The following is a 53,448-nucleotide window of genomic DNA, read 5'->3' on the forward strand; positions in this document are numbered from 1 at the left end:
GCGAGGCTGGCCATCTCGATGGCTCCTTCGTGGTGGACCGTCATGAGCTGCGCGAACGCTGTGTCCGCGTCCGAGTGGGTCGGGGCGGGGGCGTCGTGCGCGACCGCGGGTGTGGTCGTCGTCGCAGCCTGCGTCGGGTCCGGCGCGGGGTCGGCGCACGCTGCGAGCGCTCCGAGGAGCGCGAGCGAGACGGCGGCTGCGGTGATTCGGGTGGTCTTCATCGGGTGCTCCATCGTGGGGTCGCTGCGGGCGACGGGGACGGGATGTGTCCCTGCCCGCGTGCCGTCACGCTAACAACGGGCGCAACGGCGCCTGTGGGCCTTTGGTCGGAGCGCTATCATCGCTACATGACGATGACATCCCTTCGTGCGGCGAGCTCCACGTCGCCTTCCGAACCGTCGGTGCAGGTCCCGGCTGCGGGCCTCTTCCACGGGTTCAGCGATCCGTCCCGACTGACGATCCTCCAGCACCTGCTCCTCGGCGAGCACCGGGTCGTCGATCTCACCCGCCACCTCGGGCTGGCGCAGTCGACCGTCTCGAAGCACCTGGCATGCCTGCGCGACTGCGGCCTCGTGACCTCGCGCCCGGACGGTCGGTCGTCGATGTTCCGACTCACGCACCCCGAGGCGACGACGGACATGCTGGCAGCCGCCGAACGGCTCCTCGGCCTCACCGCGGGCACGGCGCCCGGCTGCGCGGAGGCGGCGTCGTGAGCGCGGGGCACGGTCACAGCCACTCGCACGGTACCGCGACCGGGCGCCACCGCCGGCGCCTCGTCATGGTCCTCGTCATCACCCTGAGCGTCGTCGGGATCCAGGTGGTCGGCGGCCTGCTCTCCGGCTCGCTCGCCCTCCTGGCCGACGCCGGCCACATGCTCACCGACGCCACGGGCGTCGCGATCGCGCTCGTCGCCACCGGGCTCGCCGCACGCCCGGCGGACAAGAGCCGGACGTTCGGTCTCCAGCGCGCAGAGATCCTCGCGGCTCTCGCCAACGCGCTGCTCCTCGGCGCCCTCGCGATGTGGGTCATCGTCGAAGCGGTCCAGCGGTGGGACGACCCGCCCGAGGTCGGGACGACCCTCATGCTCGTGACCGCCACCCTCGGCGCCCTCGCCAACCTCGTGAGCCTCCTCCTGCTGCGCCAGGGCGAGAAGGAGAGCCTCAACGTCCGTGGCGCCTACCTCGAGGTCCTCGGCGACCTCGTCGGCTCGGTCGCCGTCATCGTCGCGGGTGTCGTCATCGCGACCACCGGCTACGTCCGGGCCGACGTCATCGCGTCGCTCGCGATCGGGCTCTTCATCCTGCCCCGCGCCTGGTCGCTCCTGCGATCGGTCCTCGACGTGCTCCTCGAGGCGACGCCTCGCGACCTCGACCTGGACCTCGTGCGCGAGCACATCCGCGGCGTCCCCGGTGTCGTCGACGTCCACGACCTCCACGCCTGGACGATCACGAGCGGCGTCCCGGCCCTCTCCGCGCACGTCGTCGTCGACGACGAGTGCATCGCGCACGGCCGGTCCGGTCTCGTGCTCGACGCCCTCTCCGAGTGCTTGTCGACCGACTTCTCGATCGGCCACTGCACCTTCCAGCTCGAGCCCGCCGAGCACCGCAGCCACGAGCTCGTCCAGCACGCCTGAGACCGGCGGTGCTATAACCGACCTCATGGCTCCCGACCCGTCGACGACCCCCACGACGCTCAGCCCGCCAGGACTCGACGACCGTGCCGCGCGACGCCGCATCGGCATCGAGATCTGGATCGTCCTCGGACTCAGCCTCGGCCAGGCCGGCGTCTACGCGGTGACGAACATCGTCGCGCGACTCACCTCGAGCATCCCGCTCCGGGAGCAGTCGGCCGCGATCAACACGTCGCAGTCGGCTCGCCCCTACCTCGACCTCACGTACCAGCTGCTGTCGATCGGCTTCGTGCTCGTGCCCGTGGCGCTCGCGCTCTACCTGCTCTCGGCACGCGGTCCCGGGACGCTGGCGCGCATCGGTCTCGACCGCGCGAGCCCGCTGCGCGACCTCGGCTACGGCGTCGCGCTCGCGGCAGCCATCGGCATCCCCGGCCTGGGGCTCTACGCGGGCGGCCGCGCCCTGGGGATCACGGTCGACGTCCAGGCCGCGATGCTCGACCCGCACTGGTGGGCGATACCGGTCCTCGTGCTCGCCGCACTGAAGAACGGTCTGCTCGAGGAGGTCATCGCCGTCGCCTACCTCACCGAAAGGCTCGAGGACCTGCGGTGGACGCGCGTGAAGATCATCGTCGCGAGCGCGCTGCTCCGCGGGTCGTACCACCTCTACCAGGGCATCGGGCCGTTCATCGGCAACGTCGTCATGGGGGTCGTGTTCACCTGGTTCTACACGTCACGCTGGGGGCGGGGACGCGTCATGCCGCTCGTCGTGGCGCACACGATCCTCGACATCGTGGCCTTCGTCGGCTACGCGCTCCTTCCCGAGGCGTGGCTGCGCACCCTGGGCGTCGGCTGAACCGACTGCCGGGGCCTGCGGGGCGGACGGGGCGTGGTGCACGTCGTCCGGGTCGTCGAGGACGATGATCCCGCCGGTGACACGCTGCGCCTCCTCCCGGACAGCCTGCTTGTCGTCCCGGACCGCCTGCTTGTCCTCGGCCCGGGCGTCGGCCACGCGCGTCGCCTCGGCACGCCGCTCGACGATCGCGTCGAGCACCGGGCTGTCCCCCTCGAGCGCCTTGTCGATGTACTGCGCCACCGACCGCACGGAGAACGCGGACACCACGTGGATCGCTCCGGACGCGAACGCGTAGATGCCGAAGACCGTCACGGTGACGCTCAGCACGCCGCCGGCCGTCTGCGGCTTGGTGATGAGCAGCAGCCCGAAGAGCGTGGACAGCAGACCCACGGTGAGGAGCCACGGCCACGCCAGGTCACGGTTGCGCAGGAGGGCCGCCGCACCGATGATCGCCGCGATCCCGAGGACGAGGGCCCACACGACGAGGAGATAGAAGAGCGCGAGCGCCGTCACGCCCGGCCACACGACGATGGTCACCGCGAACGCCACGTCGATCACGCCCTGGACGAGCCACCACCGCCAGCCCTGCTGGTCCCTGTTCGCGAGCCCCTGGAGGGCCGCGACCACCCCGTCGACGAGGAGGAACACCGCGAAGACGACGACGAGGGTCCGGAGCACCTCGAGCGGCTCGATCATGAGGAGCAGGCCCAGCGCGATGAGCGCCAGACCGCGCAGCAGCGGGATCCACCAGACCTTGCGCAGCGCACCGGTGACGGTCGCTGCGGGCGGGTGCGCGTTCGTGGCGGTGGGCGAGGTGGACGACCTGCGTGGCATGGCTGCCCCTTCTTGTCGGTCCGTTCATCGTATGTCCGTGGCTGCGGCCCGTCCCGGTGAGACGTCATCGACATGTGACCGACGTGTCCCGATAACACCGCGGCGTCTGGCAGGTCGGCCCATAGACTCGCAAGCATGTCGACCACCGAGCGCCCGGAGCCGGTGGTGCACGATGTCGGCACCTACCACGTGCCCGATGCGCCGCTCGGGATCCGTCCCTCCGCCCGTCCTGGCCTGCTGCACCGACCGGATGCCGACGAGCGCAGACCGGTCGTCGTGGTGGACACCCCGCTCGAGCGCGTCCGCCAGCCCCGCGACCTCCTCGCGATCATCCTCACGGCGCTCGGTGCCGTCCTCGTCCTCGTGCTCGCCGTCTACGGCCACGGCACCACCGAGGGCGTTCAGGCAGACGTCCAGAGCTTCTCCTCCGTCCTCGCCAGCGTCTTCTTCCTGCCGGTCGTCGCCGTGCTTGAGGGGCTCGTCACTCTCGTCGTCCCGCTCGCCGTCCTCGCGGAGATCGCGATCCGCAAGCTCGGACGCCAGGTCGTCGAGTGCATCGCCGCGCTCGTCCTCGGTCTCGCCCTCTCCGCGCTGGTCACGTGGAGCCTCATGACATGGGGCTCCGACGACCTCCTCCAGGGGATGTCCGTCCCCCTGCGCGGTGTCTCCACACTGACGATCCCCGGTTACGTCGCCGGCGTCACCGGGCTGCTCACCGCCGCCGGTCGGGCCCGACGACGCACGGTGACGTTCTCCTGGAACCTCCTGTGGATCTCGCTCGCGATCGTCCTCGTCATCGGCCAGGTCTCCCTCGCCGGCGTCCTCCTGACGCTCCTCCTCGGTCGCCTCGCCGGGCTGGCCGTCCGCTACGTCGCCGGAGTCCGCAGCGAGCGCGCCTACGGCGACGACCTCGTCGAGGGCGTCCGCCGCGCCGGGTTCCGACCCGTGTCGCTCGTGCGCGTCCGCGACGTCGCCGACGAGGTCCTCGTCCACGGCGGGCACCTCGCCGAGGCCGACGCGGACGCCTCCGCCCTCGCGATCGCCCGCTACTCCGACAGCCGCGTCTACGCACTCACGCAGGAAGAGGGCCCGCGCCTCGACGTCGTCGTCCTCGACGGCGACCGCCAGGTCATCGGCTTCCTCACCCGCGCATGGCGCTCCCTACGGCTGCGCGGGCTCGACGGCCGCTCGGCCATCTCCCTGCGCGCCGTCGCCGAGCGCGCCGCACTGCTCGCCTACGCAGCCCAGGCGGCCGGCGTCCGGTCCCCCAAGCTCGAGGGCATCGCCGAGGTGGACGACTCGATGCTCCTCGTCCAGGAGCACGCCGTCGGCACCGTCCCCCTGCGCGAGCTGTCCACCGAGCGCATCACGGACGACCTCCTGCGCGACGCGTGGCGCCAACTCGACATCGCGCACTCCGCCGGCCTCGCCCACCGCGCCCTGACGTCCGACGTCGTGCTCGTCGGCACCGGCCCCGGCGGCGAGCCGCAGGTCTGGCTCACCGGGTGGGAGTCCGGGGACGTTGCCTCGTCCGTACTCGCCCGGCGCATGGACCTCACGCAGATGATCGCGATCCTCGCGCTCCGCGTCGGCGCCAGCAGGGCCATGGCCTCCGCCGTCGCGGTCCTCGACGAGGAGGACATCGCCGGCATGGGACCGCTCATGCAGAGCGTCGCCCTGCCCGCGAGCACCCGCGAAGAGCTCCGGGCGCAGCGGGAGCTCCTCCCCGGCCTGCGCAGCGCCCTCGTCGAACGCCTCCCGCAGGCCGACGTCGAGCCCGTCCAGCTCGTGCGCTTCGGCGCCCGGACGATCCTCACGCTCGCCATCACGATCATCGCCGTCTCCGTGGTGGTCACGACCATCAACTTCGAGCAGATCGAGGCCGCGGTCGTCGACGCAGAGCCGTGGTGGGCCATCGTCGCCTTCGCCCTCGGGCTCCTCACCTGGTTCGGCGGCGCCGTGACCTTCGTGGCCTTCTCCCCCGTCAGGCTGCCGCTCCTGCGGGCGACGCTCGTCCAGGCGGCCGCCTCCTTCGTCGCGCTCGCCGCCCCCGCCGGGATCGGGCCCGCAGCACTCAACCTGAGGATGCTCACACGACGTGGGGTGAGCACGTCCCTCGCCGTCGCGACGGTCGCCCTCGTCCAGGCGTCCCAGTTCGTCGTGACGATCCTCCTCCTCGTGCTCCTCTCCGTCCTCACCCGCGACGGCGGCGCGTTGCGGAGCCTGCCGTCGACCACCGTCCTCGCCGCGATCATCAGCGTCGCCGCCGTCGCCGCCGTCGCGTTCCTCGTGCCGGCCGCGCGGCGGTGGCTTCGCACGAAGCTCCAGCCGATGTTCCAGCAGCTGTGGCCACGGCTCTCCGAGATGCTCGGGCAGCCCGGACGCATCGCCCTCGGCGTCCTCGGCAACACCGTCATGACCCTCGGCTACGTCTTCGCGTTCGACGCGTCGCTCGCCGCGTTCGGCCGCGAGGTCTCCCTCATCGACGTCGCGGTCGTGTTCCTCGTCGGCAACACGGTCGGATCGCTCGCGCCGACGCCCGGCGGCCTCGGTGCCATCGAGCTCGCGCTCGTCACCGGCCTCACGACGACCGCGAGCATCCCCGCACCGATCGCCACCTCGGCGGTCGTCCTCTTCCGCGTCGTGACGTACTGGTTGCGCATCCCTCTCGGGTGGGTCGCCATGCGCTACCTCCAGAAGCGCGGCGACCTCTAGCTGCGCGCACCCGCTGCGGCCCGGGCTCCGACGGACGAGGACGTCTCGCCCGCACAAGGCGAGACGTCCTCGTTCCGTGCGGGCCTCCGTCAGGCACCAGTGGGTCGCACCGGCGGTCCCCCCAGGACCCGCACCGGGACTTCACCCGGCAGTGACGAACCATAACGTGCGCCCCGGCCCGACGCGACAGGCATGCCCACCGGTCAGGAGACGTTCACGCGCGACTCGCCGGACCGACATCGCCCGGACGCCGGAGACCGCCGCGACCTTTGAGATGATCACCCCATGAGCGCACACGCCCACAGCCACGGGCCCGCCCCCCGGGCATCACGACGCGTCCGCGTCATCCTCGCGTCGCTCCTCCTCCCGGCGCTCCTCGCCACGGTCCTCGGTCTCGTCGTCCTCTGGCCGCACGACGCCCCCGGCCAGGTCATCGACCCGACCGCCGACACCGCCGGGCTCCTCTTCGGGACCGTCACCGGTCCGGCGATCGAGAACAACCTCGTGCCGGTGACGCTCCACGACACCGGCGAGGACGTGTTCGTCCAGGTGCCTCCGGAGTACGTCGAGGCGGGCGTCGAGATCGGCGACCAGTACAAGATCCTCAACATCCCCGAGGCGATCCTCTCCGGGAGCCAGTACCAGTTCCTCGACTTCAAGCGCGACGTCCCCATCGGCATCCTCGCGCTCGCCTACGCGCTCGTGGTCCTCCTCGTGGCACGATGGCGCGGCCTCGCCGCGATGGCCGGGCTCATCGTCGCGTTCGTCGTCATCGTGAAGTTCACGCTCCCGGCGCTGCTCGCGGGCGAGAGCGTCGTCGGCGTCGCCCTCGTGACGTCCGCGAGCGTCATGTTCGTCGTCCTCTACCTCGCGCACGGGTTCAGCGCGCGCACCTCCGCCGCGCTCCTCGGCACGTTCCTCGGACTCGTCATCACCACGGTGCTCGCCGCGTGGGCCGTCGACGCGACCAAGGTCTCCGGGCTCATGGACGAGAACCTGCGCTTCCTGCCCGCCTACGCGCCGAACATCGACATCACCGGCATCGCCCTGTGCGGGATCGTCCTCGCCGGCCTCGGAGTCCTCAACGACGTGACGATCACCCAGGCGTCCGCCGTCTGGGAGCTGCGGACCGTCAGCCCGCACATGGGCCGCCTGGAGCTCTTCCGCCGCGGCATGCGGATCGGCCGCGACCACATCGCGTCCACCGTCTACACGGTCGCGTTCGCCTACCTCGGCGCGGCGCTGCCGATGCTCCTCATGATCAGCCTCGTGCGCACCAGCCTCGGCCAGACCCTCACGTCGGGCGAGATCGCCCAGGAGGTGGTGCGCACCCTCGTCGGGTCCATCGGCCTCGTGCTCGCCATCCCCGCGACGACCGCCATCGCAGCCCTCGCCGTCGGCGGCGCCGGGGTCCTCACGCCGGTCCCCGAGAAGGAGCCGGCGGACGACGACGAGCACGAGCGGGAGCACGAGGTCGAGAAGACTCACGTTCCCGCGCCCGAGCTCGAGCCGTCGCCCGAGAACGCTGCGTCGCACCGTGTCGCGTCGGACCCTGTCACGTCGGGCCACGCCGCGCCGAGCCATCTCGCACCGAGCGGCGACGCACCGAGCCGTCCCGCGGTCAGCACCGACACCCGGAGCGCACGACGGGCGCGGATCGAGGCCAGTGCCTCGATCCGCGCCCGTCGACGTGGTGACGGCTAGCGAGCAGCCGTCGGGTGGATCACTTGGTGGAGACAGCCTTCTTGAGCAGGCTGCCGGCGCTGATCTTCACGCCGAAGCCGGCGGGGATCGAGATCTCCTCGCCCGTGCGGGGGTTGCGGCCCGTGCGAGCTGCACGCTCGACGCGCTCGACGGAGAGCAGACCGGTGACCTTGACGGCCTCGCCCGCGCTCAGCGACTCGACGAGGACTTCCTGCAGAGCGGAGAGTGCAGCGTCAGCGTCAGTCTTGGTGAGGCCGGACTTGCCAGCGATTGCCGAGACGAGGTCAGTGCGGTTCAGCGACATGCGGATCCCTTCTTCGGTCCGACCGACAGCGAGCGCTGAGCGGAGCCGGACGTACCTTGCCAGCCATTCGGCCGGTCTTCGTGGACAACACTAGGTAATCCTGGGCGCTCGCGACGCCATTTCAGCGCTGTGAGTTTCTCTCAGCGCTGAAATCGGTGAAAGTTCGGCGCTGTCGAGGCGCCACGTGGGCGTTTTGTGCCGATTCGGCGTGCTGCCGTCGCTCTGACCGGCGCGGGCGCTCGGTGCGCCGCGATCGTGGAGACTGGTGGCATGCCGACCTCCCAGGACTCTCTCGAGCGCCTCCTCGCACACCTCGGCCGCTACCCCGGCGAAGAGGGGGCGGGCCGTCAGGGCGTCGACGGCGTCGACCGGCTCCTGCTCCGCGAGGCCTCGGACGCCCTCTCTCCCGACGTCCACGGGCTGTCTCCCACGGCGGGTGCCCGGCGCGTCGTCGTGGTGGACGACGAGTTCGGCGCCCTCACTCTCGGCGCGGTCTCCCTCGGCGCGGGCCACGTGCGGGTGCACCAGGACACGCTGACGTCGGAGCGCGCGCTCGCGACGAACGCCGAGCGCCTCGGCATGATCGACTGCTACACGCAGGTCGACGCGAGCTCCGTGACGTCGGCGTTCGGTGCCGAGCTGCTCGGCGGTGCCGACGTCGTCCTCCTGCGCCTGCCGAAGAGCCTCGACGCGCTCGACGAGATCGCCCAGGCGGTCGCGCGGCACGCCGCGCCCGGTGTGGTCCTCTACGCCGGCGGCCGGGTCAAGCACATGACGCGCGGGATGAACGACGTGCTCGCGCGCTCGTTCGGTGACGTCCGGGCGAGCCTCGGCGCGTTCAGGTCGAGGGTGCTCGTCGCCCGCGCGCCGCGCCCGGTCGACTCGCCGTCCTTCCCGCGGACAGCACCGCTCGACGAGCTCGGGCTGACGGTCGTGGCGCACGGCGGCGTGTTCGCGGGGACCCGCCTCGACCTCGGCACACGGTTCCTCCTCACCTTCCTGCCGCGGATGGCACCCGGTGCGCGCGCGGCCGTGGACGCCGGGTGCGGCAGCGGCATCCTCTCGACGCTGCTCGCCCGCGAGCGCCCGGACCTGCGCGTCGTGGCGACGGACCAGTCCGCCGCGGCCGTCTGGTCCGCCGGCGCGACGGCGGCAGCCAACGGGGTGAGCGAGCGCGTCACGGCACTCCGGGACGATGCGCTGGGCTCGCTGCCGGACGCGAGCGCCGACCTCGTCGTGTGCAACCCGCCGTTCCACGCGGGCACGGCCCTGCACACGGACACCGCTCAGCGCATGTTCGACGCGGCGGGCCGTGTCCTGCGCCCGGGCGGGGAGATGTGGACGGTGTACAACTCGCACCTGACGTACAAGCGGGACCTGGCCCGCGCCGTCGGACCGACGACGATGATGGGCCAGGACCCGAAGTTCACGGTGACGCGCTCCAGACGTCCCTGACGGAGCACGCCACCGGGCTGGTGGGACGGTTCCCGCTCAGACGGGCGGGAGGGCGTCCGGGTCGAGGAGGCCGCGGTGGACCGCGCGGGCCAGGACGCGGGGCATCCGCACCGTCCGGCCGTCGACCTGCACGGGGACGAGGTCGACCGCGGTCGTCTTCCAGGCGGACCGCCGGCTGCGCGTGTTCGAGCGGGACGTCTTGCGCTTGGGGACGGCCATCAGCCCTGCCTGCCTTTCCATCGGGGGTTCTTCTTGTTGATGACGAACACCTTGCCGTGACGTCGCACGACGATGGAGCCCTCTTTGCTCTTCAGCGACCTCAGCGAGGCGCGGACCTTCACCGGGCCACCCCGTCCTCGGTCGAGCGGCCGTAGCGGCGGTTGAACTTCTCGACGCGACCGGCGGTGTCGAGCACGCGTGCGGTGCCCGTGTAGAACGGGTGGCTGGCGCTCGAGACCTCGACGTCGAGGACGGGGTACGTCTCGCCGTCCTCCCACTCGATCGTCGCGCTGGGCGTGGCGGTCGAGCGCGTGAGGAACGCGAACCCGGCGGACGCGTCGCGGAAGACGACCGGGTGGTAGTCGGGATGGATGCCCTGCTTCATGGTGACTCCTGGTCTTTCACGGTGACTCGGGGTGGTGGTCCGGGCGCGGGGCGCCGGTCACCAGCTGGACTTGGTGACACCCGGCAGCTCGCCGCGGTGCGCCATGTCCCGCAGACGGATGCGCGAGAGGCCGAACACACGGTTGTAGGCGCGCGGGCGGCCGTCGACGATGTCGCGGTTGCGCAGGCGGGTGGCGCTCGCGTCGCGGGGCTGCGCCTGGAGCTCGGCGAGGGCGGCGGTGCGGTTCGCGTCGGGGGTACCGGGCGACGCGATGATCGCCTTGAGCTCGGCTCGGCGCTCCGCGTAGCGCTCGACGACGACGCGCCGCTGCTCGTTGCGGGCGATCTTGGACTTCTTGGCCATCTGTGGTGCTCCTCAGCGTTCTTCTCGGTAGTCGACGTGGCGGCGGACCACCGGGTCGTACTTGGACAGGACGAGCCGGTCGGGGCTGTTGCGGCGGTTCTTCGTCGTGACGTAGGTGTGGCCGGTGCCGGCCGTCGAGCGGAGCTTGATGACCGGGCGCAGGTCGACGCGCTTGCCGGCCATCAGACCTTCTCCCCGCGGGCGAGGATGCGGGAGACGACGACATCGATGCCGAGCTTGTCGATCGTCTTGATGCCGCGGGCGCTCACGCGGAGCGTGACGTGACGGCCGAGCGAGGGGACCCAGTAGCGCTTCTTCTGGATGTTGGGGTCGAAGCGTCGCTTGGTGCGCACGTGCGAGTGGGAGATCGTGTGCCCGAATCCGGGCTTGGTGCCAAGGACCTGGCAGACGGCTGACATGGGATACCTCCGGTGGGTGTGGCCCCACCATAGATATTGATAATCATTCTCGTCAAGGCGTAGGGTTCTCGGTATGCCCATCCCCCTGTCCGTCCTCACGACCATCGACCCCGTCCTGCGCGAGAGCGCGATCTTCGCCCTCCTCGTCGACTCCCCCCGCACCGTCGTCCTGCGCCACGACATCGACGGCGAGGACGAGTCCCTCCGCCGCGTCGTCATCGACGGCACCGGGATCGTCGACGACGTCACCGTCGACCTCGAGCACGCGTGCCTCAGCTGCGCGATCCGCGAGGACGCCATCCCCTCGCTCGCCGACCTCGCCCGCGACGGCCGCTGGGACGACATCGTCCTCGCGCTGCCCGTCTCCGCCGAGTCGCTCCCCGTCACCCTCGCGCTCGCCGCCGCGACGGTCCCCGGGTCGCCGCTCGACACGCTGCGCCTCGCGACCGTCGTCACGGCCGTCGACGCCGACACCGCCGAGGAGGACCTCCTCGGGATCGACTCCCTCGCCGAGCGCGGCATCGCCCTCACCCACGACGACGAGCGCGCCGTCGGCGAAGCCCTCGCCGCCCAGCTCGAGCACGCCGACCTCGTCGTCACGTGCAGCGGCGGCCACACGCACCCCGGCCTGCGGTCACGCTGCGGCACAGAGCTCGTCGACCACCTGCGCGCCCACGACTCCCAGCGCATCGACGGTCTTCACGAGATCACCGCCGCGAGCCTGCGCAGCACCTGGCACGACGCCCGCGCCGGCGAACGACGCTGCGACCCGCTGCACGCCCGGGCATCGCACTGCCGGACCGACCACGCCTGGAGCCTCGAGCTCGCGTCCGACCGGCCCGTGCACCCCGAACGGCTCCTCGAACGGATCGAAGAGCTCGGGGCAGGACGCCTGCGCAGCCGCGGTGTCTTCCACGTACCCACCCGCGCCGACGCCGTCTGCCACTGGGACGGCGCCGGCGGCCAGCTCTACGTCGGGAACCTCGGTTCGTGGCGCGGTGCAGCCCCGCGGACCCGGCTCGTGTTCACCGGGGTCGGCCGCGGGGAGCGCGCCCGCCTGCGCTCGGTGTTCGAGGAGATCCTCCTCACCGACGCCGAGCTGGCCGACGCCGAGCTCGCCTGGCTCGGGCGCCCCGACGTACTCGAGCCGTGGCTCGGCGAGCCGGCCGACCTCACATGAGGCGGCCACCGGTGACCGCGATGCGGTCGCCGGTGATGTAGCTCGACTCCTGCGACGCGAGGAACACGTACGCCGGGGCGAGCTCGGCGGGCTGGCCCGCACGCTCGAGCGGTGTGTCGGCGCCGAACTGCTCGACCTTCTCCTCGGGCATCGTCGCCGGGATGAGCGGCGTCCAGATGGGGCCGGGCGCGACCGCGTTGACCCGGATCCCCTGCTCGGCGAGCTGCTGGGAGAGCCCGCGCGTGAAGTTGAGGATCGCCGCCTTCGTCGACGCGTAGTCGAGGAGCGGCACGCTCGGCGAGGAGGCCTGGATAGAGGTCGTGTTGATGATCGACGCGCCGCTCGTCAGGTGCGGCAGGGCGGCCTTCGTGATCCAGAACATGGCGTAGAGGTTCGTCTTGAAGACGCGGTCGAGCTGCTCGGTCGAGATCCCGAGCAGCCCGTCCGGCTGGGCCATCTGGTACGCGGCGTTGTTCACGAGGACGTCGATCCCGCCGAGGTCGGAGACCGCCTTGGCCACGAGCGCCTCGCACACGCTCTCGTCGCGGATGTCGCCCGGGAACGCGACGGCACGGCGCCCGGCGCGCTCGATCCAGCGCACGGTCTCCTGCGCGTCGTCCTCCTCCTCCGGGAGGTAGGAGATGAGGACGTCGGCACCCTCGCGGGCGAAGGCGATCGCGACGGCGCGCCCGATCCCCGAGTCCCCACCCGTGATGAGCGCCCGCTTGCCGTCCAGACGTCCGGAGCCGACGTAGGACTCCTCGCCGTGGTCCGGCTTCTGCGACATCTCGGCGGTGCGCCCCGGAGGTGCCATGTCGTCCACGGGCTGCTCGGGGGTCGGGTGCTGCTGCGTCGGGTCCTGGGGAGTCGTCTGGTCTGCCATGCACTCCAGTCTCTGGGCGAGCCCAGCCGTCCGCATCTGGAGGCGGACCGACGGCTCGGACCGGCAACCCCTGGCGCTCGACCGGCCCGCGGAGCGACCATGGACCCATGGTGCCCACCGACCGCCTCGCCCTCTTCGTCGTCGCGAGCGTGTCCCTCATCCTCGTGCCCGGCCCGTCGGTCGGCTTCATCGTCACGACGACCCTGCGGCACGGGCGACGCTCCGGCCTCGCCGCGACGGCAGGCGTCGAGCTCGGGTACCTCGTGCACGTGCTCGCCGCCGTGGTCGGCCTCTCCGCCGTGGTCGTCGCGAGCGCCTCCGCGTTCACCGTGGTCAAGGTGCTCGGCGCGGCGTGGCTCGTCTGGCTCGCCGTCCGCGCGTGGCGCGCCCGCACCCCGGGGACGCTCGGCGACGCGATCGCCCACGACCCGGCCCGCCTGCCCGGCACGGTGCGGAGCCTCCGGGCGGGGCTGCTCGTCGGGGCGCTCAACCCGAAGACGGCCGTCTTCTACCTGGCGTTCCTCCCCCAGTTCGTCGCACCGGCGGCCGGACCGGTCTGGCTCCAGCTGCTCCAGCTCGGCCTCGTGTTCATCGCGCTGGCCTGGATCCTCGACTCGGGCTGGTGCCTCGCCGGGGGCGCGCTCCGGGACCGGCTGCCCGCACTGCGCATGCGGCTCGTCGAGCGGTTCTCCGCCGGTGTCTACGCAGCGCTGGCCGGTGTCACCCTGGCGGCACGCCGCGCCACGACCTGACGGCGCGTCCCGCCCGATCCCCTCACGACGCACGGCAGCCCCCGACCGCACGGGTCGAGGGCTGCGTGGTGGTCCCGCCGAGTTCGGCACTCTCAGGCGAGACCGGTGTCTCCAGGTACCGACGTCGGCTCAGACTGCCGAGCTCGCCGGCTGAGCCACCGGCTGGGCGGCGTGCGGGGCCGTCGTCACCGGTTCGGACGTGGCGTCAGACGCCGGGGCGTCGTCCGCGAAGAGGTCCTCCGACGTCGCCGCGCGGTACTTCTCGAGGTCGAGGATGCCCTCGCGCTTGGCGACGATCGTCGGCACGAGGACCTGGCCCGCGACGTTGACCGCGGTGCGGCCCATGTCGAGGATCGGGTCGATCGCGAGCAGCAGGCCGACGCCGGCGAGCGGCAGACCCAACGTGGAGAGCGTCAGCGTGAGCATGACGATCGCACCGGTGAGCCCGGCCGTCGCGGCCGACCCGACGACGGAGACGAACGCGATGAGCAGGTAGTCGGTGATCGACAGGTCGATGCCGAAGAGCTGCGCGATGAAGATCGCGGAGATCGCCGGGTAGATCGAGGCGCAGCCGTCCATCTTCGTCGTCGCGCCGAGCGGGACCGCGAACGAGGCGTACTCGGCGGGGACGCCGAGGTTGCGCTCGGTCACCCGCTGCGTGACGGGGAGCGTGCCGATCGAGGACCGGGAGACGAACGCGAGCTGGATCGCCGGCCACGCGCCACGGAAGTAGCTCGAGATCTTCAGCCCGTTGCTCCGCAGGATCACGGGGTAGAGGACGAAGAGCACGAGGCCGAGGCCCAGGTAGATCGCGACAGCGAAGGTGCCGAGCGGCGCCAGGAGGTCCCAGCCGTACGAAGCGATGGCGTTGCCGATGAGGCCGAGCGTCCCGAGGGGCGCGAGGCGGATGATCCACCACAGGACCTTCTGGATGATCTCGAGGGCCGAGCGGTTGAACGTGAGGAACGGCTCGGCGCCCTTGCCCACCTTGAGCGCGGCGATGCCGACGACGAGGGCCATGACGACGATCTGCAGCACGTTGAACGAGACCGACGTGCTCACGGAGCCGTCGTCGCCCGAGGACGTGTTCGCGGCGAGGCCGAGGAAGTTCGCGGGGAGGAGGCTGTCGAGGAAGTCGAGCCAGCTGCCGGTGCGGCCGGGCTCGGACGCCCCTGCCGTCGTGAGGCTCGTGTTCTCGCCTGGCCGCAGGACGAGGCCGAGCGCGATACCGATCGACACCGACACGAGCGCCGTGATGGCGAACCACATCAGCGTCTTCCACGCGAGGCGCGCGCCGTTGGCGACGTTCCGCAGGTTCGCGATCGACGCGACGATCGCCGTGAAGACGAGTGGCGGCACGATCGTCTTGAGCAGCAGGACGAACGACGAGCCGATCGTGTCGAGCGTCGTCGTCAGCCAGTTGGGGTCGCCGTCGGGAGTGCCGTCGCTCGTCCCGATGGACAGAGCGGCCCAGCCGAGGAGCACGCCGAGGACGAGCGCCCCGATGATCTGGACCGAGAAGGAGGGCGAGCGCCAGCGGCGGCGCGGCGCCGCGGTGGCGGGCGCGGACGTCGCGGGAGTGGGTGGAGTGGTCACGGGAGGAACCTTTCACGGACTGGTGGGCCGAGCTGCGGACGGCAGGACGCGGTCTGTGCGGCAGGACGAGCAAGCACCACGGCGAGCAAGCACCATGGCGTCCGCGCGAGTGCTGCGGGCAGCTTCGGCAGAGCAGGGAGGGTCCGTCGGAGCGGACGAGGGCGGCCGGACATCGGTACCGCCGTGAGGGCCGCGGCGGGGCCGCGACGTGTCAGGCGGGTGTCAGCAGCAGGGACGACAACAGCCCGCGACTCCCGACAGCGGGCGCGCGCGACGGGCGTCGGCGGCTCGGTGTGCGGTGACGGTGGGCTGATCGGTCACAGTCGTTTCTCCTGCGTCGTCGGGACGCTCGCGTTCTCGCGTGCTCAGGGGTCCAACCGGACCCCTGACCAATCTATTCCACGCCCCGACCCTCCGGCCTCCGTCGCGGCGGGATCACGATGTGGCGTGGCTCCCCCGCCGATCGACCGCGCGACCCCCTCTGCATGGCAAAAACCCCAGGTGGGTGAATTGCGGACACCCACCGCGCGCGTTTTCCGCACGAGCATAGGATCGACGAAAGCCGGCAACCGACGGGGCCGATGTGACTGACCGACCGCTCCAGACCTCACCGAGCACGGAGCCGAACCAGCGGCGCGTGCCCGCACACCTCGTGCTGCGCCCCGACGTCCGCCGGGTGCTCGACGAGCATCGGCCGATGACGGTGCTGCGCGGTCCGAGCGGCTTCGGCAAGACGTCCTCCGTCGCGGCGTGGCTCGAGGAGCAGGGCGACGTGTCTCGCGTGGTCTGGCACACCGTCGGGGTCCGGGAGGAAGACCTGCCGAGCTTCTGGCTCGCCCTGCGCACGACCCTCGCCCTCGACGGCATCTTCCAGCCGACGGCCGGCGACGACCGCGCGAGCGTCACCGATGCGCTGGGGTCGCTCGACGGCCCCCTGACGCTCGTCGTCGACCAGCTGGAGAACGCGGCAGTGGCCCAGGTGGTCGGCGAGTCCCCGCTGGTCGACGTGACCCTCGGGCTGGCCGAGCTCGTCCAGGCCTGCCCACGTCTCTCGGTCGTCGTCTGCTGCCGACCGCACGGTCCCCTGGCGATGGATGCCCTCTTCGGCGTGGAGGCCGCGATCGTCGATGCGAGGTCGTTGGCGCTCTCCGTCGACGACGTCCGGAGCCTCGCCCGCGCGCTCGGGGCCCGGCTCGACGACGACGACGTCGAGGACCTGTACGCCGTCCTGTGGGGGTGGCCGGCGCTCACCCGTGCCGTGCTCCACCGTCTCGCAGACTCGGGCGCCACGTACTCCGCCGACGCGTGGATGCCCGCGGCCGAGCACCTCGTCCGCTTCGACAGCCGCCTCGACAACCCCGAGATCACGTTCCTCGTCCGGCAGCTGAGCCTCCTCGACCCGATCACCGACGAGCTCGCCACCCTGCTCGTCGGCTCGGAGCACACGGGCCGGAGCCTGCGAGACCTGGAACGTGCCGGCATCGTCCGGTCGATGACCGTCGGCGGCGTCCGGGAGTATGTCCTCCTGCCCGCGATCCGCCGAGCGATGGACCTTCCCGAACAGATCGCGGCGATGGTCCCGGCGCACCGTCGGGCCGCCCGGCTCCTGCGCGACTTCCCCGACGTCGCTCTCAAGCACGCGGTCGCCGGCCAGGACTGGGACTTCGTCGTCCAGCTCGTGGGAATGCACTGCGTCCCTCTCATCGTCGACCACCCGCTGCTCCTCAAGGACGCGTTCGCGGCGTTGCCACCCGAGTTCCTCATCGAGCACCCCGCCCTCTTCACGGCCCGCGACGTGCTGCTCCAGTTCCGCACCGACGACATCTCGCAGCAGGAGATCGACTGGCCGGCCGACGGTGTCGAGCTGGAGGACGAGGTGCTGCGGCACGTCGTCGGGCTCGGGATCGGCCAGATCGTCGCGCTCCGGGTGTGCCACCAGTACGCCGCGTCCAACGCGCTCGTGACCCGTCACCACGCGGTCGCCCGCAACGCCGACGGGACGTGGCGCGCCGCGCTCCACGACGCCCTGCCGTACCTGCTGCTCCAGTGCGGCATCACGCGCATGACGGTCGGGGAGCTCGAGGGGGCGCTGAGCGACTTCGCCGCGTGCCTCACCCACGGCCGCGGCACCCCGCTCGAGTTCGTCGCGCGGGCGGCCGCCGAGTACAGCGCCGTCGTGTGCGCCCTCGTCGGCGAGCTGCAGCGCGCGTCGGACTACCTCGACCTGGCGGCGAGCCTCAAGGGCGAGGGCATGGCCGTCCGGCACACCGACCAGGGCCTCACGGACCTCGTCCGGGCGTTCATCGCCCTCGACTCCCTCGACCTGGAGACCGCCGCCGCGCTCCTGCCACCCGAGGAGAGCGTCCTGCGCCGCGGCCGGGCGCGCCCGACGTGGTTCGTCGAGGAGTACGTGCGCGCGCACCTGCGCGTCCTGCAGGGCGACCTCTTCGTCGCGCTCACGGTGCTGGGGCGCAACCTCCAGGCGAACGAGGACGCCATGGTCCGCGGCACCCTCGCCTCCCAGCTGCTCATGGGCACGGTCGCACGCATCCTCGTGTGGTCCGGCAGCCCCACCCGGGCGAAGAACTACCTCGGCGCGGCACCACCCGCGGTGATCTTCGAGCCCATCCGGGCACGGATCGCCCTCCAGGTCGGCGAGACGCGCGAGGCGTTGTCCATCGTCAGCGCCGCGTTGTGGCGCCGGGAGATCTCCCACCGGCTCCGCGTCGAGATGCTCCTCACGAGCGTCATCGCGCACCACCGGCTCGGCGACCTCGACGCAGCCGCCACGACGCTCGGCTTCGCGATCGACCTCGCCGGGCCGCTCTCGTTGCGCCCGTTCGTGTCCGTGCCGCGCGACGTCCTCGTGGAGCTCGCGCCGCTGACGCCCGGGGCCGGTCGTCTCGTCGAACGGCTCACGGAGTCGGGCGTCACCCTCCACATGTCTGAGCGTTCCACCCTCATCGAGCTCACGCGCCGCCAGCACGACCTCTTGCGCGAGCTCGACGCCGGCTCGCCGCTCGAGCGGATCGCCGCTCAGCTCGGCGTGTCCAAGGCGACCGTCCAGTCCCAGGTGCGGGGCCTGTACCGCGCGCTCGACGTCCGGGACCGGATGGGCGCGGTGGCCGCGGGGCACGCGCACGGGTTCCTCGGGGTGCACCAGGTCTGACCAGGCGCGGCGGCGGGACCGGAGGGCACCGGTCGACGGTCGGCCACCGCCAGGCGCGCTACACCGCGGTCGGCTCTCCGCGCAGCCAGTGCTCGACCTCGGCGAGCAGGACCTCGCGGCGCCCGGTGGGGAGGAACGACGAGCGGACGGAGTTCGCCGCGAGGAGCGCGACGTCCTGGTCGGTCAGGCCGAGCTCGTCGACGACCGACCGGTAGACGTCGTCGACATACCCACCGAAGTAGGCCGGGTCGTCCGAGCTCACGCTGACGTTGAGACCCGCGGCGAGCATGCTCGGGAGCGGGTGCTCGGCCAGCGTGCCGACCGTCCGGAGCCGCACGTTCGAGAGCGGGCAGACCGTCAGCGGCACCTGGTCGCGGACGAGCCGTGCGACGAGCTCAGGGTCCTCCATGCACCGGATGCCGTGGTCGATGCGCTCGACGTGCAGGAGGTCGAGCGCCTCCCACCCGTAGGCCGGCGGTCCCTCCTCGCAGGCGTGCGCGATGCACCGCAGACCGGCGGCGCGGGCCCGCTCGAAGAGCGTCACGAAGCCCGACGGCGGGTAGCCGACCTCGGCGGAGTCGAGACCGATGCCGATGATCGGGGCACCCGTCGCGAGCAGCTCGTCGAGCACCTGGAGGGCCTCTGCCTCGGGGCGGTCGCGCAGGAACGCAGCGACGAGCGAGGTGCTCACGCCGTGGTCGGCCTCCGAGGTGCGGAGCACCGACGCGATGCCGTCGATGCACGTGGCCAGCGGCACACCCCGGGCGAGGTGCGCCTGGGGGTCGACCATGATCTCGGCGTGCCGCACCCCGGCGGCGGCCGCCCGCACGAGGTACGCCCGCGTCATGTCCGCGAAGTCCTGCTCGGTCCGCAGGACGTCCATGTTGGCGTAGTACAGGTCGAGGAAGGACTGCAGGTCCGCGAAGGTGTACCGGTCCAGCAGCTCCTGCGGGTCCGTGTACGGGAGCGTGATCCCGTTGCGCTCCGCGAGCCGGAAGACGAGGTCCGCCTCGAGCGTCCCCTCGATGTGCAGGTGCAGCTCCGCGCTCGGGGGCGGGAGCGTGCGACGGCTCATCGCTCGGGCCCGGCGTCCACCGCGAGCGCGTCGACCATGCGGTCGACGGCGTCGGCGAGGACGGTGCGCGACGTCGCGAGGTTGACCCGGACGAAGCCTTCGCCGCCGGGACCGAACGGCAGGCCGGACATGAAGGCGACCTTGCCGCGCTTGAGGAAGGTGCGCGCCGGGTCGTCGCCGAGCAGCTCGCCGGCGGCGTCGCGCAGGCCGCGGCAGTCGACCCAGGCGAGGTAGGTGGCCTGGGCGCTCTGGACCACGGCTCCGGGGAGGCGCTCGGCGAGGCGCTCGGTGAAGAACCAGCGGTTGACGTCGATCCCGGCGTTGACGTCGTCGAGCCAGCCGCGGGCGTGACGCAGCGCTGCGGCGTGCGCGATCGAGGCGAGGTGGCTCGCACCGTGGTCGGCGACCTCGGCGATGTCGCGGACGTCGCGCGTCGCCTCCGGCCCGCCGACCGCGAGCGCGGCCTTGAGGCCGGCGAGGTTCCACGCCTTCGAGGCGGAGACGAGGCTGATCGCGTTCTCCGCGCCGGGCACGGTGACGAGCGGTGTGAAGACGGGGCGGCCGAGCTCGGCGGCTGCGGCCGGCGACGTGATCGGCGCGTGGATCTCGTCGGCGACGAGGCGGACGCTGTGCGTCCGGGCGAGGGCGGCGACCGCCGCGAGCTCGTCGGGGGTGTGCGCGGTGCCGGTCGGGTTGTGCGGGTTGCACAGGAGGAAGGCCTGGGCGCCCGGGAACACCGCTTCGAGGGCGGCGAGGTCGAGGCGGCCGTCGGCGCCGAGCGGCGCGGTGACGACGCGGCGGCCGATGTCCTTGAGGAAGCCGAAGAACGGCGGGTAGACGGGCGTGGTGACGACGACCGTGTCCCCCGGCTCGGTGACGACCTTGAGCACGTCGGTGATGCCGATCATGACGTCGGTGAGCATCCGGACCCGGCCAGGGTTGATGTCCCAGCCCCAGCGCTCGTCGGCGAGCTCGGCGTACGCCTGCGCGTAGTCCATGCCGCCCGGGTAGCCGGTGTCACCGCGGCGCATCGCGTCGTGCACCGCCGCCACGACGGGCTCGGCCTGCGGCACGTCCATCTCGGCCACCCACAACGGCAGGACGTCCGGCGGGTACGCGAGCCACTTCTCGCTCGTGCGCGTACGGAGCTCGTCGAGGGTCAGGGAGTCGAAGATCGTGGGGTGTTCAGTCACCCCTCGACGGTAACCCGGGGTGGTCGGGAGCGCCGGGAAGCAGGCCGAGGTCACGCAGCTCCGCGCGTGACCGGAGCTCCGGGTGCTGGGCGATGTCCTCCCTCAGCCGTGCCTGCTGCCGGTCCCATCGCGGGGTCTCGACCCTCTGGTGGACGAGCACCGCGACCAGCAGGGCGAGGAACCCGCCCGCGAGGAAGACGTAGATCAGGTAACCATTGCGGACCCCGTGCTCGGTCGAGAGCGTCCCGTCCATCGTCGTCATGAGCCACAGGTCGGTGTCCGGGTGCGTGATGATGAGCACGTTCTCGCCCTGCCTGTCCTTCCACGCGTGCAGCCCTACCTGCTCGTACTCTCTGCCCGCGGCGACGGCGGTCGTCCTCACCTCGCGAGCCCTGTTGTGGGGGGTGCTGACCTCGACGCGCGTGAGCGTCCCGACCTCGACGACGGCGGAGTCCGAGAGCAGGAGGTCGTCCACCTCCTGCCCGTCTGCCCACCACGAGCGGAGGCCGAGGACGACGACACCGAAGAGCGTCAAGCAGATCACCCATCGCTGGGCTCGGTCGCTCGGTCGCATCGTCGGTTCGTCCTTCGCGGCACGGTGAGGGTTCGGTTCCGGGGGCCTGCTCACCTGGGGCTTCTCGCTCGCATGCTCCTGGGACGACCTCAGGGTACCGGCCCGCGCTCGCGCGTCAGCCGACGATCGGTGCGCTCTCCGGCTTGCGGACGAGCCGTTGCTTGGAGCGCAGGGCCAGCGCGGTGCCGAGGGTCACGGGCCCGAGGCGTCCGACGAACATGAGGAGGCACAGGAGGACCTGGTGCCACCCCTCGAGGTCGGCCGTGATGCCCGTCGAGAGGCCGACGGTCGCGAAGGCGGAGATCACCTCGTAGAGGACCTCGTCGGACGTGAAGGGCGCGGTCATGGCGATGACGATCGTCGGCACGAGGACGGCCGCGATGCCCAGGAGCGCGACCGCGAGGGCCTGCCGCTGGACGGGGGCTGCGACCCGCCTGTCGAACAGGGTCGCGTCCGGGTCGCCGCGCAGCTCGGCCCAGATGATGACGAGGAGCACCGTGAAGGTGGTGATCTTGATGCCGCCGGCGGTGCCGCCGCTCCCGCCGCCGATGAACATGAGGACGTCGGTGCCGAGCCAGGTCCCGCTGTTCATCTGGGCAGTGTCGACGCTGTTGAAGCCGGCGGTGCGCGGCATGACGCCCTGGAAGAACCCGGCGAGCACCTTGCCGCGGACGTCGAGGGGTCCGAGGGTCGCGGGGTTGCTCCACTCGGCGAGCGTCATGAAGACGGCGCCCACCACGACGAGGACCGCAGTCATCATGACGGAGATCTTCGTGTGGAGGCTCCAGGACCGGGGGCGCCGGGGGCTGCGCCAGAGCTCGAGCAGGACGGGGAAGCCGATCCCGCCGACGATGACTGCTGCCGCGATCGGCAGGCACACCCACGGGTCGGTGACGAAGCCCATGAGGTTGTCCGTGTACAGGGCGAAGCCCGCATTGTTGAAGGCCGAGACCGCATGGAAGGCACCGAGCCAGGCGGCACGGCCGAGCGGCTCGCCGTACGTGACGAGGAAGCGACCGGTGAGGATCACCGCGGTGATGCCCTCGACGAGCACGGTGACGATCCCGATGCCGAGGAGGACCTTGCGGAGGTCACCGAGGCTGACGCTCCGGGTCGCGGACGCGCTCATGAGCCGGCTGTGCAGTCCCAGCCGTCGGGAGATGAGCAGACCGAGCAGGGAGGCGAGGGTCATGATGCCGAACCCGCCGACCTGGAAGAGCATCATGATGACTGCTTGCCCGAACGGGGTCCAGAAGGTCGCGGTGTCCACGACGATGAGACCGGTCACGCAGACGGCGGACGTCGCGGTGAAGAGTGCCTCGATCACCGTCGCCCCGCGTCCCGCGCTCGACGCGGGAAGGAGCAGGAGGAGGGTGCCGACCCCGATCGCGGCGGCGAAGCTCCCGACGAGGATCTGGCCGGGGCGACGGCGGATCCCGGCGTGCGACGTCGGGCCGGGGCGTCGGCCGGAGCGCCCTCCACGGGGGCGCACGGCTCGTGGGCGGAGCCGCTCGATGACGCTCATGACGCTCCGTATCGTGTGACACCGGAGCATCGTGCTCGCTGCTCCGTGCGCCGCGCCCACCCCTTCGTCGGCAGGCTCGGACGTCCGTCACCGTACTCGCCTCAGGCCTGGGATCCTGGGCCTGAGGGGCCTGCGCGGGAGATCTTGACACATCCTTAACGGCCCACCGTCCACGTCCTCGACGCGGCCCGTCGCGCAGAGGTCGCGATCGTGCCGCGCGGATACAGTGCGGGCATGACCTCAGCCGTGCCCGCACCCGTGGCGATCCGGCGTGCGACCAGCGCCGACGTCCCCGCGATCGTCCGGCTCCTCGCCGACGACCCGCTCGGGGCGTCCCGCGAGACGCCGCACCACCTCGCCCCGTACGAGGCTGCGTTCGCGCGCATCGATGCCGACCCCCAGCACCGCCTCGTCGTCGCGGAGCGGGACGGCGTCGTGGTGGGCACGCTCCAGCTGACGATCCTGCCCGGGCTCTCGCGCCAGGGTGCGACCCGCGGCCTCGTCGAGGCGGTGCGCGTGGACTCCTCCGTCCGCGGCGGAGGTCTCGGCACCGAGCTCCTGGCGTGGGCGGTCGAGGCAGCGCGCGAGAGCGGCTGCACGATGGTCCAGCTGACCACCGACGCGAGCCGCACCGACGCCCACCGCTTCTACGAGCGGCTCGGGTTCGTCGGGTCGCACCTCGGCTTCAAGCTCGTGCTCGACGCCTGACGTGGCCGTCGACGAGGCTGCGTCGCGCTAGCCGGTGAAGCTCTGGCTCCCGACGACGGCGAGCAGCTGGAGCTTCTCCCACGCCTCGGTGCGCGGCGGCGCGGTGAGGACGAGGAGCGCCTGCGACTGGTCCTCGGTGAAGAGCGCCTGGCAGTCGAGCTCGAGCAGGCCGAGCTCGGGGTGGACGAGGGTCTTGTGGTCCTCGAAGCGCCGCGCGACCTCGTGACCGGCCCACAGGTCGGCGAACTCTGCGCTCTGCTCGAGCAGCGCCACGACGAGCTCCCCGGCGCGGGAGCGCGGCCCGGACCGTCCGTAGGCGACGCGCAGGCTCGAGACGAGCGCGCGCGAGTGGTGCGTGCGGTCGCCCTCCGGGTAGATCACGCGTGAGGCGGGTTCGGTGAACCACCGGTAGGCGTCGCTCCGCGCGAGGCCCGTGCGCGCGGACTGGTCACCGAAGAGAGCGACGGCCATCCGGTTCGCGACGAGCGTCTCGCCGAGCTCGGAGAGGATGAGGGCCGGGCTGTCGTCGAGCCGGTCGAGGACCCGCAGGAGCGGCGTGGCCACGTGGGTCGAGGCGACGGCCCGGTCCGGTGCGGCGTGGCCGGCGGTACGGAAGAGGTAGTCGCGCTCGTCGTCCGACAGGCGCAGGGCGCGGGCGAGAGCGGCGAGCATCTGACCGCTCGGTTGCGGGCCGCGCCCCTGCTCGAGCCGCGCGTAGTAGTCGGTCGACATCCCGGTGAGGGTAGCGACCTCCTCGCGGCGAAGTCCCGGTGCGCGACGACGAGCGCCCACAGGCAGCCCGACGTCCCCCGGTTGCAGCGTCTCGCGGCGCGAGCGCACGAAGTCTGCGAGGTCTCGGCGTTCCATGCCGCCATCATCCCTGGACCGACACGACGCATCCAGGGACCGGCGATCCCTGGATCACCGGGTCTCTTCCGGCCGCTGCGCGCTGCGCACAGGGTGGGGTCATGAACATCACCGGACACACCGTCTTCGTCCCCGGCGCCACGAGCGGGATCGGCCTCGCCCTCGCTCTGCGCCTCCACGCGGCAGGCAGCACCGTCATCGTCGGCGGACGCCGCACCGAGCTGCTGGACCGGATCGCCACCGAGCATCCCGGCATCCACACCGTCCAGATCGACACGGCGGACGCCGCGAGCATCGCGTCGGCATCGGCGGCAGTCGTCGCCGAGCACCCCGAGGTGAACGTGCTCGTCGCCATGGCCGGCATCATGCGTGCCGAGGACTGGCGCTCCCCCGGGTTCCTCTCCGACGCGGAGGCGATGGTCACGACGAACCTCCTCGGGCCGATCCGGCTCGTCGCTGCGTTCGTCGAGCACCTCCAGGCCCGGCCGGCGTCGACGATCGTCACCGTCTCCAGCGGCCTCGCACACACCCCGCTGCGCGTCACGCCCACGTACAACGCGACCAAGGCCGCGATCCACATGCTCAGCGAGTCGATCCGTCTCCAGCTCGCGGGCACCAGCGTCCAGGTCCTCGAGCTCGTCCCGCCCGCCGTGCGGACCGACCTCATGCCCGGTCATGCCGAGAACGACATGGCCCTCCCCCTCGACGCGTTCGTCGACGAGGTCATGACGCTCCTCGAGACCCAGCCCGACGCGCACGAGATCCTCGTCGAGCGCGTGAAGCCGCTGAGGTTCAGCGAGGTGGACGGGGCCTACGCCGAGGTCGTCGGGATGCTCAACCAGGCTGCCCCGCACGCGAGGTGATGAGGGTGGACGCACCGCCGCGTCGGTCGCCGACGATCTGCCCGAGGAGCGTGATCGCCTCCGCCGAGGGCGACCCTGCGGGTGCGGTGTGCGTGACGAAGGTCTGGTCGGGATGGTCGACGGAGCGGAGCGTCTGCTGGGTCACCGTCACGTCCCCGACGAGCGGGTGGTGCAGCGTGTAGACGGCCGTCGCGCAGGCCTGCACCCGGTGGTCTGCCCAGAGCGACGCGAAGTCAGGGCTCTGCATGCTCAGGCTCCCGACGAGCGCAGCCAGCACCGGGTCGTCCGGGTGCTGCCCGGCGACGAGCCGCAGGTTCCCGACGACCGCACGGCTCTTGGCCCGCCAGTCGGCGTAGAGCTCGCGGGTGTGGTCGTCGAGGAACACCATCGTCGCCATGGTCGGACGGCTGCTCGGCGCCGTCGGCGCGTCGGCGTCGAGATGTCCCGCGAGCAGCGCGTGCCCGAGGGGGTTCCACGCGAGGACGTCGCTGCGTCGGCCGAGGACGAGCGCCGGCACGCCGCCGAGGGCGGTGAGCAGCTCCAGCAGCGCGGGGTCCGCGACCTCCACGGCGGGCCGTCTCGGACGGGTGCGACGTCCACCCTGCTCTGCGAGACGCCGCAGGTGCAACCGTTCCGCGTCGTCGAGGCGCAGCGCCGCGGCAAGGGCGTCGAGCACCTGCGGGGACGCGTTGCGCGACTGTCCCTGCTCGAGCCGCGTGTAGTAGGACGAGCTGACGCCCGCGAGCATCGCAAGCTCCTCGCGGCGCAGCCCGGCGACCCGGCGCCGGTCGCCGTAGAGCGTGAGGCCTGCGGACTCGGGCGTGACCCGGGCGCGGCTGGCCTGGAGGAACGCCCCGAGGGTGTCGACGGTCATGCCTCCCAGTCTCGGGTGTCTCCGGTGATGCTGCCTACCCCTGCCAGGGATAGCCGCAGGGCGGTCTGGTCCGCCCGGGCTCGGGCGGTGATCGTTGGAGCACCAACGGACGGAGACACCATGAGCAGCACAGCGGCTACCGGCTCGCGCAGCACGAGCACCATCACGACGAGCGACGTCCTCACCTTCGGCGACGTGACCGTCACCCGGGCCGTCGAGAGCGTGGGAAGCATCGGCATGACACCCGACCAGTTCTTCCCCGGCACCGACCCCACAGCCTGGGAGGGCAGCGAGCGCGAGCTGCGCCCGCACTTCCTCGAGGACGACGCGCCCACGACCATGGAGAGCACCGTCCGCGTCGCGATGCAGACGTGGATCATCCGCAGCGGAGGACTCACCGTGCTCGTCGACGCGGCCGTCGGGAACGACAAGGACCGGCCGGACGTGCCGAGCTGGTCCCACCTGCAGACGGCGTTCCTCGAGCATCTCGCCGCTGCTGACGTCACGCCGGAGGACGTCGACGTCGTCGTGAACACGCACCTGCACGCCGACCACGTCGGGTGGAACACGCGCCTCGTCGACGGGGCGTGGGTGCCGACGTTCCCCAACGCGCAGTACCTCATGCCGGCAGAGGACCTCGCGTTCTGGGACCCGGCGACCGGGAGCGAGACGATCATGGGCCCGGGCGCGCACCTCGCCTGGGCGGACTCGGTGGCGCCCGTCCTTGCGGCCGGCCAGGTCACCGCATGGAGCGGGTCGCACCGCATCGACCACGCCCTCGTCCTCGAGGCGGCCCCCGGCCACACCCCGGGCGCCTCGGTGCTGCGGCTCGTCTCCGGCGACCACGAGGTGCTGTTCGTCGGAGACACGCTGCACAGCCCGGCCCAGGTCCAGGACGCGCACACGAGCAGCTGCTTCGACGAGGACACCACGCAGGCGAACGCCACCCGTGACCGTCTCTTCACCGAGGCCGCCGAGAAGGACCTCCTCCTGTTCCCGGCACACTTCGGCGGGCACGGCGGCTTCCGCGTCGAGAAGGCCGGCGACACGTTCGCGGTCGTCGGCTGGGCGCCGCTCACCGCAATCTGACGGCGCGACCGCCAGGGCGTGTCGTCCTGGGATGCCGGCCACCGCTCGGGGCCTCCGGCGCCCGGGCGAGCGGAATAGCTCTCGCCCGGGCGCGGTTGACCCTGATGACACCGTGAGGAGCCGACGGATGACCCTGACCTGGACCGACCCCCGCGAGCAGCTGGAGACCGTGGTGCGGATGGCCAACGGTCGGCTTGCACCCCGCTCGTTCGCCGACCGCGCCGAGGCCGAGGCCTGGGCCCGCCCGGAGGAGGGCGACGAGGTGCTCGAGCGCAACCTCGTGTGCTCCTGCGACAGCTAGGGCGTGTCGCTCGTCGCCCTCTCGGCCCCCAGCCGGGCGGGCGCGAGCGTCTGGATGACGACGGCCGCCCCGACGAGCGAGGCACCGAGCGGGAACGCCACGCGCTGGACGAGGTCGAGGACGGTCAGCAGAGCGTCCAGACCGATCTGGGCGTTCGCCCCCGCCCGGTCCGCGACCGTCAGGCCGTGCAGGTCGGCGTCGATTGCCTCGCGCCGTCGTGACGCGACGTCTGACCGCCCATCGTGCCGCACCGGGTGGACGGCGAGGGGAAAGCGGTCGACAGAATCACCTGGCCCCGGGAAGGTGGGGGCATGCCGACCACGACCATCCGTCCGGACGTCACCCTCTGGTTCGACGAGCACGGACCCGCCGACGCCCCGCCGCTCCTGCTCGTCATGGGTGCCGCATCGAGCGGGCTCTACTGGCCGGACGCGCTCGTCGCCCGTCTGGCCGAGCAGCACCGCGTCGTCCGCTACGACCACCGCGACACCGGTGCCTCGACCCACGCGTTCGCCGACCAGCCGTACGCCCTGCGCGACCTCGCCGACGACGCCGTCCTCCTGCCCGACGCCCTCGGCATCAGCGACGCCCACGTCGTCGGGATGTCGATGGGTGGCACGCTCACCCAGCTGCTCCTGCTCGACCACCCCGACCGGCTGCGCAGCGCGACCGTCTTCAGCACGGGCCCGCTGGGGCGGGGCACGGGTGACGACGAGGGCGACGACGCTGACGACACTCCCGGTATCGACCCCCGCCTCCTCGAGATGTGGTCCCACGCCGACGACCCGCGGGACCGTGAGGAGGAGATCGCGTGGCGCACCGAGCACTGGCGGCTGCTCAACGGTGACGAGGCACCCTTCGACGCCGAGGAGATCCGGGCGACGGAGGAGCGCGTCATCGCCCACGAGGGGCGGCACGACGCCCCGCTCGCGCACGCGCTCGCCGACCAGTCGGGCCTCGCTCGCGGCGACGAGCTGTCGGCGGTGACCGTGCCGCTGCTCGTGGTCGAGGCACCGCGCGACCCGGTCTACCCGCCGCCGAACGCTCAGCGGATCGCCGGCCTCGTCCCGGGTGCGCGGCTCGTGAGCATCCCGAGCATGGGCCATGCCCTGCCGCCCACCGTGCTGGCACCGCTCGCCGAGGCGATCCTCTCCTTCACACGCAAGGTCGACGGCGGCTGAGCGCTCGCCTGACGTCGGTGTCCTCTACTCCTGCGACGCCAGCCAGAGGTCCATGACCCGCACGCGCTCGGCTGCGGCGGTCGCGCGCCGGTCGTACTCGTCCTTGTCGATCGCGCCCCGCACGTAGTCGGTGAGGTTCTCGACGTCCTCGCGGCTGAGGGTCCAGCCCTCCTGCCAGCGGGTCGCGAAGGCGCTCGCCACCGCCTGCTGGTCGACCGTGCTCAACGGTGCAAAGAGCTCCGGCCACCGTTCTTGGATCGCGAACGCCTCGTCCATGACCTGCCTCTCCGTGGAAGAGACGTCAGCGTAACGGCTCGTCGATGGGCAGCTCAGGGTTATCCACAGGTTTGGTCGGCAAGGGGTCTTGTCGACGGGTGCGGTCTCCGCAAGAGTGGTTCGATGCCGACGATGCCGTCCATCGCGCCCCCGCGCCGGCGGGTGCGAGTCATCACCGCACTCGTGGCGATCGTCCTCGTCGTGGGGACGATCGTCGTCGTCGTGACGCGTGGCCCGTCGGTCGGCGAGATCCCCAGCGAGGGCCCGTGGTCCATCGGCATCAGCCACCCGGGAGGGCCGCAGGGCGACGTGACGTCGTGCGTGCGCGACCGATCGGTGAGCAGCTCGCTCATGAGCGCAGACCTGCCGTCGTCGGGGACGTCGATCCAGCTCGAGGACTCAGCCACGCGGGACGACGTGCAGCGCGTCCTCGACTGCCTGGACCGTGCCCTCTCGGGCGGCGACATCAGCGTCATCACTCGTCGATAGCGAGAGCGTCCAGGCAGGCGCTCTCGGGCACCACCACCGCCGGAGCTAGACGAGCGAGCCGAGCGTTGCGATCACGACGATCGCCGCGACAGCGACGAGGAGACCGAAGCGCCACCACCAGTGCAGCGCGAGCGCGGCCTGGGCACCCCCGGCCGTTGCCTCTTCACGAGACAGCGGGCGCGTCGCCCACCCGACGTCCGTCAGCGTGGCGAGGCTGTAGCTGAGCCCGAAAGAGACCCGGAACAGCCAGAAGAGGTGAAAGTACGAGTACCCGAGGACGAGTGCCTGCACGTCGCTGACCTGCTGAGTCTTGTTGTTGCGGCCCCACCCGAAGAAGATCACGCGGTGATCGTACGGGAGCCAAGGCCTGGTCAAGGGGGCGAAAGGTCCGGGCCATGTTGGTGGGTCGCCAGCACTGCCCCTCGGACGCGGCGGCGTGAGCGCCCTTCAGGCGAGCGGACCGAACAGCCGCCGTCGATCGCCCTCGAGCGAGCTCGCGCCCGTCGCACCCCAGTCCTGCGACGCGTCGAGCACCGCGACGAGCTGTCGTTCCTCGTAGCCGAAGTGCGTCTCCATGACCGCCTCGATCCCGTCGAGGTGCCGCAGCGTCTCCTCTGCCGGAGCGCCCCGTGCGAGGGCCGCACCGAGGCCGCCGATGAGGTACTCGATCATGCTGTGGTCCTGCGTGAGCTTCGCGACGACGGGCGCCAGCTCCGGGTGCGCCGCCACGACCTGCGGGAACAGCGCACCGTCCTCGGCCCGGTGGTGACCGCTCAGCGCGACGCAGAAACCGTGGCAGAAGAGGAGCAGCTCCCGCGCGGCTGCCGGACCCCCCTCGGGCGCGGTGCTCTCCTCGGGCACGGTGCCGTCCTCGACCGCCTCCCGTGCGAGCGCGAGCGCCCGGCGCAGCTGCACGTGGACTCGGCGCAGCTCGTCGCCCCAAGCGACGATCCGGTCGGACGAGAACGGTCCGGTCATCTTCGCGATCCTCGCAGACCGGCCGCCAGCGCGTCGAGGTACCTCGGCACCGGCCCCAGCGTGAGCAGCCCGCTTCCCGCGCCCGCGATCTCGCCGGCTGCCGGGAGGAGCGCCGTGTGGGCCCGCTCCATCATGTCGTGGTCCTCCAGCTGGACGGCTGCGTGCGCGGCGAGGCACCACAGGGCGTCGAGCAGGTGGTCGTGCGGCGGGTCGGGCAGTGCTCGGAGAGCAGCCGCGGCGTCGTCCCGGCGATCCTCCGCGAGGAGCACGAGCGGTCGCGCCCACGGCGCGTACGGGCCCCAGTCGGTGCGCGGGTCGGTCGGTGCCGGACGCCCGTGGACCACGCGCAGTCCGAGAAGAGCGAGCGGCAGGAGCCCGCGCCGGACGCCCGGCATGCCCGCGCCGTCGAGCAGCGCGTCGGCGCGACGGTACGCCGCCGCCACCTCGGCAGGCGGCTGGTTGGTGAGGCCTAGTCGCAGCGCCTGGTACCAGCCGGTGAAGACGCTCACCAGCGGCGACTCGTAGCTTCGCGCGAGCGCATCCGCAGCGGCGGCATGCCCGTCGGCCGTGGGAAGGTCTCCCAGGGCGCACGCCGACTGGAGACGCACGAGGTGGCCGAGGAGCTCGGACGTGACGAGCCCGTGGCGGGAGCCGAGATCGACGAGCTCGGCTCCGATCGTGTCGCGCTGCGGAGCGCGCCCGGCGTGCGAGAAGGACTGCATGAACGTGCCGTTCAGGGCGAAGGCGAGGAGGGCGGGGTCGTGCGAGCGGCGCGCGATCTCCTCCGCTTCGGCTGCCGCGGCGCGCCCCTGGGTGCTGCTGTCGCCGCGGCTCTCGACGGCGATCGTCGCGAGCAGCCGTCCGCGGACGGGCTCGGGCGCGTCGGCCGGCAGGGCCACGAGCGCGCGCTCGGCTGCGGCGACGACCTGCGCGGCCTGGGTCGGGTCGTCAGAGCGGCTCCACACGGCTGGGACGTCGTAGGAGCCGATGATGCGGGCGGTGAGGTCGGGGTCGCCGAGCTCCTCGGCAGCGCGGATCGTCGCGATGCGCTGACCTTGCGCCGTCTCGAGCCCTGAGCCACCGGTGACGGCAAGGCTGCGCAGGAGGTCGACCGTCGAGCGCAGCCGTGCCCGGGTTCCCGGTCCTGCGCCCGATCCGAGGGCACGGTCGTAGGACATGGTCGTCGCGGCCCACACCCTGTCGACCGCTGTGCGCGGTCCGGCACTGCGGTCGGCCGCGCCAGGTGGGGCAACGAGGTCGAGGCCCCGCGCGTGCTGGAGGACGTCCTCCTCGAGACGGCGCAGCGCGGGTCCGGGGTCGACGCCGAGCTGGTCGGCGAGCAGGGACCGCGCGCGGCGGAGCACGTCGAGGGCGTCGCCCTGGCGGCCCGTGCGGTAGAGCGCGAGGGCGAGCAGTCGCCATCCTTCCTCGCGCCACGGGTGCTGTGCGGCGTGCGCATCGAGGTCGGGGATCGCGTCGGCGGCGCGGCCGAGGTCGAGGAGCGCGCCGGCCCGCAGCTCGACGGCGTGCAGGCGCAGCTCGGCGAGGCGGGATCGTTCGGCGCGGGCCCAGTGCTCGTCGACGAGCTCTGCGTAGGCGGGGCCGCGCCACAGGGCTGCCGCGCGGTCGAGGGTCGCGAGCGCGTCCCCGGGTGGCTGGCTCCGGACGGTGTCGACCGCGTCCTCGAGCTGGACCGCGTCGACGCTCACGCCGCGCAGGGCGTAGCCGGCACCCTCGGTGACGAGCAGCCGCGCGGGTGCCCGCGGCGGGCGCTGCGGCTCGAGCGCGCGCCGGAGCGCGGCGACGAAGGTGCGCACCGCACTCACCGCGCCGTCGGGCGGACGGTCCCAGAGGTCGTCGACGAGCATCGACACCGGGACCACCCGGCCGCGTGCGACGACGAGCCGGGCGAGCACCGCGCGGTGGCGCGGGCCCCGCAGCGCGATGGGCACGCCCGCCTCGTCCCAGGCGACGACAGGGCCGAGCACTCCGACGTGGACGGCCTGTCCGGGATCACGGTCGACGGGCACCCGCCCAGGCTAGCGGTGCACGACGGCCGCTCGACGACCGCTCGACCGCTCCCGGCCGGCTGCTCATCCGTTGCTCATCGCTCCCCCGCACGCTGGGACCACGCCGCGGCACCGACCGCCGGCCGCTCCCCCCGACGCAGCCCACCGACGAAGGACAACCATGCCTCTCACCATCCCCGAGCTCGAGCACATGACGATCACCGTGGCCGAGGGGGTCACGCTCAGCGCGGCCGTCGGCGGCTCGGGCCCGCCCGTCGTGCTGCTGCACGGGTTCCCGCAGACGCACCTCATGTGGCGGCACGTCGCAGCCGACCTCGTCGCGGACCACACGGTGATCTGCCCGGACCTGCGCGGCTACGGCGCGAGCGACAAGCCCGCCGAGGCGGACGCGACCACGTACTCCAAGCGGACGATGGCGGCGGACGTCGTCGCGCTCGCCGCGGCTCTGGGGCACGAGCGCTTCGCTCTCGTCGGCCACGACCGCGGGGCGCTCGTCGCGTTCCGTGCCGCGCTCGACCACCCGGACGTCGTGACGCACGTCGCGTGCCTCGACGTGCTGCCGACCCTCGACATGTGGGACGTCCTGCACGGGGCGTCCGCCGCGGTCGGGTTCCACCTCTTCCTCATGGCACAGGCGACTGGCCTCCCCGAGACGCTCATCGGGAACAGCGCGGACGCCTTCTTCGGTCACTTCCTCGACGCGTGGGGCACCCCGGACGGCGCGATCCCGGCCGACGTCCGCGCCGAGTACCTCCGGGCGAGCGCCGCCGCGGTGCCGTCGATCGTCGCGGACTACCGCGCGTCGGCGGGGATCGACGTGGAGCACGACCAGGCGGACCGGGACGCGGGGAACCAGCTGCGGATGCCCGTGACGGTCGTCCAGCAGGACTGGGGCTCCGCGCTCGGCTACGACGCCGCGGGAGTGTGGCGGGCCTGGGCGCCGGACCTCGTCCACCTCACGACCGACGCCGGGCACTTCCTCGCGGAGGAGGTGCCCGGCGAGATCGCCACGGTGGTGCGCGAGCTCGTCGCCCGCTGACAGCGGCGGTCCCGGCTGGGGCTCGGCACCGACACCCGGATGCAGCCTCAGCCCTCGCCGTCCCGCTGGAGCCAGGTCAGGGCTCCCCGCGCTGCGGCAACACCGGTGCTGAACGAGGCCTGCAGCAGGTAGCCACCGGTGGGCGCCTCCCAGTCGAGCATCTCGCCGGCGACGAACGTGCCGGGCATCCTGCGCATCATCAGCGACTCGTCGACCTCGGACCAGGCGATGCCGCCCGCGGTCGAGATGGCCCGCGCGATCGGCATCGTCGCGGTGACCACGACGGGCACGGCCTTGACGAGCCTGGCCACCACGGCTGCGTCGTCAGGGACAGCGCCACCGCCGGCCTCGCGGACGAGCGCGATCGCGGCGGGGTCGAGACCGATCGAGCGGCGCAGCCAGCTCGAGCCGGAGTCCTTCGGCCGACGGTGCAGCAACCGTTCCGTGAGGCTGTCGCCGGTGAGGTCGGGACGCAGGTCGACCTCGACGACGCACGGCGCACCGGTATCGAGGGTGGCACGGATCGCCGCGCCGATCGCGTAGACCGGGCCACCCTCGAGCCCTGTCCCGGTGACCATCGCGTCGCCGCGTGCTCGACCACCACGGTGGCCGCGGACCGTCAGCGCCACGTTCTTCAGGGGCTTGCCGGCGAACCGGTCCGAGAAGATGTCGGTCCACCCGACGCGCACCCCGACGTTCGCGGGCCGCAGGGGCACCACCTCCACGCCGCGGTCGCGGAACAGGTCCACCCAGGTGCCGTCCGACCCGAGCCGTGGCCACGACGCTCCACCGAGCGCGAAGACCGCCACATCGCTGGCCACCTCGATCTCGCCGGAGTCGGGGCCTGTCAGGCGCAGGGCATCGTGCTCGTCCGTCCACCCCGTCCACCGGTGCCGCGTCTCGATGCGCACCCCGAGCTCGGCGAGGCGCGCCAACCACGCGCGGACCAGCGGTGTCGCCCGGAACGCCTTCGGAAACACCCGCCCGCTGGACCCGACGAACGTCTCCTCGCCGAGGCTCCCGCACCAGTCACGAAGATCCTGCGCGGCGAACCGCTCGAGCATCGGTCCGAGCCGGTCCGCCGACTCGCCGTACCGCCCCACGAAGCGGTCGGCGTCCTCGGAATGGGTGATGTTCAACCCTCCGCGACCCGCCAGGAGGAACTTCCGGCAGACGGCCGGCATGTGCTCGTACACCGTCACGTCCACGCCGGCACGGGCCAGCTCCTCAGCGGCGATGAGCCCCGCCGGTCCACCACCGATCACGCTCGCCGTGCTCATGTGCCGGGACGTCCGGGGGCAACGGTGAGTGTGAGCATGACCAGAACGTAGCCCATGGACCACGGTGGTCGTGGAGCCCGGCCGTCACGCCGATGAGTCAGGCACGGGCGGTGCCCGCTCCCTTGCGCAGCGCGACGGGGAGGATCGTCAGCACGGCGATGACGGCGACGGCGGCGGCGAGCCCGCCGTACATCGCCCAGTCGACCGTGGGGACGGGTGTGCCGAGGAGTCCGACGCTCGCCCCGACGAGCGCGGGGACCACGGCGGCGGTCCCGATGACCCAGGCGACGAGGACGACGAACACCGACTCGACGGCGACCATCGCGGTGAGCTGGCGGCCCGTGGCTCCGGTGCGCTTGAGGAGCGTGAACTCGCCACCGCGCTGGGACGTGAGCATGGCGAGGGTGTTCGCGGCAGCGAGCCCGATGAAGGCGAGCAGCGCGAGGAGGAGCACGGCCGAGAGGGTCTGCTGGGACTCCCCCGCGCTCCGGGCATCCTGGACGTAGGCAGCGACGCTCCGGCTCTCGACGCCCATCGCCGCGAGCGCGTCTCGGACGTCGCCGGTGGATCCGGCCTCGGCCTGGAGGAACACGGCGTCGGGGGTGACCGCCGCGTCGTGCGCTGCGGCGGTGCTCTCGCCGACGAGGAAGTCGCCGAAGCCGAGGCCTCGGTCGTAGACGGCGACGATCGTCGCGAGGGAGAGCGTGCCGTCCGGGAACCGCAGCTCGACGGTGTCGCCGAGCCCTTTGAACGTGCCGAAGGTCGCGTCCCCTCCGACGGCGATCGTGCTGACGTCGTCGAGATCGGTGAGGGACCCGGCGGTGACCTGCGGGTCGACGACGTCGGTCGTCATGCCGCTCGGCAGGACGCGCAGGGCGGTCGGCTCCCAGGAGAGGGCGTCGAGCGCAGGGATGTCCTCGTCGTCGGCGTCGACCTTGACGTCGGCCGAGGTGACGCCGGTGCTCACGACCTCGGCGACGCCGGGGAGCGAGCCGATCTTCGTGACCTCGTCGGGGGTGACGGTCGACGCGTCGACCACGAGGTCGGCCTTCAGGCCCGCTTCGAGCTGCATGCCGGACGCCTCGACGGCGGTCCGGTTGACGCCGGACTGCACGGTCCCGAGGGCGAGCAGCAGCGCGAGGGGCACGATCGCCGACGTGAGGCGGCGGGAGAAGCCGCGGGCGTTGGCCATCGCCAGGTGACCGCTCGCCCACCCGCGCGGGCTCGAGAGCCGCAGCGCGTGCTCCGACACCCAGGCGACGAGCACGGGGCCGGCCAGCGCGGCCGCGGTGATGAGCAGGAACGCCGAGCTCGCGCCGGCGGCGGTGCCCATGAGACCGGGAGAGAAGAACGGGACGAGGGCGACGGCGAGGCCTGCTCCGGCGAGCCAGACCGCGGTGATCGTGCGGCCGCGACCGAGAGTCGAGGGTTCGGCGGTGCTCTGCTGCACGGCGGCCGTGGGGCTCGTCCGCACGGCCTCGCGTGCTGCGAGCCGCGCAGCGAGTAGACCGGTCGGCACGAGGAGGAGGAGCGTCGCGACGACGGGCGCCGGGGTGATCGTCAGCTCGTACCCTGTGGGGACGATGCCGCTCGACGCGAGCAGCGGTTCGAGGAGGCGCGCGGCGAAGAGTCCCGGCACGGCGCCGAGCGGACCGGCGACGGCGAAGACGAGGAGGACCTCGCCCGTGACCATCGTGCGGATCTGGGCACCGGTCGCACCGACCGCCCGCAGGAGAGCGAACTCACGACGACGCTGCCGCAGCGCGGCCGAGATCGTCGAGGAGACCATGAGGACGACGATGAGGATCGTCGTGCCGCCGAAAGACCCGGCGACCGTGGCGAGCATCATCGCGGCGCCGCCCGCCTGCTCGCCGCTGAAGCCGGTGCGCAGGCCCGAGTCCATGAGGACGCCGGTGGCGGCCAGGAGCGCGGAGGCGAGCAGGACGATGAGGAAGCTGCCCGCCATGCTCGCGCGGTGGGCACGAGCGGAGGACTTCGCGAAGGACCACATGCGGCTCACCGCCCCAGCGTCAGCAGGCGAGCAGTGATCTGCTCGGCGGACGGCGACTCGAGGTGTCCGACGACCGCACCGTCGGCCAGGAAGAGGACCTGGTCGGCGACCGCGGCGACGCGGGCGTCGTGCGTGACGAGGACGAGCGTCTGGCCGAGGCTCTCCGTCGCGCTGCGCAGGACGTCGAGGATCTGCTCTCCCGTGTGGGAGTCGAGCGCACCCGTCGGCTCGTCGGCGAAGACGACCGCCGGTCGCGTGATGAGCGCACGCGCGATCGCGACCCGCTGCGCCTGACCGCCGGAGAGCTGACCGGGCAGCCGGTCCTCCATGCCCTGGAGGCCGACCGAGTGCAGCAGGTGGTCCTGCCACGCCGGGTCCGGGCGGCGCCCGTCGAGCAGCAGCGGGAGCTGGACGTTCTCCGCGACCGTGAGGTGGCCGATGAGGTTGTACGCCTGGAAGACGAAGCCCACGCGACGACGACGGAAGCGCGTCAGGCCGTCGGGAGACATCGCGGTGAGGTCCTCGTCGCCGACGATCACCTGACCGCTCGTCGGGGCGTCGAGCCCCGCGGCGCAGTTGAGGAACGTCGACTTGCCCGAGCCGGACGGGCCCATGACGGCTGTGAAGGACCCGGGCTGGAGGGCGACCGAGACGGAGCGCAGCGCCTCCGTCTCACCGAGACCGTTCGGGTACGTCTTGCGGACCTGGACGAGCCGGACGGCCGTCAACGATCCGGGCGGGGCGAGGGACGGTGCAGGGACCGTAGCTGAAGCCATGGCGGCGCTCCTTGAGAGTCGGGACGACGGGGTGTTTCCGTCGCTCTCGACGCTATGAGCAGGCAGGGGGCGCCATCGAGCCGCCTAGGGACGCACCTCGCGGGTTGCATCCTTCGATGCAGGCTCGTCTCCGGGGACCGTGACGATGCGGTTCTGGTACGCCCACACGACCGCCTGGAGGCGTGACCGGACGCCGATCTTCGGCATCATCCGCGCGAGGTGGGACTTCACGGTCGACACCTCGACGACGAGCTCGGCAGCGATCTCGTCGTTCGACATCCCCTGCGCCAGAAGGAGGAGGATGTCGACCTCGCGGGCGGTGAGCAGGTCCGATCCGCGCTGCACCGAGACGGGCTGCGTGCGGCGACGCTCGACGAACTCCCGCAGGACGCGGCGCGTGAGCGTCTGGTCCAACGTGCCGTTGCCAGCGGCGATCGACCGGACCGCGTCGACCATGACGGACGGCTCCGCATCCTTGAGGAGGAAGCCCGACGCCCCCGCCTCGAGCGCCCCGAAGACGTAGTCGTCGAGGTCGAAGGTGGTCAGCACGAGCACCGGGACCGGGTCCGTCGCATCGGGGCCGCAGAGCTCGCGGGTGGCGCTGATGCCATCACGACCAGGCATGCGGATGTCGAGGCACGCGACGTCGGGCCGCAGCTCCCGCGCGAGGCGCACCGCCTCGTCGCCGTCCGACGCGACGCCGACGACCTCGATGTCCGGCTCCGAGCCGAGGAGCGCCGACAAGCCCGCCCGGACGAGCGCCTGGTCGTCGGCGATGATGATGCGGATCATCGGGGCTCCTCGGTGCTCGTCCTGGTCCCGGTGTCGGGCTCGATCCCGGTCGCGTCGCGGCGCAGCCGCAGCGTGACGTCCCAGCCGCCGTCGATGGTGGGACCGTAGCGCAGGTCGGCGGCCGTGAGCTCCGCCCGCTCGCGCATACCGACGAGCCCGAAGCCGCCGCTCGAGACCGTCGCGGTCGGTGCCGTGCTCCCCGCGTCGTTGTGGACGGTCACGACGACCGCCTCCGGGTCGCGGTCGTCGACCGTCACGACGCACCGCGCCCCGGGCGCGTGCTGCACCGCGTTGGCCAACGACTCCTGGACCATGCGGAACGCCGTGAGCTGCGCGAGCGGGCCGAGGCCCGCCCCGAGCGGGCGGTCCGCGTCGGGTGCACCGGGCACGTCCCGCGCGCCCGTCCTGAGAACGCTCAGCTCGACCGTCATCCCCGTCGCCGACGCCTGCGCGGTGAGCTCGGCGATCCCGCCCAGCGCCTCGACGGCGAGCTCGCCCGCATCACCCTCACGGAGCAGCCCGACGAGCCGCCGCAGGTCGCGCAGAACCGCCGTGCTCTGGCTGCGCACCTGCCGGACGCCCTCGGTGGCGCTCGCGGGGTCGGTCGCGATCTGACGCTCGATCGCGGCTGCCATGACGGCGATGCCGGACAGGTGGTGGGCGGCGATGTCGTGCAGCTCGCGGGCCATCGCCGTCCGCTCCTGCGCACGCGCCTCGCGGACGAGGGCGTCCTGCTCGCGGGCGAGCGCCCGCAGCTCGTGCTCCCGGGCGCGGCTGATCTCGCGCCGCGTCGCGACGAAGAGCGCGACGAGCGCAGGGACGCCGACGACGAGCACGGACTGGCCGACCGCGGACGCGACCGCGAGGCCCGGCGTGAGGTCACCGTCACGCAGACCGGTGACGAGGTAGCCGACACACGTCAGCGCCACGGCGACGAGAGCCACCGGACGCACGACGCCGACCGGACGTTCGACGAACGCGACGTAGCTCGCGACCGCGAGCGCGAGCGACGTCAGGCTGTAGGAGCCGTCGAGCGGGTCGCCGGACAGGACGAGCGGTACGGCGACGACGAACGGTATCGCCGCGACGAGCAGCAGCACCACGCGCGGGGCGGCCCGCGCCCAGGCGAGAGCGACGGCCTGCGCGGTGAGCGCGGCGGCCGTCGTCCACCACATCGCCGTCCCGATCCCGGGGATGTCACCAGCAACATCTGGGTCGACGGCTGCCGCGAGCGCGAGCAGCACGACCGACCCGACGGAGACTGCCCAGCAGACCGCTGCCGTGATGACATCGCGGCGCTGCGGAGCAGCGAGCCGGTCAGGTCGGGTCATACGGCGAACTCTACGGAAGAGGCTTCCGGCGCACGCGCATCACCTGTTGCGAGCGTCGAGGGCTCGGGTCATAGTAGGGCGATGAGCGGGTCAAGAATCGGTTGGGTCATCCCCGCGGTGGTGATCGGCGCGGTGGCCGCCATCGTCGGGAACTGGTGGACGGTCGCCGCCATGGTCTGCGTAGCGGTCGGCCTGGTTGCCGCCGAGCGGAGAGATCGTCGACAGCAGCAGGCCTCTGACGAACACCGGTGAACCGCGCCTGGCGCTCCAGGTCTCGAGCGCTCCGAGACTCGTGCAGTCGGCTCGGCGAGAGGTGTCGAATCGGAGCAGGCACGTTCGTCGTACAGGGTGGAGGGCGCCCGGGGTGGGCGCCCCTGACCACTGGAGATGATCCACCATGCAGTTTCTGATCTCGGTGCTCGACACCGACGCGGGCCCCGCGACCTCGAGCGAGATGGCAGCCATCGATGCCTTCGACGCACGGATGAAGGCAGACGGCCACTGGGTCTTCGCCGGTGGGCTCGGGGTGCCGAGCACGGCCACCGTCATCGACGATCGCGGGGGCGCCGGGCTCGTCACCGACGGGCCCTTCGCGGAGTCGAAGGAGTACACCGCCGGGTTCTGGATCATCGAGGCTCCAGACCGCGATGCGGCGCTCGAGCTCGCCACCGAAGGCTCCCGGTGCTGCAACCGCAGGGTCGAGCTCAGGCCGTTCCTCTGAGGACAGCCGACGGGGAGACGGTCACCACGGGACGATTCCCGCGTCCTCGAAGAACCCGCCGGTGGGCCCGCCGTCGGGCAGCGTGGCGAGACGGATGGCGGTCGCGGCACCTTCCTGCGGGGTGCGGGTGCCGCGGAAGCCGTTGAGGTCGGTCGCGACGAAGCCGGGGCAGGCGCAGTTGACGAGGATGCTCGTGCCTTCGAGCTCACGGACGTACTGGAGGGTGACTGCGTTGAGGAACGTCTTGGACGGGGAGTAGGCGACGGCCACGGGGCCGGTGGTCGTCTCCCCGCCGGGTCCGGACTGGCGGGTCAGGGAGCCGACGCCGCTGGACATGTTGACGATCCGCGGCGACGGCGCGCGGTGCAGGAGCGGAAGCATGGCGTTGGTGACGCGCACGACGCCGATGACGTTGGTCTCGACGACCGTGCGGATGATGTCGAGGTCGGCGGTGGTGGGTTGCTGCTGCCAGCCGCCGGTGATGCCGGCGTTGTTGACGAGGGCGTCGAGGTGCCCGGCGCGGTCGGCGATCAGTCGTGCCGCGGCAGCGACGCTGTCGTCGTCGGTCACGTCGAGCGGGACGCCGAACGCGTCGACGCCGGCGGCGACGAGGCGAGCGACGGCCGCCTCGCGTCGGGCCTCGTCGCGGGCGCCGACGCCCACGCTGTAGCCCAACGCGCCGAGGCCTGCCGCGATCTCGTAGCCGATGCCCTTGTTCGCCCCGGTGACCAGGGCTGTCTTCGGTGTGTTCATGGTGTCGATCCTGCGGTTCGGTCGGGTGGGCCGTCCAAGACCATCTGGGTCAGGAGCGATACCTCACGGGTATCGACGGTGCGGCTGCCCGCGTAGCCTGGCCCGATGGAGTCCCGGGAGCTGCGCTACTTCGTCGCCGTCGCGGAAGAGCTGCACTTCGGCCGGGCGGCCCAGCGGCTGGGCATGGCTCAGCCGCCCCTGTCCCGGGCGATCAGCCAGCTCGAGCGTCGCCTCGGAGCGGACCTGCTCGTGCGCACCCACCGGGCGGTCACCCTGACGGAGGCCGGGGCCGTCCTACTGCAGGAGGGCCGGGTCGCGCTGGACGCGATGGAGGCCGCCGAGCAGCGGGCCCGACGCGCCGCGAGCGCCACCGACGACGAGCCGAGCATCGTCCTCGCCACGAAGGCGGGAGCCTCGACCGAGCTCCTGGCGAAGCTGCTCGACGCCTACGCCGTCACTCCTGGTGCGGTCCGCGTCGACGTGATCCTCTGCGGTCCCGGCGAGCAGGGACGAGCGCTCAGGACGGGGCGGGCGGACGTGGCGATCCTCCACCAGCCCTTCGACCGGACCGACGACCTCGACGTCGAGGACCTCTGCACCGAGGGGCAGGTCGCGGTCCTCCCCGCGGGCCACCCCTTGACGACGCGCACGACCCTGCGCCTCGAAGACCTCGCCGCCGTGACGGACCTGCCCGAGCCGCGCTGGCCCCGGCCGGACGGCTCGTACCCGGCCGGCCCGGGACCCGAGGTCCAGAGTCACACGCAGGTGCTCCAGCTCGTCTCGCTCGGGCGCACCATGATGGTGGCCCCCGACTCGTGCCGCAGCCAGCTGCGCGACGACGTCGTGGCCGTCCCGGTCGTCGACGCCCAGCAGGTCACGACGGTCGTCGCCTGGCCGCCGCTCAGCCGCTCCCGCGCCGTCGCCGACCTCGTGCAGACGGCGCTGCGCCTCTAGAGGTTGCGCAGCACTGGGCACCGTGACGATCCGAGGCTCGCCGTCCCCCCGAGGGATGACCAACCGTGCGTCGCGATCCGACCACGCGGTGATGCCGGAGCCCCCTGTGGAACGCCAGGGTTCCACCATGACCGGACCCGCAACCACGACCAGCGCGCTGCGCAACCCACGAGCCGAGGACGGCCAGCGCCTCGGCCAGAGCGGTGGCATGGGCACAGCGCCTGTGCTCGGCGCTGCGGTGCTGGTCGGGGTCCTGTGGGGTGCGGCGACGTCCGGCCTGCAGACGGTGCTGCCGTGGCCGTTCGCGGGGCTGGCCAACGCGGTCGGCCCCTGGGTGGCTCCCGCGTTCCTCGTCGGCGCGTGGAGCAGGCGGCCCTGGGTCGCGGTCCTGGCGGGGGTCCTGGTGTGCTTCGGGGAGGTCGGCGGGTACTACGCCACGTCTGCCCTGCGGGGCTTCGGTATCAACCCGACCATGGTCGTGATGTGGGCCGCCACCGGTGTGCTCGGCGGGCCGGTCCTGGGAGCGGCCGGGTGGTGCTGGCGGCGCGCCCGTTCGATGCGAACCTCCGCGCTGGGGGCGGCGCTGCTCGGTGGGGTCTTCCTCGCCGAGGGCGTGGTCACCTACGGCGTGTACCTGGGCTACATGGGCGACGCTGTCGTCTTCTGCGTCCTCGGTGCCGTCCTGGTGGTGACTCTCGGCGCGACCACGTCAGCGGCGCGGACGGCTGGTGCGCGGGTGCGAGGCGTCGGTGCGGCCGCGGCGTGGTTGCTGCTGGTGCTGCCGCTAGGTGCTGCTGGGGAGGTGCTGCTGCACTCGGTCATGACCTGAACAGCGCTGCGACGAGTCCACCTCCGATGACGAGCCCGGGCGGTGCGATCATCAAGACGAAGAAGGCCGGTGATCCGATCCCCTGGAGGAGCGCCCGGTGCCGACAAGCCCCCCTCAGGCGGCAGCACCACTAGGGTCAGAGCACCGCGCACCGGCCGACGACCGGGGAGCCAGAGGTCTGCGGCCCCGGGACCTCACACCGAGCAGGAGGGCACGTCGTGATCCACGAGCTGGGCGTCCGGGGCAACCTCCGGAGATGATGACCGAGAACGGGATGACCCTCCCGTACAGGCGCTGACGTCGACCGCTGCTTCATCGAGCTGTTCCGGAACGGAGAACCGTGTATCTCGCTCATGCGTGGGACGGCCTGCTGATGGTCGACGGCGCTGCACGGCTCTTCGACGTCCCAGAGTTCCTGGGCGGGCTCGTCGCAGACTTCGGTGAGGGCTCGGTCGTGATCCTCACCGGCGTCAACGCGGGCCCCGTTCTCGTGACGGTCGCGACGACATCGAGCGCGCCGGACCTCGATCACACTGCCACGTGGGAGGACATCGTCGAGGCTAGCGTCGAAGCCGACGACTCGGGGCTGGACGGCATGGTCGTCGTCGGACCGGAGGACGAGCCACCGGCAGAGAGTGCGCGGCTCGACGTCCACGGTGGCGGCTGGTACCGCCTGCGCGTCTCTGCACGAGGCCGCGACATCGCCTACGACCTCACGACCGATGAGCCCGTCGAGCACTACCTCGTCCAGGCCTGGCCCCAAGCCCCCTCCCCACCCTCGGTGATCGCCGCGAGCTCACGACTGAGCCGGGAGTGAGTCCCCCGTGAGTGACGTGCCGGATCTCGGTCCCGTGCCAGAGCGAGTGAGCGTCGAGACCGCCCAGGTCCGCCAACTCATCAAGAGCCAGTTCCCGCGGTGGACGGACCTCCCGATCAGGCCTGTCACGAAGGGCGGGTGGGACAACTGGACCTTCCACCTGGGCGATGCCTTGCTCGCGCGTCTCCCCAGCGCCGCCGAGTACGCCAAGGCGGTCGAGAAGGAACACCGATGGCTGCCCATCCTCGCGCCACAGCTGCCGTTCCCGATCCCCACACCCCTCGGTCATGGCGCACCGAGCCCTGACTACCCGCATCCGTGGTCGATCTACCAGTGGCTTCACGGCGAGACTGCCACGCCAGACCGCATCACCGACCCCGTCAGGTTCGCCACCGACCTGGCGACGTTCCTGTCTGCTCTCCAGGCAGTCGATCCGAGCAAGGGACCGCAGCCCGGCGTGCACAACTGGTTCCGAGGCGGCACGCTCCGCACCTTCGACGCCAGCACTCAAGACGCTCTGCGAGACCTCGAGGGCCGCATCGACGTCGAGCGCGCTCGTGACGTCTGGACTGACGCGCTGAGCGCGCCCTGGGACGGCGTCGACCGCTGGTTCCACGGTGACATAGGCGGCAGCAATCTCCTGCTGGACGATGCCGGGCAGCTCTCAGCAGTCATCGACTTCGGAACCTGCGGCGTCGGCGACCCGGCCTGTGACCTCGCCGTCGCCTGGACACTTCTGACTGCTGACGGGCGCCGGACCTTCCGTGAGCGTCTTGGAGCCGACGACGCCACCTGGGCGCGAGGACGCGGTTGGGCGCTCTGGAAGGCGATTGCCATCTGCCGGTCCACCGTCGATGACCCCGCGCACCTCGGGGAGTTCGAAGACGCCAATCGCGTGGTGAACCTGCTGCTCAACGAGTAGGCGATCCCGATAGACCGCGTCGCGTACGCGCCCTCGTTCCCCCGCGGCGGCTCCTCTCCGCTGCGGAGCTGGACTCGATCGGTGTCGCGTGTCGCGCAGGGCCGCTGAGAGGCGCTGCGCGTGACGCACGGGCATCACGCGCAGCGACCCCCTTGAGTCCAGCCAGGACCGGGCCGGCTCAGGCCTGTGCGGCGCGCACCACGTCGGCGAGCGGCGTGACGGGCCGGCCGAGGAGGTCGACGAGGTCGGTGCTGTCGGTCTCGAGGTCGCCGGCGGCGGTGGACCCGTCGAGCGCGGCGACGAACCCGGCCGTGCCCGCGTCGAGGCCGTGCTGCTGGAGCGTCGCGGCGTACTCGGCGACGGAGACGTCGTGGGACACGACGGTCGTGCCGGTGACCTCGGTGATGGTCGCGGCGAGGTCGTCGAAGGTGAAGGCCGGGCCGCCGAGCTCGTAGGTGACGTCGCCGTCCACGTCGGCAAGGAGAGCCGCCGCAGCGGCTGCTGCGTAGTCGGCGCGAGCGGCGCCGGAGACCTTGCCGCCGTTCGCGGCACCGAGGACCTCGCCGGTCGCGAGGTACTGGCCGAGCTGGCTCGTGTAGTTCTCGATGTACCAGCCGTTGCGCACGACCGTGGACGGGATGCCGGAGGCGTGGAGCGCCTGCTCGGTGCCGACGTGGTCGCCGGCGAGCGGGTTCGTGGAGGTGTCGGCGCGGAGGATGCTCGTGTAGACGATGCGCTCGACACCGGCGGCCTTCGCCGCGTCGATGACGGCGGTGTGCTGCGGGACCCGCTTGCCGGGCTCGTTGGCGGAGACGAGGAGGAGGCGCTGCACGCCCGCGAGCGCTGCGGGGAGGGTCTCGGGGCGGGAGTAGTCGCCCTCGCGGACCTGGACGCCGCGGTCGGCGAGGTCGGCGGCCTTGCTCGGCGTGCGCACGACGGCGACGACGTCGGCTGGGGCGACCCCGCGGTTGAGCAGCTCCTCGACGACGTGGCGTCCGAAGGGTCCGGTGGCTCCGGTGACGGCGTAGGTGGTCATGGCGTTCTCCTCTGGGTCGGGCACCGGGCAGCGAGTGCACCCGGTGAGGTTGCGATAGCGCTAACTATTACACAGTGCCATCCATTCCGACACCAGAGGCGCTAGACTCGTCCCGTGACCACCGAAACCCTCGACGCTCCGGACCCCGGCCCGGACCAGCAGCTCGTCACGGACGTCTTCGCCCGTGACTGCGCCTCGCGCGCCGCGTTCGAGGACGTCACCTCGAAATGGGCGTCCCTCGCCCTGCTCGCCCTCGGCGAGAGCACCTACCGCTTCAACGCCCTACGCCGCCGCGTCGAGGGAGTGAGCGAGAAGATGCTCTCCCAGACCCTCCAGACCCTCGAGCGCGACGGCATGGTCACCCGCGACGTCGTGACGACCATCCCGCCCCGCGTCGAGTACGGCCTCACGCCCCTCGGGCAGCGCGTCGCCGAACGCGTGCGACTGCTCGCCGACCTCCTCGAGGAGACGGCAGGCGACGTCCTGGCGGCACGCTCGGCCTACGACGAGCCGCGCACGGACTGAGCCCACGGCACGCGAGCCGCGCGCGACACGGTGGCGTCTGCCACCCACGGGCGATGCGGCGAGCTTCATCTCATATGGGCATCATGAATCGATATCGATAACGTTATCCATACGTTATGGTCAGACCCATGGCACAGCGGGTCACCATCACAGATGTCGCACGGGTTGCCGACGTCTCGGTGGCGACCGTCTCGAAGGTCATCAACGGCCGCTACGGCGTCGCCGCGAGCACCCTCACACGTGTCAAGGAAGTGATCGAGACGCTCGGCTACGAGTCGAGCCTCGTCGCCCGGAGCCTGCGCTCCCGCAAGACCAACGTCATCGGCATCCTCGTCGCCGAGTTCGAGCCCTTCTCCACCGAGATCCTCAAGGGCGCCTCCGCCGGCCTCGCCGACACCGACTACGAGCTCCTCGCGTACACCGGCGGACGGCACAGCGGCGGCGTCGGCTGGGAGCGGCGCTACCTCTCACGCCTCAGCGGCACCCTCATCGACGGCGCCATCCTCGTCACCCCCACTGTCGTCCACGCCGACGCCGAGGTCCCCGTCGTCGCGATCGACCCGCACGCCGGCCCGGCCGGCCTGCCGACCGTCGACTCGGACAACCTCGCCGGTGCCGAGCTCGCGACCCAGCACCTGCTCGCCCTCGGCCACCGTCGGATCGGCTTCCTCGCCGGACGCAGCGACCTCGAGTCGTCCCAGCTCCGCGAGAACGGCTACCGGCGCGCGCTCGCGACCGCCGGGATCGACGTCGACCCCACCCTCATCCGCGCCGGCGAGTACCGCACCGAGAGCTCACGCGAGCCCGCCCGAGAGCTCCTCTCCCTGCCCGACAGGCCGACAGCGATCTTCGCCGCCAACGACCTCTCCGCCATCGCCGCCCTCGAGGTCGCCCAGGAGCTCGGCATCCACGTCCCCACCGAGCTGTCGGTCGTCGGTTTCGACGACGTCCCCGAGTCGGCCCGCACCAGCCCGCCGCTGACGACCGTGCGCCAACCCATCCAGCAGATGGGTTCCGCCGCCATCGGGCTCCTCATCTCCCTCATCGACGGCACACCCGTCGACGAGACCCACATCCGGCTCTCCACCTCGCTCGTCGAGCGCGGTTCCACCGGGCCCCGCTGACAGGACCGCCCATCTCTCCGTCGACGACGCCCCCACGCTCGCTCGTCCCGTCGCTCGTCGTGGTGGCCACCGCCCTCGCGGCGAGCTACGCGGCGGTCGTCGTCGTCCTGCTCCCGAACCAGGTCGCGGCACTCGACCCCGCGAACAAGGTCGCGAACCTCGCCCTCGTCAGCACGGTCGCCTTCGCCCTGACGATCGTCGCCCAACCGCTCGTCGGCGCCCTGAGCGACCGGACCCGGAGCCCGCTCGGGCGACGCGCACCGTGGGCCCTCGGCGGCGCGCTCGTCGCCGCCGCCGCCCTCCTGTGCCTCGGCGGGGCCACGTCGCTCGCAGCGCTCGGCGCCCTGTGGGTCGTCGCGCAGTTCGCGCTCAACGCCCTCGACATCGCCGCGTCGGCCGTCGTGCCGGACGAGGTGCCCTCCCCGCGTCGCGGCCGCACCTTCGCCGTCATCGGCGCAGGCGCCGTCGCCGGCGGCGGGGCCGCCGTCCTCGTGGCCGGGCGGCACGCGGACGACCCGCAGCGCGTCTACGTCGCGCTCGCCGTCCTCGTCCTCGTCGCGAGCGCCGTGTTCGTGCTCGCCGCGCGACCCCGCCGAGGGTGGGCACCGGCACCGGCGTCCACCGGGACCGCCCCGCGAGACGGCGCCCGCAGGGCAGTCTCGCTCCTGCGCAGCATGGTCGTCGACCCACGCAAGGAACCGCTGTTCGCCCACGCGTTCGCGTCCCGCTTCCTCTTCGTCCTCGCGTACAACCTCGTCTACACGTACCAGCTGTTCATCCTCACGGACCACCTCGGCCTCGCGACCGACCGCGCGAACCGCCTCCTCGGGCTCCTCACGATCGTGAGCTTCGTCGCGATCCTCGTGAGCGCGACCGTCGTCGGCCGGTGGAGCGACCGGGTGGGCAACCGGGTGCACTTCATGGTCGGTGCGTGCGCCGTGCTCGCCGCAGCGCTGCTCGTCCCCCTCGTCTCCCCCACGGTCGGCGGGATGGTCACCTTCGCGGTCCTCAAGGGCATCGCCTTCGGCGCACACATCGCCGCCGGCAACGCGCTCGTCACGGACGTCCTGCCCGACGGCGGTACCAGCCCCGGCAAGGACCTCGGCATCTACAACGTCGCGACGAACATCCCGCAGACCGTCGCCCCGGCCGTCGCCGGCATGGTCATCACGCACCTCGGCGGGTATGCCGCGCTGTTCGTCGTCGCCTCGGGCGTCGCGTGCGCCGCCCTCCTCCTGGGGCGCCGCGTCCAGCCAGGGACCGACCGACCGGCTCCGGGGAAGGCGTCGCGCGCCGTCCCGCAGACGTCCGGCAGCCAGGACGAAGGTCCGATGCACCAGGTGCGCACAGTCGTAGCGTGAGAAGTGAGGGACCGAGAACGACCTCGGTCATGTCGAAGGAGACACCATGCGAACCGTCGTCGTCACCGGATCAGCATCGGGCATCGGCAAGGCGCTGGCAGAGACCCTCGCGGCCCGCGGCGACCGGGTCGTCGGGGTCGACCTCCACGACGCCGACATCACCGTCGACCTCACCAGCCCGCAGGGGCGCAGCGACCTCGTCCGCCAGGTCACCGACCTCACCGACGGTGTCGTCGACGCCGTCGTCGCCAACGCCGGGCTCGCCCACCCGACCCCCGCGACGGTCGCCGTCAACTACTTCGGCACCATCGCCACCCTCGACGGGCTCCGTCCCCTGCTCGCCGCCTCCACGGCACCGCGCGCCGTCGCGACCGGGTCCATGGCCAGCATCATGCCGTCGGACCCCGAGCTCGTCGACCTGTGCCTCACCGGTGACGAGAGCGGAGCGCTCGCCCGAGCACAGGTGCTCGCCGACACCGACGGCGGCTCGACCATCTACTCGAGCACCAAGGTCGCCCTCGCCCGGTGGGTGCGCCGCAACGCGCCGACAGCCGAATGGGCCGGTGCCGGCATCCCGCTCAACGCCATCGCGCCGGGGATCGTCGAGACACCCATGGTCGCCGACCTGCTCGCGACCGAGGAGCAACGGACCCAGATGGCCGCGCTCGTGCCCATGCCGCTGCACGGCTACATGTCCGCCCAGGTCCCGGCCGACCTGCTCGCGTGGCTCGTCAGCACCGAGAACACGCACCTCTGCGGCCAGGTCGTCTTCGTCGACGGCGGCTCCGACGTGGTGCTGCGCGGCGACTCCACCTGGTGAGCGTCGCACGGCGATGCTGGTCAGCGAGCTCTCGACCGGCACCGGAGGGGTAGGGACAGCCCTACCCTCTCGGTAGGGACGACGCGCACCGTCTCGGCGGCTGGCACCATGGGCCCGCGCGCGCCGGGCTGGAACGATCGGAGCATGAGCCAGAGCGCCGTCACCGAGATCCTCCTTCCCACGACCCTGAACGATCCGGCAGACCGTGTCGAGGACCGTGCCCGGCCCTCCGGACGGTTCCGTCAGCTCGGCACCGACACCGCCTACGTCCTCGCGACGCTGCCCTGGACGATCCTCGGCTTAGTCGTGGTCCTCGCACTGCTCTCCGTCGCGCTCCCGCTCGTGGCACTCGGGATCGGGGTGCCGCTCGCAGCGGCGGCGCTCGCCACGGCCCGCGGTCTCGCGGCGGTCGAGCGCGGCCGCCTCGTGCGGCGCGACGCCGTCGTCGGTCACGACCGGTACGCGTCCCAGCCCTTCGCGGTCCCCGCGCGACCGCGGACCGGGTACGGACCGGCGATCGTCGGGCCGCGTGACGATGCCGGGCCCTGGCGTCGGTGGGTGCGTGTCCTCGCCGACGGCCAGAGCTGGCTCGACGCCCTCCACGCCCTCACGGCCTGGATCGTCTCGATCGCGACCGCCTGCGTGACCCTCACCTGGTGGGTCGGCGCGCTCGGCGGCCTGACGGCCTGGGTGTGGGACCGCTACCTCCCCACGGACGACGGTGGCCTCGACGGCATCACCGGCGCAGGGCGCGACGCCCTGGAGCTCGTGAACTCCGTCGGGTTCCGCGTCGCGGGAGGCGTCGTCCTCCTGCTCACGCTGCTGCCCATGACCCGCGCGATGGCCAACCTCCAGGCAGGCTACGCGCGCCTGCTCGTCGGGGACCAGCGGCATCCCTGAGCCGCCGGCCCCCGGCGGCTCAGGCGTTGTCGAGCCCGTCCTGCACGAGATCACGAGCTGCTCCGTTGCTAGTGTCGATCTGCCCGGTCCTCGTTCGACGGACGTGTAGAGACCGGGACAGCCCCGGTCCTGCAGCACTGACGACAGGAGACAGCGATGCGCTTCATGATGATCCTCAAGACCACCCCCGCCGCCGAGAAGGCCGCCCAGGCCGCCGGGATGACCGCCGAGCTCATCGACGCGATGGGGAAGTTCAACAGCGACATGGTCAAGGCCGGCATCCTCCTCGGCGGCGAAGGCCTCATGCCGTCGGACACGGCCACGACCGTGACCATCACCGAAGAGGACACCGTCGTCCTCGACGGCCCGTTCGCCGAGACCAAGGAGCTCATCGCGGGCTTCTGGCTCCTCCAGGTCTCCTCCCAGGAAGAGGCCGTCGAGTGGGCCAAGCGCATCCCGACCCCCGCCGGCGACACGACGGTCGTCGAGGTGCGCCGGATCGTCGAGGCCGACGACTTCGGTGACGACTTCACTCCCGAGGCCCGCGCGGCCGAGGACCGTCTGCGGGACACGATCGCCGCGCAGCACGGCTGAGCCACGGCGCTCGGGAGCACAGGCCGGAGAGCAGGGCAGGATCGAGAGAGGATGACGACGAGCATGGGTCAGACTCCGCGCCCGGACGACGCCGCGGCGGTCCGCCGGACCGTCGAGGCGGTCTGGCGGATGGAGTCCGCCCAGCTCGTCGCATCCCTCGCCCGCCTCACGCGGGACGTCGGCCTCGCCGAGGAGCTCGCCCAGGACGCCCTCGTCGCGGCCCTCGAGCAGTGGCCCGAGTCTGGCGTGCCGACCAAGCCAGGTGCCTGGCTCATGACGACCGCACGCCGACGCGGAATCGACCAGTTCCGCCGCGCCGAGACCCTGCGACGCAAGACCGCCGAGATCGGCCACGTCCTCGAGCAGGAGCAGGCCGAACCGCCCGACTGGGACACGGCGCTCGACGAGCCGGTGGAGGACGACCTCCTCCGGCTCGTCTTCATCGCATGCCATCCCGTCCTGCGCCGCGAGGCGCGGGTGGCACTCACGCTGAAGATGGTCGCCGGTCTCGGCACCCCGGAGATCGCCCGGGCCTTCCTCGTGCCGGAGTCGACCGTCGCCCAGCGCATCGTCCGCGCGAAGAAGACGCTCGCCGCCGCGCGCGTACCGTTCGAGATGCCGTCCGGCGACGAGTTCGCGGCGCGCCTCGCGTCCGTCCTCGAGGTGGTCTATCTCGTCTTCAACGAGGGCTACTCCGCGACGGCCGGCGACGACGTCCTGCGCCCCGCGCTCGTCGAGGAGTCGCTGCGCCTCGTGCGCATCCTCACCGGGCTCGTCCCGCAGGAGCCGGAGGTGCACGGCCTCGCCGCCCTCCTCGAGATCCAGGCGTCCCGGTCCGCCGCCCGGACAGCACGCGACGGCTCCCCGGTCCTGCTGCTCGAGCAGGACCGCTCGCGCTGGGACTGGCTGCTCGTCACACGCGGGCTCGCGGCGCTCGCGCAGGCGGAGCAGCTGTGCCGCGCACAGGAGAGAGCGCTGGGCCCCTTCGCCCTCCAGGCGTCGATCGCCGCGTGCCACGCCCGGGCACGCGAGCCGGAGCAGACGGACTGGGTCGAGATCGCCGCACTCTACGAAGCCCTCGCGCAGCTCCGGCCGACGCCCGTCGTCGAGCTCAACCGTGCGGTCGCCGTCGCGATGGCGTACGGGCCCGCCGCCGGGCTCGAGCTCGTCGACCGGCTGGCCGACGAGCCCGCCCTGGCCGGCTACCACCTGCTCCCGAGCGCCCGCGCCGACCTCCTCCTCAAGCTCGACCGCCGCACCGAGGCCCGCGCCGAGCTCGAGCGCGCGGCGTCGCTCACCCGCAACGAGCAGGAACGACGCCAGCTCCTCGCGCTCGCGGAGACATGCTGAGCCGGACCACACTGATCCCGTCGCACCGAGCCCATCGCCGGGCACCACGAGAGGAAGCACCATGTCGTTCCAGGCATACCTCGACGCCGTCGAGACCAAGACCGGCCTCACACCGCGCCAGATCGTCGCTCAAGCCACGGAGAAAGGCTTCGACGACCCGTCGGTCAAGGCCGGCACCATCGTCGAGTGGCTCGCCGCCGACTACGGCCTCGGCCGCGGGCACGCGATGGCGATCGTCCACGTCATCAAGAAGGGGCCGCAGATCAGCAGCAAGCACGTGGGCAGCGACGGCGCGCACAGCGACGAGTCCGACGTCCTGTGGCTCGACGGGAAGGACACCAAGCCCTAGCTGCTGTGGGTCACGACGGTCGCCCGCCCTAGACTCGAGATCATGAGCATCGTCGACGACCTCATGAGCAGCGAGCGTCGCCTGGCCACGGGTGCCGGGACCGACTACGACGCGGTGCTGCACGACGACGCACTCGTGATCGTTCCGGGAGCCGTCCTCGACAAGCAGGAGTGCGTCGCGGCGATGGACGCGTCTCCCGGCTGGGACTCGGTGGACCTGCGAGAGCCACGCCTGCTCCGGACCGCCGAGACGGCCACCGTCGTCTACTCGTTCATCGGGCAGCGCGGCTCCACGACGTACGAGGCGACGCTCGCGAGCACCTACGTCCGCCAGGACGACACCTGGCGTCTGCTGGTGCACCAGCAGACCGCAGGTTGACGCCTCGCTGGTGAGCGTGAGCGCTCAGAGCGCCTCGACGTAGGCGGCGAACTTGTCGAAGCTCGTGAGGAGCCCGGCCTGTGCCTCCTCGCTGACGTAGTGCGGCGGGAGGTTCGTCTGGTGGGAGACCACCTCCGTGCGACCGTCGCCGAGGTCGGTGAAGGTCACGCTCGTCGTGATCGGGTGGTCGTTGTCGCTCCCGGCCTCTTGCCACACGAGCCGTTCCGGTGCGGTGATCTCGACGTAGACGCCGCGCGTGGGATAGACCTCGCCGGTCGCGTCGTTGACCATGTCGGTCGTGA

General features: G+C 72.0%; 59 protein-coding genes and 1 pseudogene (2 of these 60 only partly in view). 30 read left to right on the forward strand and 30 right to left on the reverse strand.

What is annotated here, in order from left to right:
- Window positions 1-221, reverse strand: partial view of a DUF305 domain-containing protein gene (locus ABKW26_RS01090; RefSeq protein WP_348590554.1) — the 5' end (the start) only. It extends 394 nt beyond the left edge of the window; only the first 221 of its 615 coding nucleotides appear in the window; it begins with the start codon at window positions 219-221; its stop codon lies off the left edge, out of view.
- A gap of 132 nt (window positions 222-353) precedes the next feature.
- Here ABKW26_RS01090 and ABKW26_RS01095 point away from each other — a divergent pair, with 132 nt between their 5' ends.
- The 3 genes from ABKW26_RS01095 to ABKW26_RS01105 are packed head-to-tail and all read left to right on the forward strand — an operon-like array spanning window position 354 to window position 2,483.
- On the forward strand, window positions 354-713 hold the full coding sequence (locus ABKW26_RS01095) for a metalloregulator ArsR/SmtB family transcription factor (protein WP_348590626.1): 360 nt from the start codon (window positions 354-356) through the stop codon (window positions 711-713).
- A complete protein-coding gene (locus tag ABKW26_RS01100; RefSeq protein WP_348590555.1) occupies window positions 710-1,633 on the forward strand; it encodes a cation diffusion facilitator family transporter in 924 nt (307 codons plus the stop codon). The genes ABKW26_RS01095 and ABKW26_RS01100 overlap by 4 nt, the downstream gene beginning before the upstream one ends.
- A gap of 25 nt (window positions 1,634-1,658) precedes the next feature.
- On the forward strand, window positions 1,659-2,483 hold the full coding sequence (locus tag ABKW26_RS01105; RefSeq protein ID WP_348590556.1) for a CPBP family intramembrane glutamic endopeptidase: 825 nt from the start codon (window positions 1,659-1,661) through the stop codon (window positions 2,481-2,483).
- Between the two features lie 360 nt (window positions 2,484-2,843).
- Here the strand turns inward: ABKW26_RS01105 and ABKW26_RS01110 are convergent.
- A pseudogene (locus ABKW26_RS01110) lies at window positions 2,844-3,317 on the reverse strand (DUF308 domain-containing protein); the annotation flags it as partial.
- A 135-nt stretch (window positions 3,318-3,452) separates the two neighbouring features.
- Between ABKW26_RS01110 and ABKW26_RS01115 the strand changes: the two are divergent.
- A complete protein-coding gene (locus ABKW26_RS01115) occupies window positions 3,453-6,032 on the forward strand; it encodes a lysylphosphatidylglycerol synthase transmembrane domain-containing protein (RefSeq protein WP_348590557.1) in 2,580 nt (859 codons plus the stop codon).
- Window positions 6,033-6,317: 285 nt separating this feature from the next.
- On the forward strand, window positions 6,318-7,736 hold the full coding sequence (locus ABKW26_RS01120) for a YibE/F family protein (RefSeq protein ID WP_348590558.1): 1,419 nt from the start codon (window positions 6,318-6,320) through the stop codon (window positions 7,734-7,736).
- A gap of 19 nt (window positions 7,737-7,755) precedes the next feature.
- On the opposite strand, the gene ABKW26_RS01125 is transcribed toward ABKW26_RS01120, so the two are convergent.
- Window positions 7,756-8,040 carry an HU family DNA-binding protein gene (locus ABKW26_RS01125; protein ID WP_012868583.1) on the reverse strand — a complete coding sequence of 95 codons (285 nt, stop codon included), beginning with the start codon at window positions 8,038-8,040 and terminating at the stop codon, window positions 7,756-7,758.
- 270 nt (window positions 8,041-8,310) lie between these two features.
- Between ABKW26_RS01125 and ABKW26_RS01130 the strand changes: the two genes are divergently transcribed.
- Entirely contained in the window at window positions 8,311-9,495 is a 1,185-nt protein-coding gene (locus tag ABKW26_RS01130) for a methyltransferase (RefSeq protein ID WP_348590559.1), read from the forward strand.
- Window positions 9,496-9,531: 36 nt separating this feature from the next.
- Here ABKW26_RS01130 and rpmF read toward each other — a convergent pair whose 3' ends face one another.
- The 6 genes from rpmF to rpmB are packed head-to-tail and all read right to left on the reverse strand — an operon-like array spanning window position 9,532 to window position 10,881.
- Window positions 9,532-9,714, reverse strand: a complete 183-nt coding sequence (gene rpmF / locus ABKW26_RS01135) for a 50S ribosomal protein L32 (RefSeq protein WP_348590627.1) — start codon at window positions 9,712-9,714, stop codon at window positions 9,532-9,534.
- Complete coding sequence (gene ykgO, locus ABKW26_RS01140) at window positions 9,714-9,836, reverse strand: type B 50S ribosomal protein L36 (protein ID WP_348590560.1); 123 nt, start codon at window positions 9,834-9,836, stop codon at window positions 9,714-9,716. The genes rpmF and ykgO overlap by 1 nt, the downstream gene beginning before the upstream one ends.
- On the reverse strand, window positions 9,833-10,099 hold the full coding sequence (locus ABKW26_RS01145; protein WP_348590562.1) for a type B 50S ribosomal protein L31: 267 nt from the start codon (window positions 10,097-10,099) through the stop codon (window positions 9,833-9,835). The genes ykgO and ABKW26_RS01145 overlap by 4 nt, the downstream gene beginning before the upstream one ends.
- 57 nt (window positions 10,100-10,156) lie before the next feature.
- Window positions 10,157-10,462 (reverse strand): 30S ribosomal protein S14, encoded by a 306-nt coding sequence (gene rpsN / locus ABKW26_RS01150; RefSeq protein WP_348590563.1) that lies wholly within the window; start codon window positions 10,460-10,462, stop codon window positions 10,157-10,159.
- 12 nt (window positions 10,463-10,474) lie between these two features.
- Entirely contained in the window at window positions 10,475-10,645 is a 171-nt protein-coding gene (rpmG, locus tag ABKW26_RS01155; RefSeq protein ID WP_348590564.1) for a 50S ribosomal protein L33, read from the reverse strand.
- Complete coding sequence (rpmB, locus tag ABKW26_RS01160) at window positions 10,645-10,881, reverse strand: 50S ribosomal protein L28 (protein WP_348590565.1); 237 nt, start codon at window positions 10,879-10,881, stop codon at window positions 10,645-10,647. Before rpmB ends, rpmG begins: the two co-directional genes overlap by 1 nt.
- Window positions 10,882-10,954: 73 nt before the next feature.
- Here rpmB and ABKW26_RS01165 point away from each other — a divergent pair, with 73 nt between their 5' ends.
- Window positions 10,955-12,061 carry a GTP-binding protein gene (locus ABKW26_RS01165; protein ID WP_348590566.1) on the forward strand — a complete coding sequence of 369 codons (1,107 nt, stop codon included), beginning with the start codon at window positions 10,955-10,957 and terminating at the stop codon, window positions 12,059-12,061.
- On the opposite strand, the gene ABKW26_RS01170 is transcribed toward ABKW26_RS01165, so the two are convergent.
- Entirely contained in the window at window positions 12,054-12,944 is an 891-nt protein-coding gene (locus ABKW26_RS01170) for an SDR family oxidoreductase (protein ID WP_348590567.1), read from the reverse strand. The two genes, ABKW26_RS01165 and ABKW26_RS01170, sit on opposite strands and share 8 nt — an antisense overlap.
- Window positions 12,945-13,051: 107 nt before the next feature.
- Between ABKW26_RS01170 and ABKW26_RS01175 the strand changes: the two genes are divergently transcribed.
- Window positions 13,052-13,696 carry a LysE family translocator gene (locus ABKW26_RS01175; RefSeq protein WP_348590568.1) on the forward strand — a complete coding sequence of 215 codons (645 nt, stop codon included), beginning with the start codon at window positions 13,052-13,054 and terminating at the stop codon, window positions 13,694-13,696.
- 129 nt (window positions 13,697-13,825) lie between these two features.
- On the opposite strand, the gene ABKW26_RS01180 is transcribed toward ABKW26_RS01175, so the two are convergent.
- A complete protein-coding gene (locus ABKW26_RS01180) occupies window positions 13,826-15,292 on the reverse strand; it encodes a dicarboxylate/amino acid:cation symporter (protein ID WP_348590569.1) in 1,467 nt (488 codons plus the stop codon).
- A 583-nt stretch (window positions 15,293-15,875) separates the two neighbouring features.
- Here ABKW26_RS01180 and ABKW26_RS01185 point away from each other — a divergent pair.
- Window positions 15,876-18,461 carry a LuxR C-terminal-related transcriptional regulator gene (locus tag ABKW26_RS01185; RefSeq protein ID WP_348590570.1) on the forward strand — a complete coding sequence of 862 codons (2,586 nt, stop codon included), beginning with the start codon at window positions 15,876-15,878 and terminating at the stop codon, window positions 18,459-18,461.
- Between the two features lie 58 nt (window positions 18,462-18,519).
- Here ABKW26_RS01185 and ABKW26_RS01190 read toward each other — a convergent pair whose 3' ends face one another.
- From ABKW26_RS01190 to ABKW26_RS01205, 4 genes are all read right to left on the reverse strand, one after another.
- Window positions 18,520-19,536, reverse strand: coding sequence for an adenosine deaminase (locus ABKW26_RS01190; protein WP_348590571.1), 1,017 nt, complete (start codon window positions 19,534-19,536; stop codon window positions 18,520-18,522).
- Window positions 19,533-20,729: an aminotransferase class I/II-fold pyridoxal phosphate-dependent enzyme gene (locus ABKW26_RS01195; RefSeq protein WP_348590572.1), complete on the reverse strand. Its 1,197-nt coding sequence runs from the start codon at window positions 20,727-20,729 to the stop codon at window positions 19,533-19,535. Before ABKW26_RS01195 ends, ABKW26_RS01190 begins: the two co-directional genes overlap by 4 nt.
- Window positions 20,722-21,303, reverse strand: coding sequence for a hypothetical protein (locus tag ABKW26_RS01200; protein WP_348590573.1), 582 nt, complete (start codon window positions 21,301-21,303; stop codon window positions 20,722-20,724). Before ABKW26_RS01200 ends, ABKW26_RS01195 begins: the two co-directional genes overlap by 8 nt.
- A gap of 115 nt (window positions 21,304-21,418) precedes the next feature.
- Window positions 21,419-22,828, reverse strand: coding sequence for a potassium transporter TrkG (locus tag ABKW26_RS01205; RefSeq protein WP_348590574.1), 1,410 nt, complete (start codon window positions 22,826-22,828; stop codon window positions 21,419-21,421).
- A 234-nt stretch (window positions 22,829-23,062) separates the two neighbouring features.
- Here ABKW26_RS01205 and ABKW26_RS01210 point away from each other — a divergent pair, with 234 nt between their 5' ends.
- On the forward strand, window positions 23,063-23,536 hold the full coding sequence (locus ABKW26_RS01210) for a GNAT family N-acetyltransferase (protein WP_348590575.1): 474 nt from the start codon (window positions 23,063-23,065) through the stop codon (window positions 23,534-23,536).
- A 27-nt stretch (window positions 23,537-23,563) separates the two neighbouring features.
- Here the strand turns inward: ABKW26_RS01210 and ABKW26_RS01215 are convergent, their stop codons facing one another.
- Window positions 23,564-24,403, reverse strand: coding sequence for a helix-turn-helix transcriptional regulator (locus tag ABKW26_RS01215; RefSeq protein ID WP_348590576.1), 840 nt, complete (start codon window positions 24,401-24,403; stop codon window positions 23,564-23,566).
- A gap of 101 nt (window positions 24,404-24,504) precedes the next feature.
- On the opposite strand from ABKW26_RS01215, the gene ABKW26_RS01220 reads away from it, so the two are divergent.
- Window positions 24,505-25,266, forward strand: coding sequence for an SDR family NAD(P)-dependent oxidoreductase (locus tag ABKW26_RS01220; RefSeq protein WP_348590577.1), 762 nt, complete (start codon window positions 24,505-24,507; stop codon window positions 25,264-25,266).
- On the opposite strand, the gene ABKW26_RS01225 is transcribed toward ABKW26_RS01220, so the two are convergent.
- Entirely contained in the window at window positions 25,238-26,140 is a 903-nt protein-coding gene (locus ABKW26_RS01225; protein ID WP_348590578.1) for a helix-turn-helix transcriptional regulator, read from the reverse strand. The two genes, ABKW26_RS01220 and ABKW26_RS01225, sit on opposite strands and share 29 nt — an antisense overlap.
- A gap of 120 nt (window positions 26,141-26,260) precedes the next feature.
- Here ABKW26_RS01225 and ABKW26_RS01230 point away from each other — a divergent pair, with 120 nt between their 5' ends.
- Window positions 26,261-27,229 (forward strand): MBL fold metallo-hydrolase, encoded by a 969-nt coding sequence (locus ABKW26_RS01230; RefSeq protein WP_348590579.1) that lies wholly within the window; start codon window positions 26,261-26,263, stop codon window positions 27,227-27,229.
- 127 nt (window positions 27,230-27,356) lie between these two features.
- On the forward strand, window positions 27,357-27,530 hold the full coding sequence (locus tag ABKW26_RS01235) for a hypothetical protein (RefSeq protein ID WP_348590580.1): 174 nt from the start codon (window positions 27,357-27,359) through the stop codon (window positions 27,528-27,530).
- Here ABKW26_RS01235 and ABKW26_RS01240 read toward each other — a convergent pair.
- Window positions 27,527-27,781 carry a hypothetical protein gene (locus tag ABKW26_RS01240; protein ID WP_348590581.1) on the reverse strand — a complete coding sequence of 85 codons (255 nt, stop codon included), beginning with the start codon at window positions 27,779-27,781 and terminating at the stop codon, window positions 27,527-27,529. The two genes, ABKW26_RS01235 and ABKW26_RS01240, sit on opposite strands and share 4 nt — an antisense overlap.
- A gap of 60 nt (window positions 27,782-27,841) precedes the next feature.
- On the opposite strand from ABKW26_RS01240, the gene ABKW26_RS01245 reads away from it, so the two are divergent.
- A complete protein-coding gene (locus ABKW26_RS01245; protein ID WP_348590582.1) occupies window positions 27,842-28,711 on the forward strand; it encodes an alpha/beta hydrolase in 870 nt (289 codons plus the stop codon).
- Window positions 28,712-28,735: 24 nt separating this feature from the next.
- On the opposite strand, the gene ABKW26_RS01250 is transcribed toward ABKW26_RS01245, so the two are convergent.
- Window positions 28,736-28,987 (reverse strand): hypothetical protein, encoded by a 252-nt coding sequence (locus tag ABKW26_RS01250; RefSeq protein ID WP_348590583.1) that lies wholly within the window; start codon window positions 28,985-28,987, stop codon window positions 28,736-28,738.
- A gap of 123 nt (window positions 28,988-29,110) precedes the next feature.
- Between ABKW26_RS01250 and ABKW26_RS01255 the strand changes: the two genes are divergently transcribed.
- Entirely contained in the window at window positions 29,111-29,476 is a 366-nt protein-coding gene (locus ABKW26_RS01255; RefSeq protein ID WP_348590584.1) for a hypothetical protein, read from the forward strand.
- A gap of 45 nt (window positions 29,477-29,521) precedes the next feature.
- On the opposite strand, the gene ABKW26_RS01260 is transcribed toward ABKW26_RS01255, so the two are convergent.
- From ABKW26_RS01260 to ABKW26_RS01270, 3 genes are all read right to left on the reverse strand, one after another.
- Complete coding sequence (locus tag ABKW26_RS01260; RefSeq protein ID WP_348590585.1) at window positions 29,522-29,818, reverse strand: hypothetical protein; 297 nt, start codon at window positions 29,816-29,818, stop codon at window positions 29,522-29,524.
- Between the two features lie 105 nt (window positions 29,819-29,923).
- Window positions 29,924-30,454 (reverse strand): hemerythrin domain-containing protein, encoded by a 531-nt coding sequence (locus ABKW26_RS01265; protein WP_348590587.1) that lies wholly within the window; start codon window positions 30,452-30,454, stop codon window positions 29,924-29,926.
- Entirely contained in the window at window positions 30,451-32,484 is a 2,034-nt protein-coding gene (locus ABKW26_RS01270) for a BTAD domain-containing putative transcriptional regulator (protein ID WP_348590588.1), read from the reverse strand. Before ABKW26_RS01270 ends, ABKW26_RS01265 begins: the two co-directional genes overlap by 4 nt.
- Before the next feature lie 160 nt (window positions 32,485-32,644).
- Here ABKW26_RS01270 and ABKW26_RS01275 point away from each other — a divergent pair, with 160 nt between their 5' ends.
- Entirely contained in the window at window positions 32,645-33,523 is an 879-nt protein-coding gene (locus tag ABKW26_RS01275) for an alpha/beta hydrolase (protein ID WP_348590589.1), read from the forward strand.
- Between the two features lie 47 nt (window positions 33,524-33,570).
- Here the strand turns inward: ABKW26_RS01275 and ABKW26_RS01280 are convergent, their stop codons facing one another.
- The 5 genes from ABKW26_RS01280 to ABKW26_RS01300 all read right to left on the reverse strand — a co-directional run bounded on the left by ABKW26_RS01280 (window position 33,571) and on the right by ABKW26_RS01300 (window position 39,713).
- Window positions 33,571-34,803: a TIGR03862 family flavoprotein gene (locus ABKW26_RS01280; RefSeq protein ID WP_348590590.1), complete on the reverse strand. Its 1,233-nt coding sequence runs from the start codon at window positions 34,801-34,803 to the stop codon at window positions 33,571-33,573.
- Window positions 34,804-34,900: 97 nt separating this feature from the next.
- A complete protein-coding gene (locus tag ABKW26_RS01285; RefSeq protein WP_348590628.1) occupies window positions 34,901-36,814 on the reverse strand; it encodes an ABC transporter permease in 1,914 nt (637 codons plus the stop codon).
- Window positions 36,815-36,819: 5 nt separating this feature from the next.
- Window positions 36,820-37,590 (reverse strand): ABC transporter ATP-binding protein, encoded by a 771-nt coding sequence (locus ABKW26_RS01290; protein WP_348590591.1) that lies wholly within the window; start codon window positions 37,588-37,590, stop codon window positions 36,820-36,822.
- A gap of 84 nt (window positions 37,591-37,674) precedes the next feature.
- Window positions 37,675-38,382, reverse strand: coding sequence for a response regulator transcription factor (locus ABKW26_RS01295; protein ID WP_348590592.1), 708 nt, complete (start codon window positions 38,380-38,382; stop codon window positions 37,675-37,677).
- The gene (locus ABKW26_RS01300) at window positions 38,379-39,713 is read right to left on the reverse strand and encodes a histidine kinase (RefSeq protein WP_348590593.1); all 1,335 of its coding nucleotides are present in this window, start codon (window positions 39,711-39,713) and stop codon (window positions 38,379-38,381) included. The genes ABKW26_RS01295 and ABKW26_RS01300 overlap by 4 nt, the downstream gene beginning before the upstream one ends.
- A 397-nt stretch (window positions 39,714-40,110) precedes the next feature.
- Between ABKW26_RS01300 and ABKW26_RS01305 the strand changes: the two genes are divergently transcribed.
- Window positions 40,111-40,434 (forward strand): YciI family protein, encoded by a 324-nt coding sequence (locus ABKW26_RS01305; protein ID WP_348590594.1) that lies wholly within the window; start codon window positions 40,111-40,113, stop codon window positions 40,432-40,434.
- A gap of 21 nt (window positions 40,435-40,455) precedes the next feature.
- Here ABKW26_RS01305 and ABKW26_RS01310 read toward each other — a convergent pair whose 3' ends face one another.
- The gene (locus ABKW26_RS01310) at window positions 40,456-41,187 is read right to left on the reverse strand and encodes an SDR family oxidoreductase (RefSeq protein WP_348590595.1); all 732 of its coding nucleotides are present in this window, start codon (window positions 41,185-41,187) and stop codon (window positions 40,456-40,458) included.
- Between the two features lie 105 nt (window positions 41,188-41,292).
- On the opposite strand from ABKW26_RS01310, the gene ABKW26_RS01315 reads away from it, so the two are divergent.
- From ABKW26_RS01315 to ABKW26_RS01330, 4 genes are all read left to right on the forward strand, one after another.
- The gene (locus tag ABKW26_RS01315; protein ID WP_348590596.1) at window positions 41,293-42,141 is read left to right on the forward strand and encodes a LysR family transcriptional regulator; all 849 of its coding nucleotides are present in this window, start codon (window positions 41,293-41,295) and stop codon (window positions 42,139-42,141) included.
- A gap of 127 nt (window positions 42,142-42,268) precedes the next feature.
- On the forward strand, window positions 42,269-42,970 hold the full coding sequence (locus ABKW26_RS01320; protein ID WP_348590597.1) for a DUF6518 family protein: 702 nt from the start codon (window positions 42,269-42,271) through the stop codon (window positions 42,968-42,970).
- Window positions 42,971-43,310: 340 nt separating this feature from the next.
- Window positions 43,311-43,787: a hypothetical protein gene (locus ABKW26_RS01325; RefSeq protein WP_348590598.1), complete on the forward strand. Its 477-nt coding sequence runs from the start codon at window positions 43,311-43,313 to the stop codon at window positions 43,785-43,787.
- A gap of 46 nt (window positions 43,788-43,833) precedes the next feature.
- Complete coding sequence (locus ABKW26_RS01330; RefSeq protein ID WP_348590599.1) at window positions 43,834-44,709, forward strand: aminoglycoside phosphotransferase family protein; 876 nt, start codon at window positions 43,834-43,836, stop codon at window positions 44,707-44,709.
- Between the two features lie 178 nt (window positions 44,710-44,887).
- Here ABKW26_RS01330 and ABKW26_RS01335 read toward each other — a convergent pair whose 3' ends face one another.
- Window positions 44,888-45,745 carry an NAD(P)H-binding protein gene (locus ABKW26_RS01335; protein ID WP_348590600.1) on the reverse strand — a complete coding sequence of 286 codons (858 nt, stop codon included), beginning with the start codon at window positions 45,743-45,745 and terminating at the stop codon, window positions 44,888-44,890.
- Between the two features lie 114 nt (window positions 45,746-45,859).
- Here ABKW26_RS01335 and ABKW26_RS01340 point away from each other — a divergent pair, with 114 nt between their 5' ends.
- From ABKW26_RS01340 to ABKW26_RS01380, 9 genes are all read left to right on the forward strand, one after another.
- The gene (locus tag ABKW26_RS01340; RefSeq protein WP_348590601.1) at window positions 45,860-46,270 is read left to right on the forward strand and encodes a helix-turn-helix domain-containing protein; all 411 of its coding nucleotides are present in this window, start codon (window positions 45,860-45,862) and stop codon (window positions 46,268-46,270) included.
- 128 nt (window positions 46,271-46,398) lie between these two features.
- On the forward strand, window positions 46,399-47,394 hold the full coding sequence (locus ABKW26_RS01345) for a LacI family DNA-binding transcriptional regulator (protein WP_348590602.1): 996 nt from the start codon (window positions 46,399-46,401) through the stop codon (window positions 47,392-47,394).
- Window positions 47,395-47,456: 62 nt separating this feature from the next.
- On the forward strand, window positions 47,457-48,755 hold the full coding sequence (locus tag ABKW26_RS01350; protein ID WP_348590603.1) for an MFS transporter: 1,299 nt from the start codon (window positions 47,457-47,459) through the stop codon (window positions 48,753-48,755).
- Between the two features lie 46 nt (window positions 48,756-48,801).
- Entirely contained in the window at window positions 48,802-49,575 is a 774-nt protein-coding gene (locus tag ABKW26_RS01355) for an SDR family NAD(P)-dependent oxidoreductase (protein WP_348590604.1), read from the forward strand.
- A gap of 144 nt (window positions 49,576-49,719) precedes the next feature.
- On the forward strand, window positions 49,720-50,475 hold the full coding sequence (locus tag ABKW26_RS01360) for a sensor domain-containing protein (RefSeq protein ID WP_348590605.1): 756 nt from the start codon (window positions 49,720-49,722) through the stop codon (window positions 50,473-50,475).
- Between the two features lie 156 nt (window positions 50,476-50,631).
- Window positions 50,632-51,069 carry a YciI family protein gene (locus tag ABKW26_RS01365; protein WP_348590606.1) on the forward strand — a complete coding sequence of 146 codons (438 nt, stop codon included), beginning with the start codon at window positions 50,632-50,634 and terminating at the stop codon, window positions 51,067-51,069.
- Between the two features lie 51 nt (window positions 51,070-51,120).
- Window positions 51,121-52,419 carry an RNA polymerase sigma factor gene (locus tag ABKW26_RS01370; RefSeq protein ID WP_348590607.1) on the forward strand — a complete coding sequence of 433 codons (1,299 nt, stop codon included), beginning with the start codon at window positions 51,121-51,123 and terminating at the stop codon, window positions 52,417-52,419.
- A gap of 61 nt (window positions 52,420-52,480) precedes the next feature.
- Window positions 52,481-52,768 carry a DUF4287 domain-containing protein gene (locus ABKW26_RS01375; RefSeq protein WP_348590608.1) on the forward strand — a complete coding sequence of 96 codons (288 nt, stop codon included), beginning with the start codon at window positions 52,481-52,483 and terminating at the stop codon, window positions 52,766-52,768.
- A gap of 42 nt (window positions 52,769-52,810) precedes the next feature.
- A complete protein-coding gene (locus ABKW26_RS01380) occupies window positions 52,811-53,146 on the forward strand; it encodes a nuclear transport factor 2 family protein (protein ID WP_348590609.1) in 336 nt (111 codons plus the stop codon).
- Window positions 53,147-53,170: 24 nt separating this feature from the next.
- Here ABKW26_RS01380 and ABKW26_RS01385 read toward each other — a convergent pair whose 3' ends face one another.
- Window positions 53,171-53,448 carry the 3' portion of an SRPBCC domain-containing protein gene (locus tag ABKW26_RS01385; RefSeq protein ID WP_348590611.1) on the reverse strand. Its footprint extends 193 nt past the window's final position, so the window shows 278 of its 471 coding nt (coding positions 194-471); the start codon falls outside the window, past its right edge — the gene reads right to left on this strand; its stop codon occupies window positions 53,171-53,173.

Source organism: Sanguibacter sp. 25GB23B1 (assembly GCF_040012415.1).
Lineage (GTDB): Bacteria > Actinomycetota > Actinomycetes > Actinomycetales > Cellulomonadaceae > Sanguibacter.

Excerpts from the sequence above, each read along its gene's own strand:
- ABKW26_RS01095 (WP_348590626.1), top strand. The coding sequence starts at position 354 with ATGACATCCCTTCGTGCGGCGAGCTCCACGTCGCCTTCCGAACCGTCG.
- ABKW26_RS01105 (WP_348590556.1), top strand. The coding sequence starts at position 1,659 with ATGGCTCCCGACCCGTCGACGACCCCCACGACGCTCAGCCCGCCAGGA.
- ABKW26_RS01115 (WP_348590557.1), top strand. The coding sequence starts at position 3,453 with ATGTCGACCACCGAGCGCCCGGAGCCGGTGGTGCACGATGTCGGCACC.
- ABKW26_RS01120 (WP_348590558.1), top strand. The coding sequence starts at position 6,318 with ATGAGCGCACACGCCCACAGCCACGGGCCCGCCCCCCGGGCATCACGA.
- ABKW26_RS01125 (WP_012868583.1), bottom strand. The coding sequence starts at position 8,040 with ATGTCGCTGAACCGCACTGACCTCGTCTCGGCAATCGCTGGCAAGTCC.
- ABKW26_RS01130 (WP_348590559.1), top strand. The coding sequence starts at position 8,311 with ATGCCGACCTCCCAGGACTCTCTCGAGCGCCTCCTCGCACACCTCGGC.
- rpmF (WP_348590627.1), bottom strand. The coding sequence starts at position 9,714 with ATGGCCGTCCCCAAGCGCAAGACGTCCCGCTCGAACACGCGCAGCCGG.
- ABKW26_RS01145 (WP_348590562.1), bottom strand. The coding sequence starts at position 10,099 with ATGAAGCAGGGCATCCATCCCGACTACCACCCGGTCGTCTTCCGCGAC.
- rpsN (WP_348590563.1), bottom strand. The coding sequence starts at position 10,462 with ATGGCCAAGAAGTCCAAGATCGCCCGCAACGAGCAGCGGCGCGTCGTC.
- rpmG (WP_348590564.1), bottom strand. The coding sequence starts at position 10,645 with ATGGCCGGCAAGCGCGTCGACCTGCGCCCGGTCATCAAGCTCCGCTCG.
- rpmB (WP_348590565.1), bottom strand. The coding sequence starts at position 10,881 with ATGTCAGCCGTCTGCCAGGTCCTTGGCACCAAGCCCGGATTCGGGCAC.
- ABKW26_RS01165 (WP_348590566.1), top strand. The coding sequence starts at position 10,955 with ATGCCCATCCCCCTGTCCGTCCTCACGACCATCGACCCCGTCCTGCGC.
- ABKW26_RS01170 (WP_348590567.1), bottom strand. The coding sequence starts at position 12,944 with ATGGCAGACCAGACGACTCCCCAGGACCCGACGCAGCAGCACCCGACC.
- ABKW26_RS01175 (WP_348590568.1), top strand. The coding sequence starts at position 13,052 with ATGGTGCCCACCGACCGCCTCGCCCTCTTCGTCGTCGCGAGCGTGTCC.
- ABKW26_RS01190 (WP_348590571.1), bottom strand. The coding sequence starts at position 19,536 with ATGAGCCGTCGCACGCTCCCGCCCCCGAGCGCGGAGCTGCACCTGCAC.
- ABKW26_RS01200 (WP_348590573.1), bottom strand. The coding sequence starts at position 21,303 with ATGCGACCGAGCGACCGAGCCCAGCGATGGGTGATCTGCTTGACGCTC.
- ABKW26_RS01205 (WP_348590574.1), bottom strand. The coding sequence starts at position 22,828 with ATGAGCGTCATCGAGCGGCTCCGCCCACGAGCCGTGCGCCCCCGTGGA.
- ABKW26_RS01210 (WP_348590575.1), top strand. The coding sequence starts at position 23,063 with ATGACCTCAGCCGTGCCCGCACCCGTGGCGATCCGGCGTGCGACCAGC.
- ABKW26_RS01215 (WP_348590576.1), bottom strand. The coding sequence starts at position 24,403 with ATGGAACGCCGAGACCTCGCAGACTTCGTGCGCTCGCGCCGCGAGACG.
- ABKW26_RS01220 (WP_348590577.1), top strand. The coding sequence starts at position 24,505 with ATGAACATCACCGGACACACCGTCTTCGTCCCCGGCGCCACGAGCGGG.
- ABKW26_RS01225 (WP_348590578.1), bottom strand. The coding sequence starts at position 26,140 with ATGACCGTCGACACCCTCGGGGCGTTCCTCCAGGCCAGCCGCGCCCGG.
- ABKW26_RS01230 (WP_348590579.1), top strand. The coding sequence starts at position 26,261 with ATGAGCAGCACAGCGGCTACCGGCTCGCGCAGCACGAGCACCATCACG.
- ABKW26_RS01235 (WP_348590580.1), top strand. The coding sequence starts at position 27,357 with ATGACCCTGACCTGGACCGACCCCCGCGAGCAGCTGGAGACCGTGGTG.
- ABKW26_RS01245 (WP_348590582.1), top strand. The coding sequence starts at position 27,842 with ATGCCGACCACGACCATCCGTCCGGACGTCACCCTCTGGTTCGACGAG.
- ABKW26_RS01250 (WP_348590583.1), bottom strand. The coding sequence starts at position 28,987 with ATGGACGAGGCGTTCGCGATCCAAGAACGGTGGCCGGAGCTCTTTGCA.
- ABKW26_RS01255 (WP_348590584.1), top strand. The coding sequence starts at position 29,111 with ATGCCGACGATGCCGTCCATCGCGCCCCCGCGCCGGCGGGTGCGAGTC.
- ABKW26_RS01265 (WP_348590587.1), bottom strand. The coding sequence starts at position 30,454 with ATGACCGGACCGTTCTCGTCCGACCGGATCGTCGCTTGGGGCGACGAG.
- ABKW26_RS01275 (WP_348590589.1), top strand. The coding sequence starts at position 32,645 with ATGCCTCTCACCATCCCCGAGCTCGAGCACATGACGATCACCGTGGCC.
- ABKW26_RS01280 (WP_348590590.1), bottom strand. The coding sequence starts at position 34,803 with ATGAGCACGGCGAGCGTGATCGGTGGTGGACCGGCGGGGCTCATCGCC.
- ABKW26_RS01285 (WP_348590628.1), bottom strand. The coding sequence starts at position 36,814 with ATGTGGTCCTTCGCGAAGTCCTCCGCTCGTGCCCACCGCGCGAGCATG.
- ABKW26_RS01290 (WP_348590591.1), bottom strand. The coding sequence starts at position 37,590 with ATGGCTTCAGCTACGGTCCCTGCACCGTCCCTCGCCCCGCCCGGATCG.
- ABKW26_RS01295 (WP_348590592.1), bottom strand. The coding sequence starts at position 38,382 with ATGATCCGCATCATCATCGCCGACGACCAGGCGCTCGTCCGGGCGGGC.
- ABKW26_RS01300 (WP_348590593.1), bottom strand. The coding sequence starts at position 39,713 with ATGACCCGACCTGACCGGCTCGCTGCTCCGCAGCGCCGCGATGTCATC.
- ABKW26_RS01305 (WP_348590594.1), top strand. The coding sequence starts at position 40,111 with ATGCAGTTTCTGATCTCGGTGCTCGACACCGACGCGGGCCCCGCGACC.
- ABKW26_RS01310 (WP_348590595.1), bottom strand. The coding sequence starts at position 41,187 with ATGAACACACCGAAGACAGCCCTGGTCACCGGGGCGAACAAGGGCATC.
- ABKW26_RS01315 (WP_348590596.1), top strand. The coding sequence starts at position 41,293 with ATGGAGTCCCGGGAGCTGCGCTACTTCGTCGCCGTCGCGGAAGAGCTG.
- ABKW26_RS01320 (WP_348590597.1), top strand. The coding sequence starts at position 42,269 with ATGACCGGACCCGCAACCACGACCAGCGCGCTGCGCAACCCACGAGCC.
- ABKW26_RS01335 (WP_348590600.1), bottom strand. The coding sequence starts at position 45,745 with ATGACCACCTACGCCGTCACCGGAGCCACCGGACCCTTCGGACGCCAC.
- ABKW26_RS01345 (WP_348590602.1), top strand. The coding sequence starts at position 46,399 with ATGGCACAGCGGGTCACCATCACAGATGTCGCACGGGTTGCCGACGTC.
- ABKW26_RS01355 (WP_348590604.1), top strand. The coding sequence starts at position 48,802 with ATGCGAACCGTCGTCGTCACCGGATCAGCATCGGGCATCGGCAAGGCG.
- ABKW26_RS01360 (WP_348590605.1), top strand. The coding sequence starts at position 49,720 with ATGAGCCAGAGCGCCGTCACCGAGATCCTCCTTCCCACGACCCTGAAC.
- ABKW26_RS01365 (WP_348590606.1), top strand. The coding sequence starts at position 50,632 with ATGCGCTTCATGATGATCCTCAAGACCACCCCCGCCGCCGAGAAGGCC.
- ABKW26_RS01370 (WP_348590607.1), top strand. The coding sequence starts at position 51,121 with ATGACGACGAGCATGGGTCAGACTCCGCGCCCGGACGACGCCGCGGCG.
- ABKW26_RS01375 (WP_348590608.1), top strand. The coding sequence starts at position 52,481 with ATGTCGTTCCAGGCATACCTCGACGCCGTCGAGACCAAGACCGGCCTC.
- ABKW26_RS01380 (WP_348590609.1), top strand. The coding sequence starts at position 52,811 with ATGAGCATCGTCGACGACCTCATGAGCAGCGAGCGTCGCCTGGCCACG.